General features: G+C 44.1%; 50 protein-coding genes and 1 other RNA gene (2 of these 51 cut by a window edge). 20 read left to right on the forward strand and 31 right to left on the reverse strand.

Features of this window, described 5'->3' with window-relative positions; translation table 11 throughout:
* From R7M92_RS13600 to R7M92_RS13640, 9 genes are all read right to left on the reverse strand, one after another.
* Positions 1 to 86, reverse strand: partial view of a riboflavin synthase gene (locus tag R7M92_RS13600; RefSeq protein ID WP_005383626.1) — the 5' portion only. It extends 568 nt beyond the left edge of the window; 86 of the gene's 654 nt are visible here — the first part of the coding sequence; its start codon is at positions 84 to 86; its stop codon lies beyond the left edge, outside the window.
* Between the two features lie 8 nt (positions 87 to 94).
* Positions 95 to 1,222 (reverse strand): bifunctional diaminohydroxyphosphoribosylaminopyrimidine deaminase/5-amino-6-(5-phosphoribosylamino)uracil reductase RibD, encoded by a 1,128-nt coding sequence (ribD, locus tag R7M92_RS13605; protein ID WP_005383627.1) that lies wholly within the window; start codon positions 1,220 to 1,222, stop codon positions 95 to 97.
* A 7-nt stretch (positions 1,223 to 1,229) separates the two neighbouring features.
* Positions 1,230 to 1,679, reverse strand: coding sequence for a transcriptional regulator NrdR (gene nrdR, locus R7M92_RS13610; RefSeq protein WP_005381578.1), 450 nt, complete (start codon positions 1,677 to 1,679; stop codon positions 1,230 to 1,232).
* A 206-nt stretch (positions 1,680 to 1,885) separates the two neighbouring features.
* Positions 1,886 to 3,136, reverse strand: a complete 1,251-nt coding sequence (locus R7M92_RS13615; protein WP_318133633.1) for a glutamate-5-semialdehyde dehydrogenase — start codon at positions 3,134 to 3,136, stop codon at positions 1,886 to 1,888.
* A 17-nt stretch (positions 3,137 to 3,153) separates the two neighbouring features.
* Entirely contained in the window at positions 3,154 to 4,293 is a 1,140-nt protein-coding gene (gene proB / locus R7M92_RS13620; protein ID WP_005383771.1) for a glutamate 5-kinase, read from the reverse strand.
* A gap of 121 nt (positions 4,294 to 4,414) precedes the next feature.
* Positions 4,415 to 4,804, reverse strand: coding sequence for a sigma factor-binding protein Crl (gene crl / locus R7M92_RS13625; RefSeq protein ID WP_005381584.1), 390 nt, complete (start codon positions 4,802 to 4,804; stop codon positions 4,415 to 4,417).
* Positions 4,805 to 4,919: 115 nt separating this feature from the next.
* On the reverse strand, positions 4,920 to 6,167 hold the full coding sequence (frsA, locus tag R7M92_RS13630) for an esterase FrsA (RefSeq protein WP_005381586.1): 1,248 nt from the start codon (positions 6,165 to 6,167) through the stop codon (positions 4,920 to 4,922).
* Positions 6,168 to 6,258: 91 nt separating this feature from the next.
* Positions 6,259 to 6,723 carry an oxytetracycline resistance phosphoribosyltransferase domain-containing protein Tet(34) gene (tet(34), locus tag R7M92_RS13635; protein ID WP_005381590.1) on the reverse strand — a complete coding sequence of 155 codons (465 nt, stop codon included), beginning with the start codon at positions 6,721 to 6,723 and terminating at the stop codon, positions 6,259 to 6,261.
* Between the two features lie 264 nt (positions 6,724 to 6,987).
* Positions 6,988 to 8,277, reverse strand: coding sequence for an NCS2 family permease (locus tag R7M92_RS13640; RefSeq protein ID WP_318133635.1), 1,290 nt, complete (start codon positions 8,275 to 8,277; stop codon positions 6,988 to 6,990).
* A gap of 1,023 nt (positions 8,278 to 9,300) precedes the next feature.
* On the opposite strand from R7M92_RS13640, the gene R7M92_RS13645 reads away from it, so the two are divergent.
* The gene (locus R7M92_RS13645; protein ID WP_053350265.1) at positions 9,301 to 10,773 is read left to right on the forward strand and encodes an aminoacyl-histidine dipeptidase; all 1,473 of its coding nucleotides are present in this window, start codon (positions 9,301 to 9,303) and stop codon (positions 10,771 to 10,773) included.
* Positions 10,774 to 10,837: 64 nt separating this feature from the next.
* On the opposite strand, the gene R7M92_RS13650 is transcribed toward R7M92_RS13645, so the two are convergent.
* Entirely contained in the window at positions 10,838 to 11,377 is a 540-nt protein-coding gene (locus R7M92_RS13650; RefSeq protein ID WP_005381596.1) for a DUF3332 domain-containing protein, read from the reverse strand.
* A gap of 330 nt (positions 11,378 to 11,707) precedes the next feature.
* Between R7M92_RS13650 and R7M92_RS13655 the strand changes: the two genes are divergently transcribed.
* The 3 genes from R7M92_RS13655 to R7M92_RS13665 all read left to right on the forward strand — a co-directional run bounded on the left by R7M92_RS13655 (position 11,708) and on the right by R7M92_RS13665 (position 15,784).
* Positions 11,708 to 12,775 (forward strand): succinylglutamate desuccinylase/aspartoacylase family protein, encoded by a 1,068-nt coding sequence (locus R7M92_RS13655; protein ID WP_017820600.1) that lies wholly within the window; start codon positions 11,708 to 11,710, stop codon positions 12,773 to 12,775.
* Positions 12,776 to 13,038: 263 nt separating this feature from the next.
* The gene (locus tag R7M92_RS13660) at positions 13,039 to 15,225 is read left to right on the forward strand and encodes a TonB-dependent receptor domain-containing protein (protein ID WP_053306531.1); all 2,187 of its coding nucleotides are present in this window, start codon (positions 13,039 to 13,041) and stop codon (positions 15,223 to 15,225) included.
* Positions 15,226 to 15,343: 118 nt separating this feature from the next.
* A complete protein-coding gene (locus R7M92_RS13665) occupies positions 15,344 to 15,784 on the forward strand; it encodes a hypothetical protein (protein WP_005381599.1) in 441 nt (146 codons plus the stop codon).
* Between the two features lie 90 nt (positions 15,785 to 15,874).
* Here R7M92_RS13665 and R7M92_RS13670 read toward each other — a convergent pair whose 3' ends face one another.
* Positions 15,875 to 16,183 carry a DUF3622 domain-containing protein gene (locus R7M92_RS13670; RefSeq protein WP_025998700.1) on the reverse strand — a complete coding sequence of 103 codons (309 nt, stop codon included), beginning with the start codon at positions 16,181 to 16,183 and terminating at the stop codon, positions 15,875 to 15,877.
* 294 nt (positions 16,184 to 16,477) lie between these two features.
* Entirely contained in the window at positions 16,478 to 20,371 is a 3,894-nt protein-coding gene (gene purL, locus R7M92_RS13675) for a phosphoribosylformylglycinamidine synthase (RefSeq protein WP_053306532.1), read from the reverse strand.
* A 299-nt stretch (positions 20,372 to 20,670) separates the two neighbouring features.
* Here purL and mltF point away from each other — a divergent pair, with 299 nt between their 5' ends.
* Entirely contained in the window at positions 20,671 to 22,248 is a 1,578-nt protein-coding gene (gene mltF, locus R7M92_RS13680) for a membrane-bound lytic murein transglycosylase MltF (RefSeq protein WP_025998701.1), read from the forward strand.
* Positions 22,249 to 22,836: 588 nt separating this feature from the next.
* Here the strand turns inward: mltF and tadA are convergent.
* The 6 genes from tadA to R7M92_RS13710 form a co-directional block, all read right to left on the reverse strand.
* The gene (tadA, locus tag R7M92_RS13685) at positions 22,837 to 23,385 is read right to left on the reverse strand and encodes a tRNA adenosine(34) deaminase TadA (RefSeq protein WP_082240141.1); all 549 of its coding nucleotides are present in this window, start codon (positions 23,383 to 23,385) and stop codon (positions 22,837 to 22,839) included.
* Positions 23,386 to 23,597: 212 nt separating this feature from the next.
* A complete protein-coding gene (locus R7M92_RS13690) occupies positions 23,598 to 25,157 on the reverse strand; it encodes an AbgT family transporter (RefSeq protein ID WP_239932059.1) in 1,560 nt (519 codons plus the stop codon).
* Positions 25,158 to 25,445: 288 nt separating this feature from the next.
* A complete protein-coding gene (locus tag R7M92_RS13695; RefSeq protein ID WP_005381606.1) occupies positions 25,446 to 25,856 on the reverse strand; it encodes a prepilin-type N-terminal cleavage/methylation domain-containing protein in 411 nt (136 codons plus the stop codon).
* On the reverse strand, positions 25,846 to 27,099 hold the full coding sequence (locus R7M92_RS13700) for a hypothetical protein (RefSeq protein ID WP_238843510.1): 1,254 nt from the start codon (positions 27,097 to 27,099) through the stop codon (positions 25,846 to 25,848). The genes R7M92_RS13695 and R7M92_RS13700 overlap by 11 nt, the downstream gene beginning before the upstream one ends.
* Positions 27,096 to 27,713, reverse strand: a complete 618-nt coding sequence (locus tag R7M92_RS13705; RefSeq protein WP_318133639.1) for a pilus assembly protein PilW — start codon at positions 27,711 to 27,713, stop codon at positions 27,096 to 27,098. Before R7M92_RS13705 ends, R7M92_RS13700 begins: the two co-directional genes overlap by 4 nt.
* Positions 27,694 to 28,203 carry a GspH/FimT family pseudopilin gene (locus R7M92_RS13710; protein ID WP_031780847.1) on the reverse strand — a complete coding sequence of 170 codons (510 nt, stop codon included), beginning with the start codon at positions 28,201 to 28,203 and terminating at the stop codon, positions 27,694 to 27,696. The genes R7M92_RS13705 and R7M92_RS13710 overlap by 20 nt, the downstream gene beginning before the upstream one ends.
* 103 nt (positions 28,204 to 28,306) lie before the next feature.
* Between R7M92_RS13710 and R7M92_RS13715 the strand changes: the two genes are divergently transcribed.
* Positions 28,307 to 28,738, forward strand: a complete 432-nt coding sequence (locus R7M92_RS13715) for a type IV pilin protein (protein WP_017820588.1) — start codon at positions 28,307 to 28,309, stop codon at positions 28,736 to 28,738.
* 69 nt (positions 28,739 to 28,807) lie between these two features.
* On the opposite strand, the gene dnaJ is transcribed toward R7M92_RS13715, so the two are convergent.
* From dnaJ to grpE, 4 genes are all read right to left on the reverse strand, one after another.
* The gene (dnaJ, locus tag R7M92_RS13720; protein ID WP_005381620.1) at positions 28,808 to 29,956 is read right to left on the reverse strand and encodes a molecular chaperone DnaJ; all 1,149 of its coding nucleotides are present in this window, start codon (positions 29,954 to 29,956) and stop codon (positions 28,808 to 28,810) included.
* 204 nt (positions 29,957 to 30,160) lie between these two features.
* Positions 30,161 to 32,074 (reverse strand): molecular chaperone DnaK, encoded by a 1,914-nt coding sequence (dnaK, locus tag R7M92_RS13725; RefSeq protein ID WP_005381623.1) that lies wholly within the window; start codon positions 32,072 to 32,074, stop codon positions 30,161 to 30,163.
* Positions 32,075 to 32,422: 348 nt separating this feature from the next.
* Positions 32,423 to 33,697: a dicarboxylate/amino acid:cation symporter gene (locus tag R7M92_RS13730; protein WP_005381625.1), complete on the reverse strand. Its 1,275-nt coding sequence runs from the start codon at positions 33,695 to 33,697 to the stop codon at positions 32,423 to 32,425.
* Positions 33,698 to 34,114: 417 nt separating this feature from the next.
* Positions 34,115 to 34,711: a nucleotide exchange factor GrpE gene (grpE, locus tag R7M92_RS13735; RefSeq protein WP_021034134.1), complete on the reverse strand. Its 597-nt coding sequence runs from the start codon at positions 34,709 to 34,711 to the stop codon at positions 34,115 to 34,117.
* A 146-nt stretch (positions 34,712 to 34,857) separates the two neighbouring features.
* On the opposite strand from grpE, the gene nadK reads away from it, so the two are divergent.
* From nadK to bamE, 5 genes are all read left to right on the forward strand, one after another.
* On the forward strand, positions 34,858 to 35,742 hold the full coding sequence (gene nadK, locus R7M92_RS13740) for an NAD(+) kinase (RefSeq protein WP_005381631.1): 885 nt from the start codon (positions 34,858 to 34,860) through the stop codon (positions 35,740 to 35,742).
* A 265-nt stretch (positions 35,743 to 36,007) separates the two neighbouring features.
* Positions 36,008 to 37,198 carry a DUF3103 domain-containing protein gene (locus R7M92_RS13745; protein ID WP_005383752.1) on the forward strand — a complete coding sequence of 397 codons (1,191 nt, stop codon included), beginning with the start codon at positions 36,008 to 36,010 and terminating at the stop codon, positions 37,196 to 37,198.
* A gap of 165 nt (positions 37,199 to 37,363) precedes the next feature.
* A complete protein-coding gene (recN, locus tag R7M92_RS13750) occupies positions 37,364 to 39,028 on the forward strand; it encodes a DNA repair protein RecN (RefSeq protein ID WP_005383750.1) in 1,665 nt (554 codons plus the stop codon).
* A gap of 21 nt (positions 39,029 to 39,049) precedes the next feature.
* Positions 39,050 to 39,532 (forward strand): GNAT family N-acetyltransferase, encoded by a 483-nt coding sequence (locus tag R7M92_RS13755; protein WP_318133640.1) that lies wholly within the window; start codon positions 39,050 to 39,052, stop codon positions 39,530 to 39,532.
* Positions 39,533 to 39,774: 242 nt separating this feature from the next.
* On the forward strand, positions 39,775 to 40,134 hold the full coding sequence (gene bamE / locus R7M92_RS13760; RefSeq protein WP_017820585.1) for an outer membrane protein assembly factor BamE: 360 nt from the start codon (positions 39,775 to 39,777) through the stop codon (positions 40,132 to 40,134).
* Between the two features lie 101 nt (positions 40,135 to 40,235).
* On the opposite strand, the gene R7M92_RS13765 is transcribed toward bamE, so the two are convergent.
* The gene (locus R7M92_RS13765; protein WP_025768875.1) at positions 40,236 to 40,595 is read right to left on the reverse strand and encodes an RnfH family protein; all 360 of its coding nucleotides are present in this window, start codon (positions 40,593 to 40,595) and stop codon (positions 40,236 to 40,238) included.
* Positions 40,585 to 41,028, reverse strand: a complete 444-nt coding sequence (locus R7M92_RS13770) for an SRPBCC family protein (RefSeq protein WP_005381641.1) — start codon at positions 41,026 to 41,028, stop codon at positions 40,585 to 40,587. The genes R7M92_RS13765 and R7M92_RS13770 overlap by 11 nt, the downstream gene beginning before the upstream one ends.
* Before the next feature lie 119 nt (positions 41,029 to 41,147).
* Here R7M92_RS13770 and smpB point away from each other — a divergent pair, with 119 nt between their 5' ends.
* The 3 genes from smpB (at position 41,148) to R7M92_RS13785 (ending at position 43,912) form a co-directional block, all read left to right on the forward strand.
* Positions 41,148 to 41,633 (forward strand): SsrA-binding protein SmpB, encoded by a 486-nt coding sequence (smpB, locus tag R7M92_RS13775; RefSeq protein ID WP_005381642.1) that lies wholly within the window; start codon positions 41,148 to 41,150, stop codon positions 41,631 to 41,633.
* Positions 41,634 to 41,699: 66 nt separating this feature from the next.
* Positions 41,700 to 42,067, forward strand: a transfer-messenger RNA (tmRNA) gene (ssrA, locus tag R7M92_RS13780).
* A gap of 111 nt (positions 42,068 to 42,178) precedes the next feature.
* Positions 42,179 to 43,912, forward strand: a complete 1,734-nt coding sequence (locus R7M92_RS13785) for a site-specific integrase (protein ID WP_318133642.1) — start codon at positions 42,179 to 42,181, stop codon at positions 43,910 to 43,912.
* Positions 43,913 to 43,962: 50 nt separating this feature from the next.
* On the opposite strand, the gene R7M92_RS13790 is transcribed toward R7M92_RS13785, so the two are convergent.
* The 4 genes from R7M92_RS13790 to R7M92_RS13805 all read right to left on the reverse strand — a co-directional run bounded on the left by R7M92_RS13790 (position 43,963) and on the right by R7M92_RS13805 (position 46,995).
* A complete protein-coding gene (locus R7M92_RS13790) occupies positions 43,963 to 44,460 on the reverse strand; it encodes an RNase H family protein (protein ID WP_045586951.1) in 498 nt (165 codons plus the stop codon).
* A 168-nt stretch (positions 44,461 to 44,628) separates the two neighbouring features.
* Entirely contained in the window at positions 44,629 to 45,240 is a 612-nt protein-coding gene (locus tag R7M92_RS13795) for a hypothetical protein (RefSeq protein ID WP_318133647.1), read from the reverse strand.
* A gap of 762 nt (positions 45,241 to 46,002) precedes the next feature.
* Positions 46,003 to 46,203: a hypothetical protein gene (locus R7M92_RS13800; RefSeq protein WP_005479249.1), complete on the reverse strand. Its 201-nt coding sequence runs from the start codon at positions 46,201 to 46,203 to the stop codon at positions 46,003 to 46,005.
* 147 nt (positions 46,204 to 46,350) lie between these two features.
* Entirely contained in the window at positions 46,351 to 46,995 is a 645-nt protein-coding gene (locus R7M92_RS13805; protein WP_318133649.1) for a recombinase family protein, read from the reverse strand.
* Positions 46,996 to 47,323: 328 nt separating this feature from the next.
* Here R7M92_RS13805 and R7M92_RS13810 point away from each other — a divergent pair, with 328 nt between their 5' ends.
* Both R7M92_RS13810 and R7M92_RS13815 read left to right on the forward strand, forming a co-directional pair.
* Positions 47,324 to 48,091: a hypothetical protein gene (locus R7M92_RS13810; RefSeq protein ID WP_017820579.1), complete on the forward strand. Its 768-nt coding sequence runs from the start codon at positions 47,324 to 47,326 to the stop codon at positions 48,089 to 48,091.
* 689 nt (positions 48,092 to 48,780) lie between these two features.
* Positions 48,781 to 49,266, forward strand: coding sequence for a DUF6795 domain-containing protein (locus tag R7M92_RS13815; RefSeq protein ID WP_064377308.1), 486 nt, complete (start codon positions 48,781 to 48,783; stop codon positions 49,264 to 49,266).
* 682 nt (positions 49,267 to 49,948) lie between these two features.
* On the opposite strand, the gene R7M92_RS13820 is transcribed toward R7M92_RS13815, so the two are convergent.
* Positions 49,949 to 50,512, reverse strand: a complete 564-nt coding sequence (locus tag R7M92_RS13820) for a porin family protein (RefSeq protein ID WP_005381668.1) — start codon at positions 50,510 to 50,512, stop codon at positions 49,949 to 49,951.
* A 398-nt stretch (positions 50,513 to 50,910) separates the two neighbouring features.
* On the opposite strand from R7M92_RS13820, the gene R7M92_RS13825 reads away from it, so the two are divergent.
* The 4 genes from R7M92_RS13825 to R7M92_RS13840 all read left to right on the forward strand — a co-directional run bounded on the left by R7M92_RS13825 (position 50,911) and on the right by R7M92_RS13840 (position 55,788).
* Positions 50,911 to 51,792 carry a LysR family transcriptional regulator gene (locus R7M92_RS13825; RefSeq protein ID WP_085569924.1) on the forward strand — a complete coding sequence of 294 codons (882 nt, stop codon included), beginning with the start codon at positions 50,911 to 50,913 and terminating at the stop codon, positions 51,790 to 51,792.
* Between the two features lie 120 nt (positions 51,793 to 51,912).
* On the forward strand, positions 51,913 to 53,448 hold the full coding sequence (locus R7M92_RS13830; RefSeq protein ID WP_161440932.1) for a bifunctional GNAT family N-acetyltransferase/carbon-nitrogen hydrolase family protein: 1,536 nt from the start codon (positions 51,913 to 51,915) through the stop codon (positions 53,446 to 53,448).
* Positions 53,449 to 53,652: 204 nt separating this feature from the next.
* The gene (locus R7M92_RS13835) at positions 53,653 to 54,240 is read left to right on the forward strand and encodes a DedA family protein (protein ID WP_170890790.1); all 588 of its coding nucleotides are present in this window, start codon (positions 53,653 to 53,655) and stop codon (positions 54,238 to 54,240) included.
* A gap of 180 nt (positions 54,241 to 54,420) precedes the next feature.
* Positions 54,421 to 55,788 carry a Na+/H+ antiporter NhaC family protein gene (locus tag R7M92_RS13840; RefSeq protein WP_017635705.1) on the forward strand — a complete coding sequence of 456 codons (1,368 nt, stop codon included), beginning with the start codon at positions 54,421 to 54,423 and terminating at the stop codon, positions 55,786 to 55,788.
* Between the two features lie 74 nt (positions 55,789 to 55,862).
* Here the strand turns inward: R7M92_RS13840 and R7M92_RS13845 are convergent, their stop codons facing one another.
* Together R7M92_RS13845 and R7M92_RS13850 are read right to left on the reverse strand one after the other, a co-directional pair.
* Positions 55,863 to 56,702: a 3-keto-5-aminohexanoate cleavage protein gene (locus R7M92_RS13845; RefSeq protein WP_318133651.1), complete on the reverse strand. Its 840-nt coding sequence runs from the start codon at positions 56,700 to 56,702 to the stop codon at positions 55,863 to 55,865.
* A protein-coding gene (locus tag R7M92_RS13850; protein WP_318133653.1) for an aspartate aminotransferase family protein crosses the window boundary here: on the reverse strand, positions 56,693 to 57,671 show its 3' portion. The gene runs 353 nt beyond the window's last position; 979 of the gene's 1,332 nt are visible here — the last part of the coding sequence; the start codon falls outside the window, past its right edge; it ends in the stop codon at positions 56,693 to 56,695. The genes R7M92_RS13845 and R7M92_RS13850 overlap by 10 nt, the downstream gene beginning before the upstream one ends.

Genomic DNA, 57,671 nt, shown 5'->3' on the forward strand with positions numbered 1-57,671 from the left:
CCCGTTTCAACCGTGACGGTGATGTCTTCGCCCTTCGGCGTAATCGCAGCTAACTTGCCAACTGCTTCTACTATTCCTGTAAACATACTATTTCTTATCTAATTTCATTACGTTTTATGGTGGCGGTGATGCGAATGTCTACCCCAACCATACGAACGTCTGTAATGTTTAAATCTATGACGTCAGCCATAGCGCTTAACCCTAAAGCACCGATAAGCCCCCGACCATCGCTGCCCATGAGTTTTGGCGCAAGGTAAACAATGAGCTCATCTACAAGATTAGCCTTTATCATCGCACTCGCTAGCGTAGCTCCAGCTTCAACCCATAAGTGATTGATGTGGTGCTCATCCGAGATACGTTTTAATGTCGTTGATAAGTCAATTTGGTCAGCGCTGTCCAATAGAGGGATACAGTCTCCATCAGAGCGAATAATAACTCGCTCTCCATCGGTGTGGAACAGCTTGAGCGCACCCGTTAAATGGTTCTGACGGTCTAAGATTACACGTACTGGTTGACGAAGTTCTTCTCGTAAATACTGCGCTTGAACACTGGTAGGTAAGTCATCCCAACGCACATTGAGTGACGCATTATCATCAATCACCGTTTTGCTGGTAGAGAGAATACCACCACTCATCGCTCGATAACGCTGCACATCTTGGCGGGCCGCAGGGGAGGTGATCCATTGGCTCTGACCATTATTGAGTGCGCTTTGCCCATCCAAACTGGCTGCCATTTTTAATTGAACAAACGGCATGCCTGTGCGCATGTACTTTATAAAACCAGGGTTAAGGGCAAGGGCATCTTGCTCTAACAAGCCGATTTGTACTTCAATTCCGGCATCACGTAACATCTGGATGCCGCGACCTGCAACTTTCGGGTTTGGGTCTACCATGGCGCAAACCACACGTGCCACTTTGGCTTTAATCAGCCCTTCGGCACATGGCGGTGTACGGCCGTAATGAGAGCAAGGTTCTAGCGTCACATAAGCGGTTGCACCAACTGCTTTTTCACCCGCCATGCGCATCGCGTGCACTTCGGCATGCGGCTCACCAGCACGATGGTGATAGCCTTCACCGACAATTTCTTCATCACGAACGATGACACACCCTACATTTGGATTAGGGGCGGTGGTATAAATGCCACGTTTCGCTAACTTAATAGCTCGTGACATCATGGCGAAATCTAAATCAGAAAACGCTCTTTCAGGAGAGTGTTGAGTCATGAGCTACTCAGTCTTCTAGGCGGGCAATCTCTTCGCCAAACTCGCGAATATCTTCAAAGCTGCGGTAAACGGAAGCGAAACGAATGTAAGCCACCTTATCGAGCTCTTTGAGCTGGTCCATGACTAAATTACCAATCATTTCACTCGGAACCTCTCGCTCACCCGTCGCACGCAGTTGTGATTTGATCATACTGATCGCTAACTCTATAGAATCGGCACTCACTGGGCGTTTCTCTAAAGCGCGTTGAATACCGCCAACCATTTTATCTTCATCAAATGGTTCACGGTTGCCATTCGATTTGATCACTTTAGGCATCACTAACTCTGCGCTTTCAAACGTAGTGAAACGCTCGCTACACGCCAAGCACTGACGGCGACGTCGAACTTGATGGCCATCAGCCACTAAGCGGGAATCAATAACTTTGGTATCGTTCTCGGAACAAAAAGGACAATGCATATCACCTCCATATCTATACCAAAATAACCTCATGAGCAATCACGGATAACCACGCGTTCATGGTTATACGGACTCTATTAAAGCTATTTGGGTATAACGCTTTAAAACCGAAATAAAAGCTCATGTAGTGTAGCGGAATTGGTATGTTAGACAAAACAAAAAGGGGCGCAAAGGCCCCTTTTTCACTCAAGATCTCGTCGAATGTGTTAACTGCGTGCTAAGTAGTTCGCTTTACCAACCCACTTGTAGCTAGTTAGCTCTTCTAAGCCCATCGGACCGCGTGCATGTAGCTTTTGTGTAGATACTGCGACTTCTGCGCCAAGGCCAAATTGCGCACCGTCTGTAAAGCGCGTTGAAGCATTCATATAAACCGCCGCCGAACCGACAGAATTGATGAACAGTTCTGAGTTTTCCAAACTATTGGTCATGATCGCATCTGAGTGGCTCGCGTTATGGACACGCATATGATCAATGGCATCTTTCACATCAGACACAACTTTTACACCAAGAGTGTAGCTCAACCATTCCGTATCAAAGTCACCTTCAACAGCATCGCGAATTTGTGTTGCTTGAGCCATCAGTGCTTTTGCCTTAGGCTCTGTCACGAAGGTCACTTTATCGTTCATGCGCTCTACGATCATTGGTAGGAGTTGCGCTGCAATTTTTTCATGCACGAGCAGCGTATCTAATGAGTTACACGCAGATGGACGTTGAACTTTAGAGTTCTCAACCACATTCAGGGATTTCTCTAGATCAGCGGATTCGTCGACAAAGATATGGCTGATACCAAAGCCACCAATAATCACCGGAATCGTGCTGTTTTCTTTACACATTTTGTGTAGGCCAGCACCACCGCGTGGAATGATCATGTCGACGTAATCGTCCAACTTAAGCAATTGAGAAACAAGCTCACGATCTGGTTTTTCAATGTACTGCACAGAAGCGGCAGGAAGGTTCGCCTTTGCGAGCGCAGACTGAATAACCTTCACTAATTCCATATTCGAGAAAAAGGTCTCTTTGCCACCACGTAAAATGCTTGCGTTGCCGGTTTTCAAGCACAACGCTGCGATATCAATGGTTACGTTTGGACGCGCTTCATAAATTACGCCCACGACACCAAGCGGCACGCGACGACGAGACAGTGACATCCCATTTTCCAGTACCTTACTGTCTATTTCGCTGCCTACAGGATCGTTCAGGCTAATGACGTTGCGAACATCATTCGCAATTGCAGTCAATCGTTCTTCGTTAAGCAAAAGGCGATCGAGCAGCGCATCGGTTAAACCCGCTTCACGGCCAAGTTCGATGTCTTTAGCGTTTGCCGCCAAAATAGCAGCAGAGTTTGCTTCTAGCTCATCAGCAATGATGGCTAATGCTTGGTTTTTTTGCGCAGTTGACGCTGTCGCTAATTCGAAAGCTGCATCTTTAGCAGCTTTACCCATATTCGTTAAATCCACTTTGCTTCCCTCTAATTCTATTCCTGAATGACGACCAAATCATCGCGGTGAATCACCTCAGAGCCATAATCATGACCCAAAATAGAGATGATATCTTTACTGTGCTTACCCGTAATTTTAGTTAGGTCATCACTTGAGTAGGCGCTGATGCCACGAGCCACCAACTTACCGTGAGCGTTTGTTACACGCGCTACTTCGCCTCGTGCGAAGTCACCACTAACTTTGATGACCCCTTTAGCAAGTAGGCTACTGCCCTTGCCGACCACAGCATTGACTGCACCATCATCAATAACGATGTCGCCCGATGCCGCAGGTCCCGCTAGAATCCAGCGTTTACGATTCTCTAAGGCTTCAGCGCAAGGTAGGAAGCGCGTGCCCTGAGGTTCAGCACTTAAAGAGTCAAAGATAACATTCGGCGCACTACCAGCAGCAATAATAACCTCTATACCTGCGCGGCGAGCGATGTCTGCGGCTTGCAGCTTCGTTGCCATACCACCAGTACCCAATGTTGTACCGCTTCCACCTGCGATTTTACGCAGCGTATCGTCGATGGTTTTTACTTCCTTGATAAGCTCTGCGTTCGGATCTTTACGAGGGTCAGCAGTAAACAGACCTTTTTGGTCAGTTAAAAGCAAGAGCTTATCTGCACCACATAAAATGCCTACCAAAGCGGAAAGGTTGTCGTTATCGCCAACTTTAATCTCGCTAGTAGCAACGGCATCATTTTCGTTTACGATAGGAACAATATCGTTCGCAACGAGCGCATTAATAGTGTCGCGCGCGTTAAGGAATCGCTCACGATCTTCTAAATCGGCACGGGTTAGTAGCATTTGGCCGATCTTGATACCATAAATACCAAACAAAGACTCCCATGTTTGAATCAAGCGACTCTGCCCCACCGCGGCAAGTAACTGCTTACTCGCCATCTCGTTGGGCAATGCGGGGTAACCAAGATGCTCACGGCCTGCTGCAATCGCACCAGACGAAACCATTACGATTGAATGGCCTTGTTTTTTAAGCTCAGCACACTGGCGTGCTAACTCAACCATGTGTGCACGGTCGAGTGCCAGAGTGCCGCCTGTCAGCACACTTGTACCCAGTTTCACAACGACAGTTTGTGGTTGTGAAACAACTGCATTTTGTTGATTCGTTGTCATGATGTCTTCTGAAGTGAAAAACAAATAAAGAGAGGATGTTTTAACAATCAAATAGGGAATTAACAAGAGAAAAGGTGCGTTTTCGCACCTTTTTGTTTGGTATTAAATGAAAACAACCAAATTAAGCGAAATCGAAAGACTCCGTGTGATATTCGACTTCTAATTTGAAGTGTTCTTCTAAAGTATCAACCAGCTTTTGATGGAATGTGCTCTGCGTGAGATACACTTCCTCTACTACTTTTTTGGGAAGGGCTTCAGATACCCATTGCCCTTCTTTGTTGTACTTGCCAATATGATATTTAGCAGTAAAGCCTCCCTCGATGGATTCCAAATCCATCCACCAGCCCCAAAATTCACGCTTCTCAGGCGATTTTTTGTCGTCTACACATACAGATAAACAATCAAAATAATAGCGCCCTTCTTGCGATTGTGGTTCGCGCAGGTAAGGCCCTATCGCCTTCAACTTTGACATCAAGCGAAAGTGAGTCGGGCCCTGAGTCGTCTCTGACATATGAATCTCCGTTTTCATAGTTAAAAGTAAACACCCAAGAATGATTATTATTTTTAATTATCATGAGCTTATTTTTTGCTCAGATATATCACTCTTAACTAATTTAGGAGAATTGTCACCCTAATAATTCATCTTCTAGCCACTTTATGGCTAAATCGAGGGATTGCTCATATCCTTTTGTAATTGTTTTGGAACTGATTTTTTTCGCTCTACCATACTGGCTAAATAGAGCAACAAGTTGATTATCACTGTGTGGCGACACTGGATCGCCCTCAAGACTCAAAGCCAAAATAGGCACTTTGGTTTTTCGACTGCTCAGGAAGCCCTGAACCTTCAATGACCACGCCATCATCTGACCAGCCATGCTATTAATATCAACCGCATTTTTCCCCAAACGGGAAGCCAAAAGGTCTAAATACATCTTCGGCATTTTTTGTAACTTCTGAGGGGAAGTAAAAATATCATGTACGGGTGCGCCTAGAGCGACACAAGCTTTGATCTTTTCCTGCTCGACAAAAGAGAGTCTGATCATTGCATTACCACCAAAACGAAACCCAACTAACCCCACTTTGTGATGATCAACCCAAGGTAGCGAGTAAAGCTCATTCAATACCGCTTGATGTAGGCAACTTGAATTCTCGGTCAAGGGCCAATGAGAGCTATGCCCTACCGAAGGCATGTCTACGGTTAACATCGCAATATCTCGCGGTGCAAGACGATTACGGAACAAACGCCACATGTCGGTTTGTAGAGTATCCAAACCAGCGCTCACCATGACCACAGGCAACTGTTTATCCGTTCTTGGTAAATGGAGGTTCGCGATGATTTTGCGATTTTGGTAAGGCACTTCAATTTGCTTGATGGTGTACTTAGTTTTTTCTGCGCCGTCAGAATACGCTTTGTTTGCCAGTACTTGAGCCTGCGATGCCAAGTTGTCATTTTTTAAATGTGGGTAGCCGGCAATACTAAAACACAAAGAAGCAGTGAAGAGTTCATCCGCTGCCTCTTCTCCTTGCATTTCATTTGCTCGCTTCTGATGATCCATACCAAGCTTGATCCACTCAAATGTCCAGTTACCACTGTGATAACCCATTACAGTGTCTAACCAATCATCATTGGTTCGCGAGTGAGATGATGAAGCAATTTTGGACAGTACGCCTTCCATTTCGATCGGAGACAATCCTTGCCAAGCCCATTGCAAGCGACGCAAATGACGATACCAAGCACGATCACCCTGCGCTTCTCGTTCATCAAGTATTTTTTTACTGGTCGGCATGTACTGGGTAAGCGCGGAGGTTTCTTTTGCTTGCTTATGTTTCACGAACAAAGTTTCGGAAAGATTTTTACTGACGTCTTCAGACATAGGAAGAACCCTAGGCTATTAGCATGATTTAATATCATAATAAAAAAAATGCCCCTATAAAGGGGCATTTCTCAATATTCTTTAACCGCGCTTATTTTTGCTTGCGGTTTACTGGCTCAGCATACTGGATTGACATATCCCAAGGCTGCTCGATCCAAGTGTCTTGAGCAATATCTACAACGTAATCATCCAGCAGCTCTTTGCCTGATGGTTTCGCACACACAGCGATCATTTTCGCTTTTGGATACATCTCACGTAGTTTGCGCGCTGTATCACCACTGTCTACTAGGTCTTCAACGATTAGGTAACCTTCGCCATCACCTTCAGGTGCTTTTAGTACCGTCATATCGCGCTGATGATCATGGTCGTAGCTTGAAATACAGATTGTATCAACGTAACGAATACCCAGTTCACGAGCCAAAATAGCGCCAGGAACCAAACCGCCGCGGCTTACCGCCCAAATTCCTTTCCATTGCTCAGCTGGCATTTGTTTCTCAGCCAGTTCACGGCAGTAAGTCTGCATTGCATCCCAAGTGATAATGAATTTTTTACTCATTGTAATAACCTAATAATTTGAAAATATGCATCCTCAAAATCTAGCGAAGTCACTCAAAAGCGGAATGCTCACTAACTTCTCCAAAATGTTTGGAGACGAGGATTTCAAGCTGCGCAAACGATTATTCTACCGAAACACACCGCTAATACCAACGGTGATATCAAAATTCTCTGCCTATTCCGCAGAAAAACCGTCTTCTGTGAACAACGTAAAAAAAGAAAAAGCCAGCGTGAATAAATCCACACTGGCTTTTTGCTCGAGAAATTAACCGACGAGGTATTTAACGATGAAGATGGCTGACATCACCCATACACTCATCGACACTTCACGGCCCTTACCGCTGAATAACTTGATCGCCGCGTATGCGATAAAGCCTAACGTGATACCTTCTGCAATCGAGAATGTTAGCGGCATAACTAAACAAGTCACAACAACTGGGGACGCTTCAGTTAGGTCACGCCAATCAATGCTTACTAGCCCAGACAGCATCAAGATCGCCACATAGAATAGCGCACCTGACGTTGCATAAGCAGGGATCATACCCGCAAGTGGTGAGAACAATAGAGCAAGTAGGAAGAGTACACCAACAACCACGGCTGTTAGACCAGTACGCCCACCCGAAGCTACACCAGAAACGCTTTCAATATAAGATGTCGTGTTGGAGGTACCAAGTAATGCACCTACTGACGTTGCTGTTGAGTCTGCAAGTAACGCTTTGTTTAAACGAGGGATGTTGCCATTCTCATCAGTTAGGCCTGCTTTTTGAGAAACGCCAACGAGCGTACCTGCGGTGTCAAATAAATCGACAAATAGGAAAGCAAATACGACGGAAATCATGCCTACTTCAAACAAACCAGAGAAATCCAGTTGCATGAAAGTTGGCGCAATGCTTGGTGGCGTTGACATAATACCGCCCCACTGCACATCACCAAATAGAAGACCAAGCGCTGTAACGCCAAGAATGGCGATCATCACCGCACCTTTCACACCACGGTGAACCAATGCAATCGTAAGAAAGAAACCAATCGCGGCCAATACAGATGGCAATGATGTGATCTCTCCCATAGAAACTAATGTCGCTGGGTTATCAACGACGATACCTGCATTTTTTAATGCGATAAACGCTAAGAAAAGACCAATACCAGCTGAAATACCTGTTCGTAGAGAATGCGGGATCGAGTTAATAATCCACTCACGGATCTTAAATACGCTTAAAAGAATGAACAGAAGGCCAGAAACAAATACAGCCGCTAACGCAACTTGCCACGTATAACCCATTCCCAATACAACAGAGTAAGTGAAAAATGCGTTCAGGCCCATTCCTGGTGCCTGTGCGATTGGGTAATTGGCAACAAATCCCATAATAAAACAGCCGATTGCGGCAGCAAGACAAGTCGCAACAAAAATGGCGCCACGGTCCATACCGGTATCCGACAGGATCGCTGGGTTTACAAAAATAATGTAAGCCATAGTTAGGAAGGTCGTAACACCTGCAATGATCTCAGTGCGCACATTTGTGCCATTTTCACTGAGTTTAAAAAGCCTCTCGAGCATGATCGAATCCTGTAAAGGTAAAAAGTAAACGGTTGCGTAATCGATTGGCGGGAATTATAAAGTTATCAAATAGCAAATTCTAGATAGAATCTTCACTCTAATGCGTTTTTTTTCTTTGGATATGAAACACATTCTCTAATCTATCAAAGCAAGCAAAGAAATATATTCTTATAAAACAATAGTTAACCCAGATAACACAGTTCTCTAAAAGAGAATAAAAACTGAGCAATGTACTAAACTTTCAGATGAAAAAGGCCCATTTTAAACATGGTATCTAACAGATTTGATGGAAAAGTCGATAAAACCGAAGAATGGGGAATAGAAGAAGGCTTTGATGGCAATAAGTGAGTCAGGAAGAGAAAATAGAGATAAAAAAACGCCACCCAATTTGGGTGGCGGTGAATCATGTCAGCACTATCACTGAAAAAAAATTCCAATTTATAGGGGTGAACAAACTGTTCGAGTCACATGCGTTGACTTCACTTAGTAGCCAAAGCTTGTTGGGTATACAAAGTTACCGGTGTAAACAGACTTGCTATTCCAGAACATTGTACTTGGTAAACCTTTCATAACTATCACCTTTTAAATCAATTAAACATTCGTTGATTTCTCGGTTCCTTGGAGGCGATAAAACGGACTCATCCTTTGAGCATTTCATTCTTCTCTCAGAAGCTGGTTACAAATATACCACCAAGAAATTTAATTACAAGCATTTTAGTGATTGAAATCACAAAAAATGCATAAATTGACCTTTATCAAAGTTTATGTGTAATTAAATTACAATTTTATGAATTAAAAAATAAAGCCACTTTCAGAATGTATGATAGAGAACACATAGTGCTTGTTATTGTATTCACAAACTGTGACAGTTCTGAGAGAAATCCTTGTGATCGCGACTACTCGTACTCCTTATCTGGTGGTATGCTAACGGCAATTTGAAGGCCAAATCGTCTAGCATTTAATGCTACCTTGACAATATTTTTACGGTATATATTTGGCAAAGCACATCAAAAGGAGTCCTCCGTGTCTGAGTTCCATTCTGAGATCAGTACCTTATCACCTGCTCCACTTTGGCAGTTTTTCGATAAGATTTGTTCAATCCCTCATCCATCGAAACATGAAGAAGCATTAGCACAGTACATTATCAACTGGGCAACAGAGCAAGGCTTTGACGTTCGCCGTGATCCAACCGGTAACGTGTTCATCAAAAAGCCCGCGACACCAGGAATGGAAAATAAGAAGGCTGTTGTACTTCAAGCACACATCGACATGGTGCCGCAGAAAAACGAAGACACTGAACACGACTTCACCAAAGATCCAATCCAACCTTACATCGATGGCGAATGGGTAACTGCGAAAGGCACGACGCTTGGTGCAGATAACGGTATTGGTATGGCTTCTTGCCTTGCTGTATTGGCATCTAAAGATATTAAGCACGGTCCACTCGAAGTTCTGCTGACGATTGATGAAGAAGCAGGCATGACTGGCGCATTTGGCCTTGAAGCTGGTTGGTTAGAGGGTGAGATTCTTCTAAATACAGACTCTGAGCAAGAAGGCGAAGTCTACATGGGTTGTGCAGGTGGCGTTGATGGCACCATGACTTTCGATATTTCTCGAGAATCAACGCCTGCAGGTTTTGTAACACGCCAACTGACGCTGAAAGGCCTAAAAGGTGGTCACTCAGGTTGTGACATTCACACAGGTCGCGGTAATGCCAACAAATTACTTGGTCGTTTCCTTGCCGGTCATGCTCAAGAGCTTGATTTACGTTTAGTCGAATTCCGTGGTGGTAGCTTACGTAATGCAATCCCTCGCGAAGCGTTTGTTACTGTCGCGCTTCCTGTCGAAAACCAAGACAAGCTTGCTGAGCTGTTCAACCACTACACTGAGCTGCTTAAAACTGAATTGGGTAAAATCGAAACAGGTATCGTAACCTTTAATGAAGTGATCACGACTGACGCCCAAGTATTTTCAATCGCCGATCAGCAACGATTCATTGCGGCACTTAACGCTTGTCCAAACGGCGTAATCCGTATGAGTGATGAGGTGGAAGGCGTTGTTGAAACTTCTCTAAACGTTGGTGTGATCAGCACAGAAGAAAATAAAGTCACCGTGCTTTGCTTGATTCGTTCTCTCATTGACTCTGGCCGTAGCCAAGTGGAAAGCATGCTGCGCTCGATTACTGAGCTAGCAGGCGCACAAATTCAGTTCTCAGGCGCTTACCCTGGCTGGAAGCCAGATGCAGATTCCGAGATCATGGCAATTTTCCGTGATATGTATGAAGGCATTTACGGTCATAAGCCGAACATCATGGTCATCCATGCTGGTCTTGAGTGTGGCCTATTTAAAGAACCATACCCACACATGGATATGGTTTCTTTCGGTCCAACAATAAAATTCCCTCACTCTCCAGATGAGAAAGTGAAGATTGATACTGTTCAGTTGTACTGGGAACAGATGGTCGCGCTTTTAGAAGCGATTCCAGAGAAAGCATAATTCAATCACGAAAAACGACAAAGGGTGCCATACGGCACCCTTTTTTTGGTTTAGTTGAACCCAACTACACACGGTTTTGCGCGTAAGCGGCTAACTCATCCATTGAGGTTTGTGCAGCAACTTCACCATCAATGTAGTAAGTAACAAACTCACCATCGCGTACACCCATGAGTGTCGCCTTTTCACCGTTACTGTAAGTAATATCCATTTGAACGGTGTTCTCATCGATTTGCTGCATTCGCCCCTGCTCAATGACACGGTTATCCGCTAATGGTGCGATTGGTGCAGTCGTTAACGACTTATCTAACTGGTGATTGACATCAATGTAAGTATCTACCTTTGTATCGAAGATATGTGGCTTACCATTTAACGGGTTCTTACCCGTCCAAAATTCTAGAGAGTTAAACACGATATAATCCGCTGCGATCGCGACACCATAAACAGGCGCTAAAAGCATATTTAGACCACCTCGAGCGTAACGGTTGTCAACAGCTTTCAAGTTAAACCCCATAACATAACCTGTCACGGCATTACTACCTACGCAACCTGAAAGTGAAACTGCTACCGCAGTCAATGCACCAATTTTAGCAATTGCCTTTTTCATCAAAACCTCTAGTTAGAAAGTGTGAAACCTCAAATTCGGCGCGGATATTATCGGATAAAAAGTAGGGTTAAAAGTCCGTTTTTTTGTCCTCCATGAACAGTATTATTTTTAATACAGTCACATTTTTTAAGGCTATTATTGCGCACTCTTCTCTATGTCTTGTTATGTATTAAACTGATAGAAAAGATCATATTGAAAACAAAAACTTCACACATACCAAAATTTCACGCATGACGATTAAAGTAATTTGTCGTGTCCTTAATGAGAATGATTAGTGCGATTTTGCAGCAATTGTTACATTGCTGATGACGCATTTGACAGAGATGGTTTATGGCCAGAAGTAAAAAAAGCAAAGTGTTTGAGCTCTTAGGACATCAAATACAACCAGGACAACGATTAGAGATCGAATTTGAAGCAGCGAAGCTATATACACATTCGCCTTTATCTATTCCTGTGGAAATCATCCATGGGAAACAAGAAGGACCAGTGTTAATGGTGAATGCTGCTATCCATGGTGATGAGCTTAATGGCGTAGAAATCGTTCGTCAGATCATTAACCAACTGGATCCACAAAAACTGAAAGGCACTGTCATTGCAGTACCTATCGTTAACGTTTTTGGTTTCATCCATAAATCTCGTTACTTGCCCGACCGACGAGATCTCAACCGTTGCTTTCCTGGCAGTGAAAAAGGCGCACTTGCATCTCGTATGGCACACGGGTTCTTTAACAACATTGCCAAGCGTTGTGACTACATTTTGGATCTACACACAGGAGCCATTCACCGCACGAACTTGCCACAGATTCGCGCAAACTTAAGCAACCCAGAAACTCTACGTATTGCTCAAGCATTTGCGACGCCAGTGATTGTTGATTCAGCATTGCGTGATGGCTCTTTACGCAGTGAAGCAGAAAAATGCGATATTCCAGTGCTCACCTACGAAGCTGGCGAAGCATTGCGTTTTGATCCACTTTCGATAAGCGCTGGTGTACTCGGGGTTCGGCGCGTAATGCAAGCCATTGGTATGTTGCGTGCGAGCAGGAAAAAGCTGCCTGAGCCTATCATAGCGAAGTCCACCAGCTGGGTTCGCGCGTCAGGTAACGGCATTTTGCGTACTGTCGTTAATCTGGGAGACAAAGTAGAACAGGGGGAAACGCTCGCTTATATTAGCTCTCCTCTTGGTCATGATGAGATAGAACTAAAAGCCCCGAAGCGTGGTTTGGTTATCGGTCAACAAACATTACCATTGGTGAACGAAGGCGATGCAATTTTCCACCTTGCCTATTTTAACCAAGGTGATAATGCTTTAGAGCAAGCAGTCGAAAGCTATATTGAAGGCCTCACTGAATTCGATGCCGAGCCGCTGACAACCGGACAGATACCGTTAGAAACTCAGTAATTCCTATCAAATAGGCGCCTGATTAGCTCAAAAGGAGCAACAGTGCTCGCACTATCTTGTTTAAAGCCAATAAGCTCAGCGTCCATGATGCTGGGCTTTTTGTTTTATGTACGCTAACGATACTTATCGTAGTTTCCACGAATGGATAAAAAACTTTACAATCCGTCGCAAAAACACATTTGATAATTAATCTCATTATCATTTATTAATCGTAATAATGTTCTTATAATCCCAGCTTCATAAAAACACTATAAATCATCAATATGAAACGATTAAAAAGTCATCCATTCAAAGTAAATCTCATTTCACTGGCTTTGCTCTTCCCTCTTTATTCATATGCCGAGACAGCGCCAAATGAAGAGCTTGAAGTCATAGGCGTTCGTTATGCCAAACCTATTACCATTGCTGAGCCTGCGCAAACCACCATTAATTGGTCAGAGATTGAAGAGCAACAGTACTCTAATTTTGCCTCAATGATCGATGCCGTTCCCGGTGCATCAATAGATGGTGGCGGTCGTTCTGGTGGCGAACGTATTAACATTCGTGGTTTTGATGATCCAAGCGATATCGCCGTCTTTGTCGATGGCGCTCCAATTGGCTTTCAACAATACCGCTACGGTACCTTCTTTTTTGATCCGTTCTTAATTGGCGAAGCAGAAATTATCAAGGGCGCGCACGACTATCGAGCACTCAACGGGAAGTTTGGTGGCTCCATTCGCATTAAAACCAAAAGTGTCGATGATCTCCTGTACGGCGAAAGAAACTTTGGTGCTCGCATCTCAAGTGCATACAACACCAACGGCGATGAGAACGCCTACACGCTAACACTCTATGGTAAAAACGATACTGGTTTTTATTTTCTAGCGAATGGCTCGGTAAAAGATTCTGATGACATTAAAGTCGGAGGTGGTGAAACGCTAGATTACTCAGGTTATGAGCAAGAAAACATGCTCGTAAAGGTCGGTTATGAAAATAACGATCACGAGTTTGAAATTAGCCATACTCGCTACAAAGATGAAGGTCGTAAACCTTGGGCTAACCGTCGCGGAAAAATGCCTAACATCACCGAATACAATATCAAGAAATACGGCTCATTAGAAAAAGCCCAATACGCTTACACCGTCGATAACAAATACACGGACAACACCACAACCATCTCTTACCACTACATGCCGACTAACCCGTATATTGATTTCAATATCAAAATGGCACGTTCCGAAAACGATCGTCATTGGGTTCGCCCTGACGTAGCATTCGAGAAAATGTTCGTTTCTGTTGGCAGTTACGGTCATGAGTCATGGCTGAGTTACGAGCGTGACTACGTTGATGTGTTTAACCAAGCACAATTCGGAGACCACACTCTAGTCACTGGGCTTCAATATCAAAAAACCGATAGAGACTCGTTAGTATTCAACGCATCATACGACAGTAATGAAGCGAAAAACTACGGTTGGTACACCCCTTACTACGAACCATCTGGCACGCAGTCAATTTATGCCGCTTACATTGCTGATCACTATCAAGCAACAGACCGCCTAACAATCACACCTTCTCTGCGTTACGAATACATCAAGAGTGAAGGAAAAGGGAACGCAGCGCCGGATTATAATGATCCAGCTGCCGGACATAACTACGGTGAAACGACGCATAAAGGCTTTAGCCCACGTTTGGATATCGACTTTGATGCGAGCAATAATACGCGTTTAAACGCCTCCTACGCCTACGCTTTAAAAGCACCAACCGTTGATAACATCTACTCAGTGCAATATGCGCGAGCTACCGCTACGGCTACTGCTTTGAATCTGGACGTGTCTCGTATCCATGCTTATCAAGCAAGCGTTATCAACTTAACGGAAGGGCTGGTGAACTCTCGCGATAACCTCGCAACAGAGTTAACTATGTTCTATAACGATGTTAGCGACACAGTTGATATACGAACGGGCGAAAACCTCGACAAAAATACTACTGAGTTACAAAGCTGGAATACAAACCTAGATGGCTTTAAAAACTATGGCTTTGAGCTAATTTCACAATACCGGATTGAAGATTTCTACAGTAATTTCTCAGCAAGTTACATTCGCGGCAAAAACAAAGGTAGCCTATCTGACTCTACAGGTTCAGATGATGATCATCCTGATGTACCGCCATTAAACATTAATCTGGGTTTGGGTTACGAATGGATTCCTGGTTTACGTACGGGCTGGGAAGTCCGTTGGTATGATGCGCAAACCAAAACCAAGGCAAGCGGTAATAATTTAAAAGTGAAATCGCCAAGTGAGCAATACACGCTACAAAACGCTTACGTGGTTTGGGAAATACAACAAGTCGAAGGCTTGAGCGTTGGCGCGGTTGTGAAAAACTTAACCGATCGTTACTACGAAGCATACCTATCTAATGGCGTGCCTTCGCCTGGTCGCGAAGTCAAACTGCACCTCACTTATCAATACTAACCATACCTAAAAGATGCAGGGCAGACATTAACTGCCCTGTTATATCGTATCCAATGGCCATAATTGCACGCCGTTTTATTTATCAGTATTATCATTTCCTTTTGCTTGCATACACATTATGAACAATCTAAAAACACGGCTTCTTCTGATTTGCTTCTTCCCTGTAGGTAGCCTAGCGCAAGCTTCTGAGAACATTGCAGACTACTTACAAGAACAAAGCAAGCACCAAGTTTCAGAAGATTTTTACGCACAGCCAACAGCAAATAACCTGAATCTAGATGCAAAAACTAACTCTTTAACTTGGCACGAAGATGGTAAGCCGGATCACTGTCGTTACGCCAAGCAGCCCAAAGACGTCGCAACACATTTCGACTACGGTGAAGCAAACGATCTATCTGACGGCTTACAACACTTTGATTTACCGGAAAGACATTCTGCAAAGGTCAAATCGACACATCGCACTTATGCTAATAACCCTCACCTTCTTCCTGGCAATAAACAATTTGCAGCCCCTGAAGACGGCACGTTTAGCTTGTCCGTATCGTCGGATTGTTTTTAGCCGATATAAATAAAAAATGCCCTGAGACAAAACTCAGGGCATTTTCACTATTTGTTTGATGGGTAACGTCACCATCTCACCGATTTAAACTTATTCTTCGTCAGTGTCTACTTCGGTTTCACGTGCTTTGCGGGCTTCTTCTTTACGAACTTTTGCCGCTAGTTGTTCTGCTTCGCGCTCTTGACGTTGCGCTGCTTTACGCTCGTTACGAACCACTTGGTTTTGGATAAATCCAGCCAGTTCTTGTTCAGCCCAAGCTTGTGCTTTCTCTTCGCTGTCAAAGCCTGTTTCACGCTTTGATACTACAGTCTTACGAGATGTCACTTGGCGAGTGATTTCTGCGCTCCAGCCGTTACGTTTTTCAGTGACGCGGATAGCAAATTTTGGATTCTTAGACATTTCTTTCATTTCCTAAGGGATTTAGGGATCAATCAGGGATTCGGTCAACTTGATAACTCCATCTAAGCTGAGCTGTTTAACACCATCCCTTGGTAAGCGCGGTATTAGAGCATAAAAGTAATCTAAACGCTGCAAGTTTTTTACGCTAGATAATAGATGACAAAGAAGAGGCAGAACAAAGCAACGTTTCGCCAAGTCACTAGAAAGAGCGACGAAGAAAAAAGAGTGATAAGAAAAAAGAAAGCGCTGGTCTCTCAACCAACGCTTTACTTAAGCTAGATTAACCTTGGTTAATTAACCGATATTCTTACGGGCATTTTGGAACATACGCATCCAAGCGCCATTTTCACCCCAACCTTCCGGAGCCCAAGAATTTGCAACTGTGCGGAATACGCGCTCTGGGTGAGGCATCATGATAGTTACGCGACCGTCTGCTGTTGTTAAACCGGTAATCGCGTTTGGCGAACCATTCGGGTTGTTCGGGTATTGTTGTGTTGGGTTACCGAGGTTATCCACGTAACGAACCGCAACCGTACCTGATGCTTCAATCGCTGCTAGGTGCTCTGTATCACGTACTTCTACACGCCCTTCTCCGTGGGAAACCGCGATTGGCATGCGCGAACCAGCCATGCCGTCGAAGAATACAGAATCAGATTTCTGTACTTCGACTAGGCTAAAGCGCGCTTCAAAACGCTCAGATTCGTTGCGAACAAAACGTGGCCACAAGTCTGCACCAGGGATCAGTTCTTTCAAGTTCGACAGCATCTGACAGCCGTTACACACACCTAAAGAGAACGTCTCTTCACGGTTGAAGAACGCTTGGAACTGCTCACGTGCTTGTGCGTTAAACAGGATAGACTTAGCCCAACCTTCACCCGCACCTAGTACGTCGCCGTAAGAGAAGCCACCACAAGCTACTAGGCCATGGTATTCATCCAGTACCGCTTGGCCTGTTAGGATATCGCTCATATGGATGTCGGTTGCTTCAAAGCCTGCTCTGTCAAACGCTGCTGCCATTTCGACGTGGGAGTTAACGCCCTGCTCACGTAGAATTGCCATCTTAGGTTTAGCACCTTTCGCAATGTACGGTGCTGCAACGTCTTCATTTACGTCGAAGCTGAGCTTAACGTTTAGACCCGGGTCAGAGTTGTCTTTCTTAGCTTCGTGCTCTTGGTCTGCACACGCTGGGTTATCACGTAGGCTTTGCATCTTATGCGTTGTTTCAGCCCAGATAACGCGTAGTTCGGTACGTGAACGTTCAAGCACAACTGCATCACCAGAAGTGATAACAAAGTCGTCTGAAGCTTCAACAGAACCAATCACATGTGAGCATGCCTCTAAGCCGTTTGCCGCCAGAGTAGATAGAACTGAATCTAGATCATCATTCTTAACTTGAACAACCGCACCTAGCTCTTCGTTAAATAGAACGGCCAGCGCATCGTCACCCAGCTCTGCGATGTTCGCTTTTACGCCACAGTGACCCGCGAATGCCATCTCAGCCAGTGTAACAAACAGACCGCCGTCGCCTTTATCGTGGTAAGCCACTAACTTGTCATCACGTACTAACGCTTGCATTGCATCAAAGAAGCCTTTTAGCTGCTCTGCATTATCTACGTCAGCAGGTTTGTCACCCAGCTGTTTGTATACTTGTGCCAATGCTGTCGCACCTAAGCGGTTTTTGCCGTTACCCAAGTCAACAAGAACTAGAGAAGTCTTTCCTTTGTCAGTGCGTAGTTGTGGAGTCACGGTCTTACGTACGTCTTCCACACGGCCAAATGCCGTGATAACTAACGACAGTGGAGAAGTGACTTCTTTGCTCTCGCCGTTTTCTTCCCACTTGGTTTTCATCGACATGGAGTCTTTACCAACTGGGATAGTCAAACCTAACGCAGGACACAATTCTTCACCAACCGCTTTCACTGCTTCGTAAAGACCCGCATCTTCACCTGGGTGACCCGCTGGAGACATCCAGTTCGCAGACAGTTTAATGTGTTTAATATCACCGATGTCTGTTGCCGCAATGTTCGTTAGTGACTCACCAACGGCTAGGCGAGCCGATGCTCCAAAGTCTAGTAATGCCACTGGCGTGCGCTCACCCATCGACATTGCTTCGCCATGGTAAGTGTCGTAGCTTGCCGCTGTTACTGCGCAGTTTGCTACTGGTACCTGCCAAGGACCAACCATTTGATCACGAGCAACCAGACCCGTTACTGTTCGGTCACCGATAGTAATTAGGAATGTTTTTTCTGCAACAGCAGGAAGACGAAGTACGCGATCCACCGCTTCATTAAGCTCAATACCATCACGAACAATGGCAGGGCTTTCCACTTTTAGTGTGGTTGCGTCACGGTGCATCTTCGGTGGCTTACCAAGCAGGATATCCATTGGCATATCGATTGGCGTATTGTCGAAGTGAGAATCTTCTAGCGTTAGATGACGCTCTTCTGTCGCCACACCCACCACTGCATACGGTGCGCGTTCACGCTTACAGATTGCGTCGAATGCTTCCATGTTTTCTGGCGCTACCGCTAGAACGTAACGTTCCTGTGATTCGTTACACCAGATTTCCAGTGGGCTCATGCCCGGCTCATCGTTTGGTACATCGCGTAATTGGAACTTACCGCCACGCTCACCGTCGTCGACAAGTTCAGGCAATGCGTTAGAGATACCGCCTGCACCCACATCGTGGATAAATGCGATTGGGTTGTCGTCGCCTAACTGCCAACAACGGTCGATCACTTCCTGACAGCGACGTTCCATCTCTGGGTTTTCACGCTGTACTGAAGCAAAGTCCAGATCTTCTGCTGACTGACCAGATGCCATGGAAGATGCCGCGCCACCACCAAGACCGATGTTCATTGCCGGACCACCAAGTACGATGAGGCTCGCACCCACTGGAATCTCTTTCTTCTGTACGTGTTCATCGCGGATGTTACCCATACCACCAGCAATCATGATTGGTTTGTGGTAACCACGAATTTCTTCACCCGCATGAGAAGTGACTTTTTCTTCGTAAGTACGGAAGTAACCCAATAGATTTGGACGACCAAATTCGTTGTTGAATGCCGCGCCTCCTAGAGGACCTTCAAGCATGATGTCTAACGCATTCACAATACGACCCGGCTTGCCGAAGTCGGTTTCCCATGGCTGTTCAAAACCAGGAATACGTAAGTTAGAGGTTGTAAAACCAACCAGACCCGCTTTTGGCTTACCGCCGATACCCGTCGCGCCTTCGTCACGGATTTCACCGCCTGAGCCAGTCGATGCGCCCGGCCATGGAGAGATTGCCGTTGGGTGGTTGTGCGTTTCTACCTTCATCAAGATGTGCGTATCTTCATGGTGGTACGTGTATTGACGAGATTTAGGGTCAGGGAAGAAACGCCCCGCTTTAGAACCTGTCATAACGGCTGCGTTGTCTTTGTATGCAGACAGCACATAGTCAGGTGTCGTTTCAAAAGTGTTTTTGATCATTTTGAACAAAGACTTAGGTTGATCTACCCCGTCGATAGTCCAATCTGCGTTAAAAATTTTGTGGCGACAATGCTCTGAGTTCGCCTGAGCAAACATCATCAATTCAATGTCGTTTGGGTTACGCCCAAGCTTAGTAAAGTTCTCTACCAAGTAATCAATTTCATCTTCTGCGAGTGCCAAGCCAAGGGAAACGTTTGCCTCTTCAAGCGCAAGACGACCGCCAGCTAAGATATCAACATGTGCGACAGGCTTAGGCTCTGCAACAGTAAATAATGCTGATGCGGCTTCAAATTCTGTGAATACTGTTTCCATCATGCGGTCGTGAATTAACGCTTTAACAGCATCAGCTTGAGCTTCTGATAGAACAACTGAAGATTCGACATAATAAGCCGTACCACGCTCTAGACGTTTCACTTTCTCCAGACCACAGTTAACAGCGATATCGGTAGATTTAGAAGACCAAGGCGAGATAGTGCCAGGACGAGGCGTGACAAGAAGTAGAAGACCTTCAGGCTCATGCTCTTCGATGGTTGGGCCGTAAGTTAGTAACTTTTCAAGTTTTTCTAACTCTTGGTCATCAAGGTCTGACTTTAGATCGGCAAAGTGCATAAACTCGGCATAAATGCCAGTTACAGGCAGATCTTGTTCACGACAAAGTTCCAGTAGTTTATTAACACGAAACTCAGAAAGAGCTGGGGAGCCACGCAAAATTCTCATGTGCTTAGGTCTCTTATGCAATTGATTAAGGTGATATTGGAATAAATTCAGACACTTAAAATAAGCCCTGTCGAACCTATGCCGATTCCACCTCGTCATTGCGAGCGCATTATATAGTAATTGTTTTTGTGATGTAACACCAAAAGCAACCGTTTGCGTCATTTTTTTTGTCAAATTTGAATTACAACTAAAATGTCGATAAAACACACAATGTCACGTTATAAGTGTGTGATTCACTTTGCCCCATGAGCTCGCTTTGATATAAAGGCAAATAGAAATTTTCCAAGATGTACCTATTAATGCAAATAAGTCACTTCAACCGGCTCAAGCGCAGTGCTCTAATTTTAGTTTCTGTTCTTTTGCTCTCTGCTTGCCAGATTGAGTCGGAGCCCAAAAGTGAATTTGAAAAAATTCAAGAACGTGGTGTGCTTCGTGTTGGCACGCTAAACAATCAGCTTTCCTACTACATAGGTCCCGATGGTCCCGCAGGGTTGGATTACGAATTGGCGCGTCAGTTTGCGGAGCAGCTCGGCGTCAAACTCGAGATTAAACCAGCCTTTCGCCAGGCTGAGCTTTTTCCTGCTCTTAAGAAAGGAGATATCGATATCATCGCTACGGGTTTAAATCAAACGTCACAAGCAGTCAAACGATTTAGACCAGGCCCTGCCTATTATTATGTAAGCCAACAAGTGGTATATAAAAAAGGGCAACTTCGACCACGTGATATCGAACAACTCATTGAATACCAAGCCTCGAAAGACGACGAGTCCGACGAAGATACAAATGCAGGCGCTCAAACATTAAAGATCGTTGAACAATCGCAATATGTTCCGACCCTAACAGCGTTAAAGAAGCAGTATCCAGAACTTCAGTTTGAAATTGTTGGTGATGCTGACACGAGAGACTTACTCAAATACGTATCGAAGGGTGAGTTACGTTTTACTGTGACTGATTCGGTGGAACTTTCCCTAGCTCAACGCCTTTACCCCGATCTTGCGCTCGCGTTCGAACTTACAGAAGATCAACCTGTGTCTTGGTTTACTCGACGTTCTGAAGACGAAAGCTTGTATGCAATGCTGATAGAGTTTTTCGGTAACATCAAACAATCAGGAGAACTGTCCACCCTCGAAGAGAAGTACATTGGTCATATTGAAGCATTTGACTACGTTGATACTCGCGCATTCATTCGAGCTCTGGATGACAAATTGCCTAAGTGGGCACCTTTATTCCAAAAGTACAGCGAAGAGTTCGACTGGCGCTTAATTGCAGCATTGGCGTATCAAGAGTCACACTGGAAACCAACAGCAAAATCGCCAACGGGTGTTAGGGGGATGATGATGCTGACTCTGCCAACGGCGAAAAGCGTCGGGGTAACAAACCGTTTAGACCCTGAGCAATCTGTTCGTGGTGGTGTCGAGTACTTACGTCGCATTGTAGGTCGCGTGCCTGATAGCATCAACGAGCATGAAAAAATATGGTTTGCGTTAGCTTCATACAATATTGGTTACGGCCACATGATGGACGCACGACGACTCACCAAAGCACAAGGTGGCGATCCGAACGCTTGGGCCGATGTAAAAGATAGGCTGCCTTTACTGCGTCAGAAGCGCTATTACAGCCAAACTCGCTATGGGTACGCCAGAGGCGATGAAGCGCGTAATTACGTAGAAAATATTCGACGTTACTACCAATCCATCATTGGTCATGTCAGCCAACAGCCAGCGATTGATGAGAATAGCGATGACTTGCAAGTGATTCCGCCGCTCAACCCCGACATTTTGATATCGGGCGCAGTAGAGACCGTCGTAGAACAAGTCTCTGGCGCTTCTGACGTCACGGTTGAAGAAGACACCGAACAAGAAAGCATTGAAGAATAAACCCGCGGTAAACTAAAAAATGACGAGCCTATGAAGCTCGTCATTTTTGTTGAGTCCTAACGAAAACTTATCTAGACTCCAATATTCTGAGTGACACCAACCACACTCAACCATTCCTTTGGTTGGTCGCCTTTTCTTCATCGTTAGTAAAACTGATTGCTTTGTAACAGATTACTTTACAACCACATGGTTTAGCTCACTTGATGAAGCGGCGCTTTCGGCTACACTCTGCCGAAATAACGTCACTCCTATTATTAAGCATCGTATTGAAATTGTTTGCTGGCTCTGTGCAATGCAGAAGTCAAATGAAGAACGTTTAAACCATACAATGTTTAGTGCGATTATCGAGCCTATTGCCAAGCATCGATGAGCCGCACTTTACTGGTATAAGTCTTGTCTGCAGGAGGTTTTGAATATGAGAAGACGTAGAGTGCAGTCAAAGCGTTTAAATAACACAGTAGCTGCTATCCGACGTAAACGTAAACTGACATGTATGAAAAAGAAAGTAAGTTCACGTAATCGTGTTTTTGTACATTTAGTCAATCACTAGTGCGTCCAAGCAAACATCTACCACGTTGTAGGTGTTTGCTAGCCCTCACTACTCCTACTACCTTGTTCGCTCTCTCCATTTTCTAATGCTTTTTGTGCTTGCTTCTTCGCTTTAATTTCCTTTCGGCGGCGCTTAAAAAACGCTTGTAGCTGAGTACGGCACTCATCTTCTAGCAGCCCCTTTTCAATTAAGGCGTAATGGTAAGCGGCTTGACTTTCAAACAAATTAAGCACTGTTCCTGCTGCTCCAGCTTTTAAATCTGGCGCTCCAAAAACAACCCGCTTAACGCGGCTATGCAATAAGGCTCCGGCACACATTGGGCATGGCTCAAGTGTTACATATAACGTCGTATCCAGAAGGCGGTAATTTTCTAGCTTTTGGCCTGCTTTACGCAGCGTTTGGATCTCAGCATGTGCGGTAGCGTCATTAGTACCAATAGAGCGATTCCACCCCTCAGCGATAATTTCACCATCTTTGACAAGCACTGCGCCAACAGGTACTTCCCCCTCAGCTTCTGCTTGCTCAGCAAGCTCCATCGCTCTGCGCATAAACAATTCATCTTGAGGGGAAAACGGATGGTTAGACAAAGGAGGCTCCAAAGAAACAAAAAACGATTGAAGTCAGGAATTTTATCACCAACTTCGGTTTCACTACAGCAACACATCACGGGACAAAGTCTGCAACTCCAAAAAACTAGTTACAAGACCTATCGATGTTCGTTTTACGAGAACAAAAAAACGCAGATCGAAGACCTGCGCTTTTTGGCTGCCAATTAGCGGCTTTCACACCCTACACGTTTTTACATTGTGTAAGTGTAAGGAGCTTGAATGCCTAGCGGGATACCTACCATCCAATAAGCAACTAGGAAGATAGACCAACCGATCAGCATTGCGATCGAGAATGGCATCATTAGTGACGCAAGCGTACCGATACCAGCCGACTTCACATAACGCTGACAGTAAACCACAACAAGAGGGAAAAATACCATTAGAGGCGAAATGATGTTCGATACAGAGTCACCCACACGGTAAGCCGCCTGAGACAGCTCAGGCGAGATACCAACCGCCATTAGCATTGGCACTAGGATTGGACCAATTAAAGCCCATTTTGCCGATGCCGAACCAATAAGTAGGTTTACAGACGCGGTTAGAAGGATCATACCGATGATGGTCACTTCACCTGGTAGGTTCATCGCTTTTAAGCCTTCTGCGCCATACAACGCTAGCATCGTACCGATGTTTGACTGAGCAAATGCAGATAGGAACTGAGCACAGAAGAACGACATAACAATGTATGCGCCCATGGTTGACATAGTATCAGCCATCGCTTTGATAATGTCGTTGCTGGTCTTGAACGTTCCAGACACTTTACCGTAAACGTAACCAGGAATGATAAACAGAATAAAGATCAACGGCACGATAGATTTCATTATCGGTGCTGAGAAGGCTGTAATTTCACCTTCAGGCGAGCGAAGTGCTGATGTTTCTGGAATTAACGCTGCAACAAGTAAAGCAATACCCACCATCATTGCCCAACCTGCATAACGGAATGCTTTTGATTCCAGTTCAGTAAATGAACCTAGGTTTGGCGCGGTTTCCGCATCATCATCAATTGGCATTTTTGATAAACGAGGCTCGATGATTTTCTCTGTCACGTACCAACCAATCCCCACAATAATGATAGAGGATAGGCCAGTGAAGAAGATGTTCGCTAATGGGTTAACCACATATTCAGGATCAAGAACCTGCGCCGCAGTTTGCGTAAAGCCAGCCAATAGCGGATCGATACCTGAAGGGATAAAGTTTGCAGAGAAGCCACCAGATACACCTGCAAATGCTGCCGCAATACCTGCTAAAGGGTGACGACCTGCCGCATGGAAGATAATACCGCCAAGAGGAATAACCAGAACATAGCCTGCATCTGCCGCAGTATGCGATACAATGGCAACCAAAATAAGCATTGGAGTAAGAAGCTTAGCTGGCGTGAAGTTCAGCATCTTCTTAAGACCCGTCGTAATAAAACCCGAAGAATCTGCAACACCCACACCTAGCATTGCGACAAGTACGATACCCAGTGGCGCAAAGCCAGTAAACGTCGTCACCATGTTAGCAAGGAAACTTGCTAGCGCTTCGCCCGTAAGTAAGTTGGTGATAGTAAGAGCTTCGCCCGTTCGAGGGTTTGGAAGATCGAATGATACATTCGACAAAAGTGCTGACGCCGCCCAAGTAATGATCAATGCCCAGAAGAACAAAATCGCAGGATCAGGAATTTTGTTACCTGTCCTCTCGATAAAGTTTAAAAAGCGCTCCATCCCGCTCGGCTTCGATGATGGTGCCTTATTTACAGCTTGGTTACTCATGGTAACTCCATAGTGAATGATGTTGGTGCCAAGGCCTATTTGAATAATTATAACGACCTACTATCCAACGAGTATTCTAGTAAACACTAATGGAGAAAGCACAAGGTTCTAGATTTTTTTTCATAATTGGAGACATATTTTGCAAAAACACCACTTCAATTAAACATAATAAAAACAGTAGCACATCAACTCAATTAACAGTTCAAAAACTATTTATTAACCGTGACAAATCCGGTATTAAACAGGAATTACACCCGCATTTGTCCCAGCCCATGTATGCAATTGAACTTAGTTTTCGAATTCACTGTATTGTGAGATCATCGTTTTAAGCTGAACTGATCGCGTCTCGCCGATTCTATCCTTCCAGCTAGAGGTAATGGTGATAGTTTTCAGTGTTCCTGAAACCGTGGCAGCTGGAACTTCCCACTCGACGACATAAGATCCAGTAACAGAAGAGCCTGTTGCAATAGAAGCAAAATTTGCAGGTGTGATGGTAGACATCGCCGCAGAAGCACCACGCGTCCGGAACCATTCGAGCTGGTTTTCTGCTAGACGAAGTGCTTCAATACTTTTTATGGCATATTCGGATTCGCGTTCTAAATACACGTTTAGCTTAGTTAAACCTAGTGCCCCAACACCGATAAGTAGAAAAGAAATTAGAACTTCAAGAAGGTTAAAACCTTTTTGTTTAGAGATCATTCCAGGAGCCTTTTTTCCATCTCGGAATTGCATGCGCATTCCTTGAATTGTCTATCACATCTTTATTGTATCTAAAGTCCAAAGAATCGAAGAAAACCGCTGCCTGATCTTCACTATCAAAATATTGACCACCAGATACCGTAAAAGAACCATGCTGATAATAAGAAGCTATTGTCCTGTATGAGTCTTCTACAACACTTGGCACATGATTTAGGTGAGCATTGGCTTCGAACCCAACCCAATCCGCTGTTGTCGGGGTATAATCATGATTGAAATGAAACAAGACCCCTTTAAACTTATTTGATGTAGCGCCGGAGCTCGGTGGTCCCATCACGGAGAAAAGACCATCATGAATGAGCACTGTTACGCCATTGGTCGATGATGTAGCATTCACTAAATCATTGTATTCCGATTGCTTGATTTCACAGCTCCCTTCCACCCATAAATGATGCTTCCCTGACTGAATTTCTGCTGTTAAAGCAGCACCACAATTAGGTATACCATCAGCCACTGAGCCCGTCATAACATGAAATACACCATTATCTCGGACATCGTTATGCTCTTCAGCCTTTACTCCAAAGAAGGATTCAAATGGCTTTAAATCTGTATCTTGAGTAAAATCATCACCAGCACCAACCCCGCCAACACTAGATGAGAGATGACGGTTTGCCGTCGTGTTTGCACAATCTTTATTTGTAGGGTTGTTAAAATCGGCATAGGGAGACTCTCCATGAATTACGCCTTTATTATCAACTGAAGAGGAGTAAAAGCGCTTTTTATACCTTAACGCAATACACTCCCACCCATCGCTGCTCAATTCCCCTGGGTCTGGAGTAGAGAACGTTGCACTAGAATGAAAATAAATGTCGGCACTAGACTGCATTGCACCATAACTCAAGTTACCTCCCAAAATAATCTCCTTACTAATGCTTGTAAATCCAACATTAGAAGTAACCAAATACCCATTGGAAGTACTCGTAAAATTCGGAATCGTCCAAAGTCCTGAGCCACAATCTGTTATTACGGCAGGTACAATATTATTAACTCTAAATTGCGCCCATGCACATTCAACACCTCCTTCCGCTAACCAATGTGCTTGTCGAGTTTTTATTTCGTTTTGCGCAACTTTTATTTGAAAAAATACACCTTTGGATGATGCTAATGATGCAATTAAAGCAAGTAATAAAAGTATAGAAGTCACAAGCAAAGTGGTATAACCGGAATAGCTATATTTAGATGTCATTGCCAATTCCTTTGTTTGATAGAAAACTCCGCAACTTCACTAAAGACTCCATCAATTGTTTTCAAACCTAACTTAACGCTCGTGACCGAACTTACATTTCCTCCATTAGTCACTGTTTCTAAACTAACGGTGAATTGGGTAACTTGGAAAATATCATCATCAAATAGAGAACGACAAAAATCTATACCATCAAAAGATAATATTTGTGTTTGAGACACAACGCCTTTCTCACATATAAAAAACCGAGTATCTCTCTTCTCATACTTAATATTTCGATAGTCTTCATTGGCAGCTGAGTCCTCTTTAAAATACACAAGCCCTACAGAAGAGGCGCCACTCAGCATTATGGTTCCTGTAGCTCCGGATAATTTGAGTGAACTACCGTTCCCACCATCATAACCTGCTCTTTGAATATCTTCTTTAATAACAGATAAAGTGATATTCAGACCTTGCAATAAATTTAGCTCTAAGCTTTTTTCCTTTGCTGTTTTTTGTAAACTCAAGAATATAGAGCCCACTACACTAAGAACAATTAACCCAATTAAAGAACTAATCATTAATTCAATTAAAGAGCTACCTATTTGATAGCGTTTGTTAGCACTGACGGTAATCATATAACTTCGCTCCAGAATTACTACAAATCTTAATCCTCCCAGGAGGGTTTGAGATCTTTGCTTGTAGTTTTATGTTTTGAGCATTGGTTGGGAAAAACTCTATATTTCCTCCTTGGGGCCGTCCACGGACCTCATCGAAGCTTATTTTTTGATTATCGTAACTGTGCTTCAAAGATAATTCAGAGTATGCGGAGCCGGAAAGGTTTAAGATTACTCCCCCTGAGCCGCTAGATGAGTCAGTTAACTGTAGAGACCATGCCCCTTGACTGACAACAACGTTTTTAGCCATGGAGAAATGTATATATAACTTTTGATTTCTCATTACCGCCTCGGACTTACTTTGGCTTAGAAAACCAGCTAATTCAGTTGCCAATCGCTGCATTTGCACAGTTTGTGAAACACGGCTAAAGCTTGGAGCTGCAAACGCCAAAATAATACTCAGTACAGCAACAGTAATAAGAAGCTCCAACAACGTAAACCCGCGAGGCATTTCCCAAATTCCTATGTAAACGGCAAAAGGGCCGTAATTCATCTTGCACAGATGCTATCACCTGCCAAAAATAGGCGGAAAAGTGAAAAGGAAACTACTCGTGATGATTCGAATTTCTCGTTGTAACGGCTACAAAAAAGGATTGAGAGGGATGACATTGATCGAATTACTGGTAGCTGTAGTGATTGTCGGGATCATTGCTGCAGTCGCATACCCCTCTTACACTAATCATGTAATCAAGTCTCATAGGACGGTTGCCTTGAGCGATCTTAGTCGAATTCAGCTAGAGCTAGAGACATCTTATGATGGTGGGTACGACTGGAGTCATATTCTCTCTGGAGGCACATGCACTCTATGTGACTCAGACACAAATAGATTTTCTTTCGATATTGCGAGCTCTGCAAGTACGGCCTATACCATTACAGCAACAGCAAAATCGGCTCTGGGACAAGACGACGACGAGTGCTTGACTGGTTCTAAAACGATTACTTTAACGTCAACAAATGTCGAAGAACCAAGTGATTGCTGGAATTAGGAAGAACACCGAGATGCAAAAAGGCCTGCATTTTAGCAGGCCTTTGTATTTGTGCTTTTCACTAACGTCTTAGCTGGTTAAATCATCAAAGAACTTTTTCACACCGTTGAAAAAGCCTTCTGATTTAGGCTTGTGCTTTGTCGCCGCTTCACCACCACAAGACTCTTCAAACTCTTTGAGCAGTTCTTTTTGGCGTGAGCTTAGGTTTACTGGTGTTTCAACAACCAACTTAACAATAAGATCACCAACACCGCCACCGCGAACGCCTTTCACACCTTTACCACGCATACGGAACATACGACCTGTTTGCGTTTCTGAAGGCACTTTTAGGCTTACGCGACCATCTAGGGTTGGTACTTCAACTTCACCACCTAGAGCTGCCATCGCAAAGCTTACTGGCACTTCACAGTATAGGTTGTTGCCATCACGCTCGAAGATATGGTGCTCTTTCACGTGCACTTGTACATACAAGTCACCCGCTGGTGCTCCCATTTCTCCCGCTTCACCTTCGCCAGATAGACGAATACGGTCGCCAGTATCAACACCTGCTGGGATCTTAACGTTAAGTGTTTTTGTTTTCTGCTTACGACCTTGACCATGACACTCATTACAAGGGTCTTTAATGATTTTACCTTTGCCGTGACAGGTAGGGCAGGTTTGTTGCACTGCGAAGAAGCCCTGGCGCATCTGTACTTGACCATGACCATGACAGGTACCACATGTTTCAGCAGATGAACCTTTCTTCGCGCCACTACCATCACAGGTATCACAGTGTACTAGTGTCGGTACTTCGATCTCTTTCGTTACACCACGAACCGCTTCTTCTAGCGTCAATTCCATGTTGTAACGTAGGTCAGCACCTCGCTGGGCACGGTGGCCACCACCGCCACGACGACCACCACCAAAGATGTCACCGAATACATCGCCAAAGATGTCGCCGAAATCAGCACCGCCGCCGCCAAAGCCGCCGCCACCGAAACCACCGCCGCCTTGTTCAAAAGCTGCATGACCGTATTGGTCGTACGCCGCTTTCTTTTGAGGGTCGGTCAGAACTTCGTACGCTTCTTTTACTTCTTTAAACTTGTCCGCCGCAGAATCATCACCCTGGTTTCGGTCTGGGTGGAATTTCATCGCTAGACGCTTATACGCCTTTTTGATATCGCGCTCTGAGGCATCACGGCTTACGCCTAATACTTCGTAAAAATCACGTTTTGACATGTTCTTCGTCACCAGTTAATTACTACAAACGGCATCGATTCACCGCTTGGTGTTTGTATCGTTCTAGGTAAGTGCACTTGTCTGCAACATACTTAACTAGAAAGACAGCGTTTACAAACAGACGGGCGTAAGAGTTGCCCCAAACGCCCGCACACGAAGTCTTATCGACCCCAGATGGCTATGCAGCCATCTGGTTAAGAAATATTATTTCTTGTCGTCTTTAACTTCTTCGAACTCAGCATCTACAACGTCGTCTTCTTTAGACTGTGCACCTGCGTCAGCACCTTGTGCTTGCTGCGCTTGAGCTTGTTGTTGAGCGATTTCCATCAGCTTTTGAGAAGCAGTCATTAGTGCTTGAACTTTAGCATCGATAGCTTCTTTGTCTTCGCCTTTACGTGCTGTTTCTAGCTCAGAAATTGCTGCTTCAATCTTCTCTTTCTCTTCTGCAGGTAGCGCTTCACCAGCTTCTTCCACTTGCTTACGAGTACCGTGAATCATTTGGTCAGCTTGGTTACGTGCAGTCGCTAGCTCTTCGAACTTCTTGTCCGCTTCTTTGTTAGCTTCTGCTTCTTGAACCATTTTCTCGATGTCTTCATCGCTTAGACCGCCAGAAGCTTGAATAGTGATCTTCTGCTCTTTACCAGTCTGCTTGTCTTTCGCAGACACGTGTAGGATACCATCCGCATCAAGGTCAAACGTAACCTCGATTTGTGGCATACCACGTGGTGCAGGCTGGATGCCTTCTAGGTTAAATTGGCCTAGAGACTTGTTGTACATCGCTTGCTTACGCTCACCTTGTAGAACGTGGATAGTTACCGCGCTCTGGTTGTCTTCCGCTGTAGAGAAAACTTGGTTCGCTTTAGTTGGGATAGTTGTGTTCTTCTCAACTAACTTAGTCATCACGCCACCCATTGTCTCGATACCTAGAGACAGTGGAGTTACGTCTAGTAGTAGTACGTCTTTAACGTCACCAGCAAGTACACCACCTTGAACTGCAGCACCCATTGCTACTGCTTCGTCAGGGTTTACGTCACGGCGCGCTTCTTTACCAAAGAACTCAGCAACTTTCGCTTGAACCATTGGCATACGAGTCTGACCACCAACTAGGATTACGTCAGTGATGTCGTTTACTGATAGGTCAGCGTCAGCTAGAGCTACTTTTAATGGCTCAAGAGAGCGTTGTACTAGGTCTTCAACTAGAGATTCTAGTTTTGCACGAGTCACTTTAATGTTCATGTGCTTAGGACCAGTTGCATCTGCAGTAACGTAAGGTAGGTTTACGTCTGTTTGAGAAGTAGAAGAAAGCTCGATTTTCGCTTTCTCTGCTGCTTCTTTAACACGCTGCATTGCTAGTGGGTCGTTCTTAAGGTTGATGCCTTGCTCTTTGTTGAACTCATCAACCAAGTAGTTGATTAGACGGTTATCAAAGTCTTCACCACCTAGGTGAGTATCACCGTTAGTTGCTAGAACTTCGAATGTTTTCTCGCCTTCAACTTCATCAATTTCGATGATTGAAATATCGAATGTACCACCACCAAGGTCGTATACCGCGATAGTGCGATCGCCGCCCTTCTTATCAAGACCGTAAGCTAGCGCAGCTGCTGTTGGTTCGTTGATGATACGTTTAACTTCTAGACCTGCGATACGGCCAGCATCTTTTGTCGCTTGACGCTGAGCATCGTTAAAGTAAGCAGGTACTGTGATAACTGCGCCAGTTACTTCCTCACCAAGGAAGTCTTCAGCAGTTTTCTTCATTTTCTTAAGAACTTCAGCAGAAACCTGAGGAGCTGCCATTTTTTGGCCTTTCGCTTCTACCCAAGCATCACCGTTGTCAGCCTTAACGATTTTGTAAGGCATGATTTCGATGTCACGCTGAACTTCTTCGTCTTCAAAACGACGACCGATTAGACGCTTAATTGCAAATAGCGTGTTTTCTGGGTTAGTTACTGCTTGACGTTTCGCTGGTTGACCTACTAGCGTCTCACCGTCAGTGTAAGCAATAACCGATGCAGTAGTACGTTCGCCCTCTGCGTTTTCAATTACACGTGGTTTGTCGCCGTCTAATACAGCAACACATGAGTTAGTAGTACCTAAGTCAATACCAATGATTTTACCCATCTGGCTATCTCCGAATAAATTCTATTTTCGTTTGGTTATAACCCCAATGTGGGGGGAGGAGAATCGGGTTTCAACCCTTGCTCACAAACAAAAATAATCAATGTTTGCTTCTCTATGCCACATAGATAAGGGCGGCAAAATGCTTTTCAAGGGCAGAATTAAAAAAAAAGCGTCTTTTTTCGAAATTTATGTGTTTCTTTCTGATTAGTTGGGAACTCGTCACACTGCTGTAGCGCAACAAAACGTCATTTCCCAGATAAATTTATTTATGTCCGACTCTTCCTAAATAAAAAACGAACTCATAAGAGCTCGCTTCAATATTAGGGTTAAAATAAATGATTCAAGGTATTAGGCGTTCGCTTGAGCAGGCTCAGCATCAACACCTTCTTCTTTACCTATCTCACCTTCTGTTTTTGCAACAATGGTGTTCACTGCCGTGTCGCCGACAACGTTAGATGATGTACAGAACATATCATTAATACGGTCGACCGCTGCAATGATTGCTAAACCTTCAGGTGGTAAACCTAGTTGGTGAAGCAAAACGCCTACCATTACCACGCCGCCCCCAGGAACGCCGCCAGCACCAATAGATAACAGAAGAATAGTTAAGCCAAGTGTGAAGATGTCTGCGGTGTTAATTGGCTGGCCAAAAGCGTTCGCAACAAACATCGTTGCTAGAGCAATATAGATAGACACACCAGACATATTCATCGTTGCGCCCAGTGGTACACCGAAGCCAGCAACCGATTTAGAGACCTGAAGCTTTTCTGTCAGTGTGCGCATCGTTACCGGGATAGTCGCGTTTGAGCTCGCGGTAGATAGAGAGAAAAGAATCTGCTCACGAGTTGCACGTAGGAAAGTCTTTGGAGAAGTTCCTGTCGCAATACTCACTGCCATTGGGTAGAAGAAGAAGATCCAAAACACCAACATCGCAACCACCAAAGCCACGTAACCAGCAACGGACATTAATGTATTGGCGTTTAGCGTTGCACCTAGTTGAATCATTAGTGCGAACACACCATATGGTGCAAGACTCATCACTAATCCAACCAATTTCATCATGATTTCATTTGCCATTTTGAATGTGCGAATAGCTGGGCCACCACGAGAATCCAAAGCTTGAATTGCAAGCCCCGTCAAAATTGCCATAAAGATGATTTGCAGCATGTCGCCGCTAGCAAACGCTTGTACAGGATTGCTAGGAACAATGTTAACAACTAAAGAGAAAATGTCCGGCGTCTCTGTCGTTGTCAGCTGTACAGCCTCAGATACCGTTCCTGCTAGATTAGCGCCCGCTCCTGGCTGGAAGATCAAGCCGACAGTCAAAGCCGCCGTAATCGCAATGATGGTGTTAAGAATGTAAAGGGTAAAAGTTTTTCCACCAAGACGACCAAATGCACTGATGTCTTTCAAGTCAACAATGCCGCATACGATTGAAACGTAAACTAAAGGAACAACAAGCAATTTGATCAGTGAGACGAACATGCCGCCAACACCTTCTGCTGCTCCAAGTAGGTATGTATCAAAAATCGCAATACCGCTAAATAAGTACTGAATTGCTGTCCCCAGCACAAGGCCGGCAAACAAGCCTATAAAAATCTTACTAGAAAGCGATTTATCCATTATAAATCTCCGATATGTTGTGTTTACTATTTACATTTTTGTAGTTATATATGCTTACTTTTAAAGCATTAGTCGCAAATCATACACACCGAAGTTACAAAATAAAGTGATAATTTACATTTTTGTTAACGAAATTGTTTTGGAAAAAATGACTATATTTACATTCCTATGCAGAACAAACATTCACACAGCGAATGATTACAACCACTTATAGCCCTTTCCGTTAATAAACACGCAGCGAGATGAGAGAAAATCTCCTATAGGAAAATAATTAACCAATAGGAAAAAATATGAAGGGGATCAAATTTTCATTTATCGATATACAACGAAGTTCGATGCAGTCATTTATGTTTAAAACAAAAAAGCGCCCATCAAAAATGATGGGCGCTTTTATATTTAAAAAACAGGTAGTTAAGGTTACTTAGCAACCATTACCATTGCCGGACGAATCACACGGCCGTTTAGTTCGTAACCTTTTTGCATAACAAACATAACAGTGTTTGATTCATGATCAGGGCTCTCCTGAATCGACATCGCTTGATGGAACTCTGGATTGAATGCTTCACCTTCAGGGTTGATTGCTTTCAAGCCAAATTTCGCGACAACGTCTACAAACGTTTTATGTGTTAGTTCAACGCCTTCTAGGAACGGCTTCACAGTTTCATTCTCTGTATCTGCCGCTTGAATTGCACGCTCTAGGTTATCAATAACAGGAAGCAGCTCTTCTGCAAACTTGTTCAACGCAAACTTACGTGCTTTATCGATCTCTTGCTCAGTGCGACGACGCATGTTTTCTACTTCAGCTTTAGAACGCAACACCGCATCTTGTTGCTCTTTTACTTTTGCCTCGCTAGACAATAGTGCCGCTTCTAGTTGAGCAATCTTAGCGTCTGTCTCATCACCAAGCTCTTCAAGCTCAGCTTCAACTTCTTGTGCTTCAGCTTCTACTTTTTCAGCCTCTTCGATGATTTGATCAAGCTCTTCTTCTGTAACTTTGTTTTCTTCGTTGCTCATGATATCTCCAGAATTCAACATAATGCCCTTAAAGCCATGCGCGTTTTTGCGGGCTTTAACCACATAAAAATTCGCATATTTAGGTGACTTGCCATTATTATGGGGATGAAGATTCCTGATTCAAGCCTCTTTAATGCGGAAATGCTATGAAAAATCCATGTAACGTGATCGCGATTATCGGAAAACCAAGAGATCAACAAGCAATTCAAACTCATAAAGAGTTGTACCAATGGTTGACCTCTGAGGGCTATAAAGTATTCATTGACGATCGCCTTGCCGCAATACTGGATGATATCCCACAGAGTCAGTTTGCTAGCTTAGTTGAACTAGGAAAAAATGCCGATCTAGCCATTGTGGTTGGTGGCGATGGCAACATGCTAGGTGCAGCAAGAATTTTATCCCGATTTGATGTACCAGTTATAGGCGTGAACCGCGGAAATTTGGGCTTCTTAACTGACTTGAACCCAGACGACTTCCAAGCGTCTCTGCAAGCGGTACTCGACGGTGAGTACATTGAAGAGGAGCGTTTTCTTTTAGAGGCGGAAGTACACCGCCACGGACAAATAAAGAGCCATAACGCTGCGCTAAACGAAGCCGTACTTCACCCAGGGCAAATTGCTCATATGATTGAATTTGAAGTGTATATTGATGAAAGCTTCGCCTTCTCTTTACGGGCCGACGGTTTGATTGTCTCCACTCCGACTGGCTCGACGGCATATTCACTTTCTGGCGGCGGCCCAATTCTTTCTCCTAGCTTGAATGCCATTTCACTCGTGCCAATGTTCCCTCATACATTGTCGAGTCGACCTTTGGTGGTTGATGGAAAACGTCGAATTAAATTGGTGGTATCACCAGAAAACCGTGGAACACAAGAAGTTAGCTGTGATGGACAAGTCTCACTTCCAGTTACCCCTGGCGACGAAATTCACATCTATCAAAGTCCAAATGTACTAAAGCTCATCCATCCAAAAGACTACAGCTACTATCACGTCTTACGGAATAAGCTTGGCTGGTCTAGTAAATTGTTCTAACACTTGTTACTCAGGGTAATAACTTCAATAAAAAAGCCAGCAGCTCAATTGCTACTGGCTTTTGGCTTTCTTAGACAAGAAATAGACACAAAGTAGTGAGGCGACACGATATTTGTCATCATTAAAGAGAAGCTTATAAATTTTGATCCTGTGGGCAAACTTTACACAAAAGATAGAAAAGCAAATTCAATGATCTATGTCCGGTGATATTCTCACCATGAATAGAGTATTAACTCTATTTCATACAATCAATAAAGGACATATTATGAAGAAAACCATCATTCTGTCTGTTCTCAGTACATTAGCACTTATTGGCTGCCAATCAGAGGAAACGCAAGTCAACAGTGTATCCAACGCAAAAGCGGAAGATATCACTAAGACGAAGCGTGCCCTAGCTCAACAATTGAGTGAGAACTATGCTGCCATTGAACCCATGTTGAGAAGAGATATTACTCCGCAACAGACTAACGTGTCTGTATCAGCATTTGTTAAGCAAAACCCTAACTCAGAGTTCAGCCGCCAGCTTGTACAAGCTGACACTCAAATTCGTAGCTGGAAAGGTATTTCTGAATACTCAGATCAGTTGTTAGAAGTTCGCTTGGCAAATGAAGCCATGATAACAGCATGGCAAAGTGGCGAGGTCGAGCCATTATTTGCGTTTGAACCAAGTGGTGATGATGAGAATTGGCAATACATCGAAGCATTTGATGTTTATGGCAACATCCATCAACTCGATGTTTACCAGCTCCCTGAGGTACCTGTACTTGTCGTTGATAACAATAGCTCTGCAGAGCTAAAAGCAGGCTTGCAAGCTATGCAAGCTGAGATGAAAAAACTCGGTCAACCAGCTTTAGTTCAACCATATATTGCTGATGAACAACGCCAAAATACACCGTTATTGTCAAGTAGCGCAGTGGGCGAAGCGGCTCCAATTCAAACCACGCAGTTGAAAAAGATCCGTCTAGCCGATGACAAAGAACCTTGGATCTCTGGCAAGGCAGAAATCTACGCTATCGTAACGGGCGTCAATCCAAGTCGTGATGAACCTACTCTCGATTTGGTGGAGCTTCCATACTTAGACTACGATAACCAAGATTACTATCCAAATCAGATCATTATTCACTGGTCTCGTTACCGCTGGGGTGCGGCAGACATTGTGCTCATGGAGCAAGATGACGGCACAGACTATAAACAATTGGCAAAACTCCTTGTTCAAGTTGCCGAAGAAGTATTGAAAGCGATTCCAGATCCAGAAGTTCAGGCTTACGCGATTATTCCGCAAATCACGAACAAGATCATCGACACTATCCCCGATGGTGTACTCACGAATGATGATGACTTCGTCGACGTATACTACACTCTAATGCAAGACACTTCATACGTGGATCACCCAGGTGCGGGTGTGAATGCAGTCGTCACGCTAGAACCACTAACGATTAACCCAACTCGTCCGTAACCTGTTCAATTTTAATGAGTCGTTGTAATCACATCGGCTCATTTTTCCCACTTCATCACAAAAAACAGCCTACAAAGAAAATTTTCCTCACCTGACTTTACTGTATAAAGAAACAGTATATACTGTTCTCTTATACAGTATTGTTCAGTTATACAGGTAAATAAAATGCTGGCTCATCTAAGTGTTAATAATTTTGCGATTGTTAAGTCTTTACAACTCGAGCTTTCTAAGGGCATGACCACCATTACAGGTGAAACAGGCGCGGGTAAATCCATTGCTATCGATGCTTTAGGGCTCTGCTTAGGCGGACGAGCCGATGCCGGCATGGTGCGACAAGGTGAAGAGAAAACCGAAGTTAGCGCCGCTTTTTTATTGGACAACAACTTACATGCAACACGTTGGTTAGAAGATAACGATCTGCTAGATGGCAGTGAGTGTATTTTGCGTCGTATTATCACAAAAGAAGGCCGCTCAAGAGCCTTCATTAATGGCAGCCCTGTTCCACTATCACAACTCAAATCTCTAGGGCAGCTACTTATCAATATCCATGGGCAGCACGCTCATCATCAATTGATGAAAAGTGAGCACCAAATGGCCATGCTCGACCAATATGCTGGGCATTTAAACCTACTAAAAAGCACACGAAGTGCTTACCAGCATTGGCGTCAGGCAGACAATAACCTCAAGCAACTAAAAGAAAATAGCCAGCAAAACCAGGCGCAAAAACAATTGCTTGAATACCAAATCAAAGAACTAAATGAGTTATCGCTAGGTGAAGAAGAATTTGCAGAGCTCGAGCAAGAGCACAAACGACTATCCAACAGTGGTGAACTCGCCACTACCTGTCAGCAAGCCATCGAACTTATTTACGAAGGTGAAGAAGTCAATGCGCTTGGTATTTTGCAATCGGCCAATCACTCCCTAATTCAATTAGCCGAATTAGATGAAAAGCTATCTGAGCTACCTAACATGCTGTCAGAAGCAATGATTCAACTTGAAGAAACGAAGAATGAATTACGCAGCTACTTAGATGGCATCGATGTTGATCCAGCTCGTATGGCTTATGTAGAAGAACGTTTTTCTAAAGTGATGTCTGTAGCTCGTAAACACCACGTAATGCCAGAAGAACTCTACCAGCATCATCAAGATCTTCTGGCCCAAGTAGAAGCGTTAGATTGCTCCGATGAACGTTTAGATGAACTTGCTCAAGAAGTAGAACACAAGTACCAAAGCTTTCTAACACAAGCAGAAAAACTGCACAAATCACGCAGCCGTTACGCAAAAGAACTGAACAAACTGATCACACAAAGCATGCACGAATTGAGCATGGAGAAAGCAGTATTCAGTATCGAAGTTAGCAATGACAACACACACCCATCGCCGCTTGGCATGGACAGCGTGTGCTTCTTAGTATCGACCAACCCGGGACAACCATTACAACCTATAGCAAAAGTTGCGTCAGGCGGTGAGCTATCACGCATCTCTCTAGCGATCCAAGTGATCACCGCTCAGAAAGTAGATACACCAAGTTTAATCTTCGATGAAGTGGACGTAGGTATTAGTGGCCCAACAGCTGCCGTAGTGGGCAAAATGCTACGCAAGCTTGGCGAATCTACTCAGGTATTGTGTGTCACTCACCTCCCTCAAGTTGCCGGATGCGGCCATCAACAAATGTTTGTAGCTAAGCAAACCAAAGCAGGCCAAACCGAAACCCAAATGCACGCATTAGATGAACAACAACGTGTGGCAGAATTAGCTCGCTTACTTGGGGGTAGTCAAATAACCGACTCAACGTTGGCAAACGCAAAAGAACTGCTTATCGCCGCTTAATAAATCGACAAGGGATGAGAAATGGATATCAGAGCAATACACAAAACCAACTGCTTAGATCTCATCCCTATTTTTATTGAGTTAGAACATTACTACTTCAAAGAAAAAGCTTCATCAAAACACGATCTGGTCCATTATCTAAAGAACCAAGTTTTCTCTGAACATTCTGGCGTTCATATCATTGCGGTTTACGATAATGATGACGTCGTAGGCTTTGTATCTTATACCGTCATGTTCCCTGCCCCAAAGCTCTCAGGGCAGATGTACTTAAAAGATCTGTTCGTATCTTCGAAGGTTCGAGGAAAAGGGGTTGGTCTCAAGTTAATGAAGTATCTGGCATCTTTGGCGATCAAGTGTGGATGCCAAAGGTTGGACTGGACAGCTGAAAGTAGTAACCCTACCGCAGGTCAGTTTTACCGCTCAATTGGTGCAACACTAATTCATGAAAAAGAGTATTATCGTTTTTCAGGTGATGCATTACGCGAATTCGCCAAAACCGACTAACGAGTCACTAGGCTTGGCTCACCGCTGAAAGCGTCCATCACCCTACTTCCGATTGAAATTTGCTCTTCGTCACCTAACTAATACGTCATGTGGTGACATTTACCGTCTAATATCGGTGAATAAATGCAACTCAACTCAAAATTCGTTGTCAGATTGTCTACCATACGACGCATAGCTTTTTACATCTGCGTCGAGCTTGTTTATTATCAGCGCAGTATTTTAAAGGTTACTAAGAAATTATTATGCAATTAAAGAAGTGGTTAGTTGCCGTACCATTAGCAATGACATTGCTGACAGGATGTTCGGTATTGGAAAGACTGGTTTATCGTATTGATATCAACCAAGGCAACTATGTAGAACAAAGTGCGGTTGATAAATTAAAGTTTGGGATGACTAAAGCACAGGTTCGCTTCGTATTAGGGTCGCCAATGCTTATTGAAAACGGCTATCCAAACACTTGGTATTACATCTATCATCATACTCCTGGCCATGGCGAACCAGTACAGAAAGATCTGATTGTAAACTTTAATGACCAAGGCACGCTCGCAGACATCAGTGGTGACTTTCCAAAAAGTGACGCATTTTACGAGCAAATTCAGTAAACTGACTTTTGCAAAAAAACCTCCCGTTTGGGAGGTTTTTTATTATATAGAAATCATGTTAGTCAAACTTTGAGTAACTCACATGAGCTATTGGGTTAATATTAATCCTGCTTATTTTTACGTACAGAACTAGGCTTGCCACCGGTGACTGGGTCTGCACTCCCCTCGGTTTTAGCCTGCTCCGCCCGCTTACGGCGAATCTCTTTCGGATCGGCAAGTAACGGACGATAAATCTCTATTCGATCTCGATCTCGAACGGTCGCATCCAACTTCACGTTACGACTAAACACACCCACTTTGTTCTTGGACAAATCAATTTCAGGGTACAACTCCAATACACCGGATTGTCGAATGATCTCTTCTACCGTTGCGTGATTATTTACCACTAAGTTAAATACACGCTGTTCATGAGGAAGAGCATAGACAACCTCAACGTGAATCATATCTGACTCAATACTCATAACACTCGTAGACCTGTTTTGCGCGTTTAGTAAATGCATTTACCATATTACTAGTAAGCTCGTTAAAAATCTTACCGAAGGCCATCTCAATCATTTTACTTGAGAATTCAAACTCAAGCTTTAGTTCAACCTTGCAAGCTTGTTCATCTAGCGCGGTAAAAATCCAACCACCACGCAACGTCTTAAACGGGCCATCCACCAAGTTCATCATAATTGCCTGACCGGGGATCAACTCATTTGAAGTCGTAAACGTTTTGCTGATTCCAGCCTTCGCCACATCGACAGAAGCCACCATACCATTCCCCGAAGACTCAATGATTCTAGAGCCCGAGCAACCAGGCAGAAATTCAGGGTATTTAGCAACATCATTAACCAGATTGAACATCTGTTCGGCGCTAAAAGACACAAGCGCAGAACGGCTGACTTGCTTCATACATACTCCTATCGATACATGTACAGATTTAAAGCTACTCGCCAATTTTACTTTTATTCCACGATTGCGCAAATAAAAGGATTTCCTATCCGATATCCAACCCGTATAATGACGCTATTATGGCAAAGAAAAAAACGAAACAAAAAGCGGGTAGCAATACTATCGCGCTGAATAAAAAAGCTCGCCACGAGTATTTCATCGATGATGAAATCGAAGCTGGCTTGGAGCTCCAAGGTTGGGAAGTGAAAGCCCTTCGCCAAGGTAAAGCCAATATTTCTGAAAGTTACGTATTTATGCGTGACGGTGAAGCCTTTGTGAGTGGCATGACAATCACTCCTTTAAATCAGGCATCGACACACGTTGTGGCGAACCCTACACGTGTGCGTAAACTACTAATGAGTCGTCGTGAGCTGGATAACCTATTCGGACGTGTAAACCGTGAAGGTATGACATTAACGGCCCTCTCACTGTACTGGTCTCGCTCTTGGGTGAAACTAAAAATTGGCGTAGCAAAAGGTAAAAAGCTGCACGATAAACGTACGGATCTAAAAGAAAAAGACTGGGCAAGAGAAAAAGCACGCGTAATGAAGAGCGCGCTGCGTTAATCTTGACCACTTAAACGCATAGTACTGGACAGCCAATGCTTTTCTGTTACTATGCGAATATTACCTGGGGCTGATTTAGGATTCGACGGGAATTCAGAAGTCTGAGGTGCATGCCGAGGTGCGGTAGGCCTCGTTAACAAACCGCAAAAAAATAGTCGCAAACGACGAAAACTACGCACTAGCAGCTTAATAACCTGCTAAGAGCTCTCTCGCCCTAGCTTCCGCACGTAAGACGGGGATCAACGAGGGATCAAACCCAAACGCGCTAGCCCGGATTCTCCCGCCTGAGAGATGAACGGCGAATTTTAATTCAGGCTAGTCATTCATTAGCGTGTCGGTTCGCAGGTGGGTGGCGAAATTAAAGATCGACTAAGCATGTAGTACCAATGATGAACGGTTTTCGGACGCGGGTTCAACTCCCGCCAGCTCCACCAAACATCATGTAAGCCTCTGATTTTTCAGGGGCTTTCTTTTTATATATGCCTATGAAAAGAGAAATTGAGGTACATCCTGTTCTACATATGGACGGAGATGACACTTTGCACATGACACAACGGGCAAACGGTAACTGGTACTATCAACGCCGTATCCCAACCCACTCTCAGCCATTCTTTGGCAACAAAAAGTCCATCAAAATCTCACTGCGCACCAAGTCTGTCGCAGAGGCTCGTGTTAGAGCGCGTCAGCTATCTGTAGAGCATGACGTCCTATTTGCGCAGCATGAGACTCTCGCAACAACGACAAGCAAACCTAAAGGCTACGCAAGTAACCCACTTGAGGTGCTCGTTGACGTCAAAGCTAGCCAAGCTCAACACAAAGAAATCACTCAAGCGACGTCTGGCAACCTAGTAGGAACTCAGAGCTTACTACACGCCCAAGTCTTTACTGCGCCACTAAAGGAGCGTGAGAGCGTCTTTACGGGTATTGAGGCAATGAGAGATGATTTATGCGAACTCATGTGCGACCTTGCCGAAAATAGATTGAGTGAGTATGACGCCAAGCTTTCGCGCTCGTGGCGTATCATTGAGGGTGCGATGGAATCAGAGCACTACGAGTACTTTGTAGAGCAACCATTTGAAAATCAAAGACAACTTGTCATCGAGAGCTGTAGAAAGTCGATACAAGGACTATCCTCATTAACTACTCAGCTCACGGATGTGATGGCAGAGCGTCTTGAGTTACCTAATGCGTCTGATACCTACCTTCATGAGCTAAGGGGAACGCAAGCTCCGACGGAGAGCGAACATCAAAGCTTGCTGTTATCTGAATGCGTAGAGCTTTACCTCAAGGATAGAGAAAAAGACAACATGCAACCCAAGACCTTTGAAAGCTACAAGGCTCGTATACGACTCATGCTATACATCTTGGGCGACCGTCCTATTGACTCTCTCAAGCGTGCTGATGCTTTGATGTTCAAGGATAAACTCTTGCAGTTACCAGCGAACCTCAACAAAGTGTCGAGCTTTAAGGGCTTACCTGTTGATGATGTCATTGCTCTCAAACCGACACCGATGGCAGTAAGCACAGCAAATGACACAATGACTGGTGTTAGCTCATTCTTCGACTGGTGCGTGTTGAATGAGTACGCGTCCAAGAATGCCTTTAAAGGACTCAAAGTAAAGACCAAGAAAAAGGCATCTGATGAGCGTAGCGCGTTCACTGAGTCTGACTTAAAGACCCTATTTCAGCATCCATACTTCCAAGGAGGTAAGAGTAAACACCCACACTATTACTGGCTACCTGTACTAGGGCTTTATACAGGTGCTCGTCTCAACGAGTTGTGTCAGTTGCATGTATGTGACGTTCGTAGAGATGACGAGAGCGGACTTTGGACTATGACCATCACCAATACTCAAGAAGACCAGAAAACCAAGAATATGAGTTCAATTCGCACTATTCCACTGCACCCTAAATTAATTGAACTAGGGTTCGTTGACTACGTACAGAACCTCACTCATGAGCGCGTCTTTCCTGAGCTTAAGAGAGGAAGAGATGGGTATGGACAAGCACCATCCAAATGGTTTGCTCGCTTCCGCGACAAAGTGCTGCCTAACGCCAAGAACGAACATAAGGCTTACCATTCTTTCAGGCACACTTTCATCAACGCCCTGAAGCAATCAGGCGTATCCCGCAGTCATGCAGCAGCCTATGTGGGTCATGGGGACGGAAGTGAAACGTTTGGACGGTATGGTAAAGCTTATGTCGCATCAGCATTAGCTCCTATATTGGACAACATTACGTTCGACTTCGACATAAAGCCCTGTGTACTATCTAACTAGTACAAATTAAAAGATAACACCTGACGTCTACCCAAGTGTTACCTTTCATTTTACATTTTACCTTCGGCTGCTTGTCTCGCTAAGCAGTCTGAATGCTCATTACCTTTGACGCCAGAGTGACCAGCTACGTGCTCAACGCTAACACGTGGACGAATAGCTTTAAGCTCATCTATCAACATCCATAAGTCCTGATTAGCGACAGGCTTCTTGCTTGAGTTGCGCCAAGCGTTACGCTTCCAGCTATCAAGCCATTCATTGAAGCCCCGCACACAGTACTTACTGTCACTAAAGACATTGTCCCCCTCACCAGCTACAAGTAAGGCAATGATGAGAGCCAGAAGCTCAGCCCTTTGACTGGTGACACCACCAGCCCTGCGAACGGAGGATGAGTACTCCTGAATGCAATGTCCAAGAGCGTCGTAAACAGCGACACCAACACCCCCTTGAAGACACCCGTGCTGATTGTCTGGTGCTGAACCATCGCAATAGATACTTAGTGGGTGCTGAGCGTTGTGTAATAGATGTGTCGTTTGAAGCTGTGTATTCATATTGAGTCCTTAATCGTAAAGCCACACCGAAAGCCCCACATAGCCAACTACACCAACGAAAGACTCGTAGTGACTAGCTGACAGCATGGCTTTGCGGTTAAGCGTTGGGTTTGAAGTGAAGTAGACCTTGTGGTGGCCTATTGTGGGTTGTGGAGATCTGAGGGTTAATCAGGCTGCTTGGAGTGATAGCGCTGATGTGGCATGTATCGAGCGTTTAAAGGTAATGCTGTAGTTCGCACCTTCATCACCACCTAAACACACGATATAGCCGTGGTGGTCAAGCCGCTTTAGCGACTCTCGAATAGTACGAGGCTTGAGCCTTAGAGCTTCTTCAAGCGTCGACATCGACACGATAAGATACTTTGCCCCTTTCGGTAGCATTCGTTCAGCAACAGTAAAGACTCGCTTGTCGCTAACACTGAGCCAGTACTGAGACTCACTTTCAGGGATTGTTGTCTCATGACGAGGTATCCCATACATTTGTGCTAACTGAGACGCTACCTTACGGCAAACAGATAAGTACAACGCAATGGTGCGCTTTGAATACGACTCGCGGCTTAGTACTTTGAGACTGACATTAAGACGCCTTTCAAGACTGTCATAGGTAAGTGTATCGAGCGTCTGAAGCAATCGAAAGATTCGGCTTCTAGACAGCCCTCGACCTACCCCAGACAAACGACAGGCGTTATCAAAGACGGCCATCTGGCGACGACTAAGGTCTGAGTACTCAAGTGCACAAACAAGCTTAGCTTTCAGCTTTGAGTTGTTTACATACGTCATATCAAGTCCTTTAAAAACAATAAATTACAGAACAATCCTGCAAGACTGCAACATATATAAGAAAGGCATTGAGTAGTTACTTAGGGTTGGGTAGAAAGGACGATGATTGATAGGAAGGCGCAGAGCTTAAAGTCTCTCTAAGAACTACTTTAAGTTAAGCTCTAAGTAAGTGATTGTTATTGTTAATAACTACAATCACATCTTAAAGACAGACTTTAAGTATCCACGCCCTACACCAGCACGTCTTACAAGCCTAAAGCTTCCCTTAAAGATAAAGAGAACTCTTAAGCTTTGCGTCTGGTGCATGTATTGCTCTTTGTCTCTCTGCTTGCCCAAGGCATTAAGACTCACTCTCTATGAAGCCGAGAGGTAACGAGGTGATGGCCTTGAAGCCCACTCAGTGCGTGACTCTGATGTGTGACTTCTTGCTGTGGTTTGGCGGCTACAGTCCGCATTGGGTTTGTTCTTATAGGCAGTCGTAAATACAAGCCATTAACACAAAAAAGGGAAAATAAATTAATTTCAGCCACTTAGCGTCTTTACATCTAAATAACACTTACATCCCTTTTAGTGTGACATTCCCTAGTTAAACCAGCTTACAACCTCACCGTATCGGGCTGCGCCCTATAGGCAGTCGTAATTCGATTGGCATTGCGTTGAGACTCAAAGAGAGCGTAAAGGCAGGGAATGAGAGCGTTGATACCTCGATGGTTTGACCTAACTAAAACAGACAAGGGCAGGCGTTGCACCCGCCCAAGTGACCTAGATAAGCTCGGCGTTAACCTCCGCCATGTAAGGCGCTAAGACATTCTCAATGCCATTTGTAGCGTCCTCAAAGACACCAAGCTCTACTAACGCTTTAACATGCCCCCACACCTCTTGGTGAAGCTGCGAGTCTTGCGTTGTAAGCAGCGTTTGAGTATCAAGATGATTAGAGGCTTTAATAGTTAAGACGTCGTTCATATCAATGCTCCTTTGTGCTTAAGGTGAGCTAAAGATACCGAAACTCAACTTGGTTGTGTTATGTGTAGTCACTAGTGAGTGCAATAACTTGAATATGGTCACGCAAGAGCTTGCTAAGTGAGCACTTATTGTTCAATCAGCCGACACTTAGAACACGGTGCCAGCTTCAACCGCCTTCTTCTTCACTCTCTGTACGGTACTTGCATTACAGCCAAGCTCCTGAGCGACACCACGGATAGACTTTCCCTCAAGTAACAACTCAATGATACGCTGATGCTGCTTGGTATTAGCTTTGCGTCCTTGGAACTTCTCAGCCCACTTCGCAGGGTTAGCTTTAAGCGCTTGTCTTCCAGCCTCAGCCGACGCTAAGCGATTCTTACGCTCTGCCGCAGCCATAGCCGTGAGCATGGTAATCTGGATGTCAGTGACCATGTTCTGCATGTCATCATCTTTGTTTGAGTATGAGAACGTCAGACCTTGGTTGATAGTCTTAATGCACACGCCTCTGTTGAGAAGCTCACGTATAGTCGATTCAGCGTCTCGATAGTCACGCCCTAAACGGTCAACCCACCATACGACTAGAGTATCTCCTTTACGTAGCTTACCAAGAAGAACCGATAGCCCTGCCCTCTCTTTAGCTGGAACAGTACTCGACACTTTCTCTGTCGTAATCTCCGCATCAGGGTAGAGCTTTGAGATGTCACTCAATTGGCTATCCACGTTCTGCTCCTTAGTCGACACACGGACATAAGCAAAGACCATTGAGTTGCTGTCATTGGATTGAGTTGTCATTGTCATACCTCGAACGAGTGCTTTAGGTTGCTGTGTGCTTAACTTATTGTATGCATATCGACAAGTCGACACCTAAAGCACACAAAAAATAACACCCTTAGAGTGTATGCATTTGGGCATAACCTAAAGAAAACACTGAAAATATATTTTTATCGTTAGAGGGTTATATCTCAAAGTAAAAATCCATCGGTATCCTTCCTGGGGGGGATGGGGGAAAATAGGCAACCACAATTATACTTACATGCCCAGACAAAATTGCTAACAAAATTCAGGTCGAGCTTTAGCTCCGCTAATCCGTCCAGCAATAAGAGCTTCTTGAGGAAAATACATGATTACTTCATCTGAGATGGAAACTTTAACCTCTCTAATGCAACTCGGACTATCTTCACATCCCTTGCTTGCAGTCGTACTTATCCTATTCGGCTTAGTGTTAGGCTATTGTATTTCTTACATAAAAAGTCACGCAAAAGAAAACGCCAAGGTCATCGGAAAATTAGATGCCATCGAGTCTCAATTACAACGCCACTTAAAGGTTTTGCGTGAAGAAACCCTACAAACTGAATCCGCAAAAATCGACGCTCTATCAGAAAAACTAGCACAAGTGATAACCCAACAAGTCGAGCTAACCAGAGCAACAGAACAAGTGAGTCAAGACTTAGCGCACCAAGTCTGGAACAAACAAGAGTTAACCCAACTAAAACGAATAAAATATGAACAGTATTACACTTGCGTTGATGGTCTTCCGAGTTATTTCGGAGAAAAATTCAAATATCACGCAGGTTTAGAAAAAAACGAACCGAAGGACCTCATTTGTGAGGCTGACCTTCTTGTAGATCTTTATCTTCCTGAACTAAAAGAAGCTCACAAAAAGTTGATACCAATAGTTTTCGACTTCAGAGCCCTAATAGAAGAAACCGCAAAACTTAGCTTTAAAAATGGAGGCAATCTCCTAAATATAGAGACAATTGAAGCCCTAATAAAGAGGCTAGGAAAAATTCGTGATGCTTTACTGCCCATACAGAGAGAATTAAAAGATAGCGTTTCAACAAATGCCATTCAACTACTAGGTAAGATAAACGATGATGCTAAACCCTAGTAACACACCCAACAGTTCAGCTCCCAAAGTCGGAACTGAACCGAACTAGCAGTGTTCTACAAGGTGTGCTACATTTCGAGTAAACCACTGATGTACCTTCCTTGTATATCAGAGACTTACATAGGAAAAGGCGACGAACTCTCGAATCCCGCCAGCTCCACCAAACGTTTGGAAAAGGCCACCTTCGGGTGGCCTTTTTTGTATCAACTAAAATAGTCTCTTTTTTCAAACATTCATGCTTTCTGAAATCTTACTACATGGATTACCGCATACCTTTGGCCCATGTAGGTTTACAAACTCGTTGAGTATTAATCAGTAAACAAGAAGTTCATAAGTACTAATCAAAAAGGCAGAGAGCATGGTACTAAAAGCCCTGTAACTTAAAAGTCTTCTGCTTACCTATCCTTTCTAAGAGATAACTAGATCTAAGTCTAAAGTCTATACTCATCTCCCTCGATGAATTGATTGATGTATTCATTGTTAGTCCCTACTCGCTTGTTTCATTACAACTCTATAGATGTAATGACTACAAACAGTAGTTACAAAAAATAATGTAACTCTAATCACAAAGTAACCTTAGATATTGAACAGAAACACAACATATATAGATTTTTAAATTTCAAAATGAAAATATTGTTGTGAAAAATTAAGTTGCTGGAATTATTACAGTCATATTAGTGAGCATTGTAATGAATTTTGAAGAAAGTAAATTGAATGACGAACACGTTAATCAATACACACCGCAAATCAATGGTGTGTTAACAAAGAAAGGAAAACCCCTTAGTAGCCTGAAGGTTAGCCTTAGTATTGGTTTAAGCACGTCAGGGAAATCAATAGACTTATCAACATTCACAGACAGTACTGGTCGTTTTGAGTTTTCTCCAGTCTATGAAAATAAAAACATCATAAGCACTCCTCTTATTGAACACTATGTAACTATTGTTTTAGTCGCAGAACTCAGCAATGATGAAAGTACTATTATTTGGGAAGGAAGCTTTGATGGTTATAAAATAGAGGATTACGTAAAAAATAACATGGCTAACCTTGCTTGTGACACTGAGAACCCTCTTAAGTACTTTGCTTTTTCAATTGATGATGAAGAAAACGATGACTACTACGTAAACAGCCAATGTAATTTATTTGGTTATATAGACTCTGACTTGTATGGAAATTAAACAATGCACTCATGATACAACTCCAGTTCCTATGTCTCCTCTTTGGCCATTTATTTACGGAGGATATTGAGTATCGGTTAGAAAGAGGTTCTGGTATCGACTTCCACGCTCATGGACTAGGAAAAAATCTATTCCGGGTTATGTCAATACCGCTACAAGTAATGAGTGATCGGCACTACAATCTAAGCCTTAAACTTACCTAGAACGTAACATATTTCTTGACTTCAACAATAGATATAACGCTCGGATGACTGATGATCTGGTAATTAAAATAGCTCTTCAACTTTGAATTTACTAAGAATTTCAGGTTTGGGTCATATAATACAACAGATGCGACTGCAGGCCTTACTACTTGGGTTCAATTAGCTAATTTCAGATCTAAAAATAAATGTAAAGAACACGTTCTCGGTATTATAGGCCACATAAATGTAATGTCAGGCAATGCGGAAATTAACCTATCTAATATTACTTGTAGAGCAATAAAGCTTTGTTTTTCAAGGTTAGTAAAAAGGCTAGACAGTCATGCTAGTAACGTATTAAATACCCTGGAGTAACAATAAAATAAATTAGCCATCGTTTTATATATACGCTTCATCGGTCTTAAATTATTTGAATGATAAATAATAAAAGTGCGAAGCTATTTTGCTTCGCACTTTTATTGAGTCCAGCACGGCTAACTATATTAGAAGCGATACTCTACACCTAGTGATGCTTGGTTAAAGTCTGTTTCCGTGTTTGCACCGTTCGCGACATTCTCCGCATTGAGTTCTACGTCGTACCACATATATTCTGCGTTAACTAAGAAGTTATCAGTAACTTTAAAACCCACACCGGCACCAGCGAATACACCTTCATCATCTTTGTTGCCTTGGAAGCCCGCAACGTTGTAATCCGTCGAGTACCACATTTGACCGCCTTTTGCGTAAAGGTCGACACGATCAGCAATGGGAGCGGTAACTTTTAGAGCCGCTGTATAGCCGTCCGTTTCGGCATTTGCTAGGTTATTACCATAGCTACCGAAATCAATGTAACCACCTTCCAACGCTAAGTAAGGATTAAAACGGTAACCAACTAAACCTTGAATAACATCGCTGTCATCATCAAAGTCATCTTGTCCATCAACTTTTAAGTAACCGTAGTTGGCGCCAACATATACACCATGATCGTTGGAGTCCGCAGCATGTGATAAAGTACTAAACGTTGCTAAAGAAAAAAGGCTAATCAAAGTAACAACATTGCTTTTCATTTCATTCTCCTAATATAAGTTCCATTGAAGGTTCGAATAGTAAAGAGCAAATGCAATGCCAACTTTAAATTAATGAAAAATATATTTAATTTTATAGAACACTGACAATCCTCTAAAGAACGCCGAACAAAAACAGAAAAAAAGATCTGTCTGTTTACTTTATATAAACAATACTAAATTGAGGTTAATCGATGATGTGAAAAAGATTCTTGTTAATTTGTAGATTTTTCAAAGAAATTAAATAAACATCTAAAATACTCTTGTAGATTAATCAGTCAAAAAACGCTTAGCTAGTTTTTATAAGAAAGGAAGCTAATCACACATACGTTGCATCTTACTTTGCTTCAAGCCGTGAATACTCTACTCTTTGCCTAAGCAGAGTTTAATGGAACTGAAGTATGTTAAAAGGCAGTGAATACCCTTCTATTCGAGCATTAAGGACGTTTGTCGCGGTCTCTAATTACCTCAGTTTCTCTAAAGCAGCGGATGCACTATGTATTACGCAAAGCGCAGTAAGCAAACAAATCGCATCGCTGGAGCAATTGGTGGGTTTACCTTTAATACAAAGAGGGGCGAGTGGTATTGAGTTAACCGAAGAAGGCAAGCGTTATCTGCCGCAAGTCACAGAAGCTTTGGAGCTTATTCAGCATGCAACTGCCAACTTAATCCAGTCAGATTCAAAGCAAGAATTACTCACCGTGGACGTAACCCCTTCTTTTGCCAGTCTTTGGTTGATACCTAATATTGATGACTTCCACCAGCAACATCCTAACATCCGAGTAAGAGTCTGTACCGGGGATGGGAACGTCAAAGATTCGAGCAACGAAAGTGACTTACATATTCGCTGCCTTCCATTATCCACACATTATGAATACAGCCACTTACTGTGCGAAGAAACATTGTTATTAGTCGGTTGCACAAATGCTCCTGCAATTGAGAGTGTGCACGCTGTTAGTAATTATCCGTTTATACCTCAAATCACTCGCCCTCAGCTATGGGAGCAATTTAAAGCTGTCTACACTGTAGAATCTCCCGTTACCTATCAACCTGTAGGCGTCGAACATTTTTACCTAGCTTGCGAAGCTGTCAGAATGGGAAAAGGGCTCGCCTTGCTTCCCGATTTTATGGCGCAGTATTCGATTTTAAGAGGGGACATTCAGCATGTTCTCAACCTTTCTTTACAGAGCGGTTATGGTTATTACGTGATGATCCCAAATTATCGCCTTTCGGCTAAAAAAGTAGCGGTGTTTCACGAATGGCTGAAGAGCAAGCTAAGTTAATGTTGTTTCTTTAAGCTCGTTTAGGTAAACCAAAACAACTCAAAGACTTCGGTATCTGTCTGCTCAAATTTATGGCATTCTCATCCATACTATTTAAAAAGGATAAATGGATAGTAGGATATGGACAGCAACACGCCAAGACTCTCTTTACGCACCATTGAGCCGACCGATTACCCAGAGCTCGCGGAATTAATGGACCTTGTTTTTCCTGATGTTGGTGGCTCATGGCCACGCCTGACCATCATGGATCTCATTCATCAGTTTCCTGATGGACAAATCTGTATTGAGGATAACGGAAAAATTGTCGGCGCAGCGCTAACAATCAAAGTGGACTACAACCGATTTTCACTTCCTCACCTATACACCGACATCATCACCGAGAACAACGTCATCCAAAACCAAGTGACCGGTGACGCCATGTATGGTCTCGATGTATTTGTTCACCCGGACTACCGTGGACTGCGTTTAGGTCGCCGTCTGTATGATGCGCGTAAAGAACTTTGCCGGAGTAAGAACTTCAAAGCAATTTTAGCCGGTGGCCGCATCCCGAATTACCACAAATATGCTGACGAATTGAGCGTGGCTGAATACATCGACAAGATAAAACGCCGTGAGCTTCACGATCCTATTTTGTCTTTTCAGCTTGCAAATGACTTCGATGTAAAGCGTATTATGCGTGGTTACTTGCCAGAGGATAGTGCTTCTAAAGGCTACGCAACTCTACTGGAGTGGGATAACTTCTTCTACGAAGAGGATATTCAATCCGTACACGATGTAGAAAAAACGCTGATTCGGATTGGTGTTGTGCAATGGCAAATGCGTGCTATGAATGACTTAGAGGACTTGCTCGATCAGGCTGAGTTCTTCATCTCTTCTCTTGCGAACTACAAAGCCGATTTCGCCCTATTCCCTGAATTCTTTAACGCGCCGCTGATGGGATTGCAAAACGACCAAAATTCCGTCGAAGCAATTCGCTTTTTGGCTAGCTTTACAGAAGAGATCAAAAACCGCTTCTCACAGATGGCCGTCACCTACAACATCAACATTATTGCAGGCAGTATGCCCGTCATCGAGGATGGCAAGTTGTATAATGTGGCCTACTTGCTGCAACGAGATGGTGAAATAAACGCTCAATATAAAATCCACATCACGCCTCATGAACAAAGAGACTGGGTGATCGACGGTGGTGACAATGTTCAAGTGTTCGAAACCGATGCAGGCAAAGTCGGCATACTGATTTGTTATGACAGCGAGTTCCCAGAGTTGGGAAGAATGCTCGCCGAGCAAGGCGCACAAATTGTGTTCGTTCCTTTCTGGACAGACACAAAAAATGGCTACCAACGAGTACGAATCTGTTCCCAATCACGAGCCATCGAAAACGAATGCTACGTTGCAATTGGGGGCAGTGTCGGCAACTTACCTCGTGTTGATAATGTCGATATCCAGTACGCACAATCTGCCGTATTTTCACCGTCGGATATCTATTTTCCACACGATGCGACCTTAACAGAAGCAAGCGCCAACACCGAAATGATAATCTTCGCTGATGTTGATTTGACTAAGTTGAAACAGCTTAATACCGAAGGCTCTGTCACCAACTTACGTCATCGCCGCCTTGATTTGTATGGCGCATTCACCAAAGCCAAAGAGTCATAAGGATCTCCCTAGTTCGCCGCTACCAAAGAGCGTGGCGGCGAGTAAAGCCAGCTGCAGGTTGATTCTGCGCAATTATCAGAGGCATGTCAGTTTTTCTCAACGGTGAGAAACAAGAATTGACCCAATAGGACATTCGGAGTATCACTCCAACTTCGTTCCGCTTTTATTAGGGGAAAGCTTTTGGAACATATTAACGAACTTCTCATGTCAATGAAGCCTTTGCTTGAGCAATACGGCTACGTTGCGCTGATTGTCAGTATATTTCTAGAAGGGATAGGTATCCCGATGCCTGGTCAATCACTGATGATCGCGGCATCTTTGCTCTCGTCAGAACAAGTCATGAACCTAAGTATGGTAATGATGGTATCGTGGCTGAGCTGCTTTTTTGGTAATACCTGTGGCTACTTAATCGGTTATTACTTTGAGGGGTGGTTAGATAAAAAAGGCTACATTTCCGGCCCGAAGATGCAAACGCTTCAATTGACTATCCAGAAATACGGCCCTACGTGCTTGGTGGTCAGCCGCTTTATTGAAGGAATGAAGCAATTTATGCCTCTTGCATGCGGTATCGCGAAAATGCCACGTAGAGCGTTTTTACTCGGTAACGCCCTCGCGGCGACGGTTTGGGTATTGGTATTCAGCTTGTTAACTCACTTTGCATTTGAACATTTAAGCGTGTTGAGCAACCTGTACACCGAATACAAATATCTGGTATGGGCATTTGCTGCTGTCTTATTTACGTGGATGGTTTTAGGTATTGTTAAACGCAAAAAAGCCAAATCAATGCAATAACGACAGTCTCTTCATTAGCGCATAACTAAAGCTCGTGGTATCAGTGAGATACGCAACACAAGCTTTTATCTTTTTCTTTACGTGTAAAATTTAAACAGCCATTTAGACGTCTAGACGTTGACAATGTAGAAATGTGATATTAGTCTGCTCTTCTCTCTTATCATTAACATTGTCGTTTACATGTCCGGTTCCCAACAAACTACTAAAACAGTTGCACCGTCTGCGGTCGCACTGATCCCATTAATTGTATTCCTTGCGCTATTTATTGGCGTAGGCACTTACTTATCTTTGCAAGGCGTGGAATTTGCCTTCTACCAGCTGCCTGCACCCATCGCGGTATTACCAGCCATCATCATTGCGTTTCTTTTAAGTAAAGAGAAACTTAACCGCTCAATCGAACACTTCATGCGTGGTGTTGGCCACCCAGACATCATCGCAATGTGTATGATCTATCTGCTTGCAGGTGCCTTTGCTGCGGTAGCAAAAGCCTCTGGTGGTGTTGATGCAACAGTGAACCTTGGTTTATCCGCTATTCCAACCAGCATGATTTTACCGGGCATTTTTCTGATTTCTGCTTTTATCGCAACAGCAATGGGGACTTCGATGGGTACCATCGCAGCCGTTGCCCCCGTAGCGTTGGGGATTGCTGAATCAGCAGGAATGAGCTTACCGTTAACCGCAGGCGTTGTGCTGAGCGGCGCTATGTTTGGTGATAACCTTTCTATCATCTCTGACACCACCATCGCGGCGACACGCTCTCAAGGTTGTGAGATGAAAGACAAGTTTAAAGAGAACATTCGTATTGCTTTACCTGCGGCGTTGATCGCGATTGCAGTGTTCGCTTTCAACAGTACCGCGACTCAAGTGCCTGAAACTGGCGATATTGAGTGGCTAAAAGTCTTGCCGTATATCACTATTTTGATCCTAGCGGTATCTGGTGTGAATGTGTTTGTGGTTCTGTCGATTGGCATTCTTTTGGCTGGCGGCGTGAGCTTGGCATCGATTGACAATTACGGACTAACTAATCTAGCCCAAGACGTATACAAAGGCTTTGGTAACATGCAAGAGATCTTCTTGTTATCCATGCTGATTGGTGGTTTGAGTGAACTGATGCGTCGCCAAGGTGGTCTTGCTTTTCTAACAAATTTCGTTAGTAGCCTTATCCACGCGTTTGGCTCTAGTCACTCTAAGCATGCGAACAGTCGTGCAAGCGAGCTAGGTATTGCAGGTTTGGTATCAATGGTCAATGGCTGTACGGCAAACAACACCGTAGCCATCATTGTATCGGGCAGCGTTGCTCGCCAACTGGCGGAAGAGAATAATGTCTCTCCTCGCCGCTCAGCAAGCTTGTTAGACATTTTCTCATGCGTGGTGCAAGGCGTGTTGCCTTACGGTGCTCAAGTACTGCTGCTAGGTTCCGTATTCAACCTATCGCCACTTGAAGTAGTTGCCAATTCTTACTACTGTTTTGCATTAGCGATAGCGGCTGTTGTCGCGGTGTTTATCAAACATCCCGCTCGTCAACCTGTAGCGCAAACTGAGAACTAACGACAAATACCGAAAAGGCTCCGATGGAGCCTTTTTACTTTCCTTTCTTCTTTTTTTCTTTTCCGCGAGCAGATTTACTTCAAAGCTGAACGCAAACTTTGCGCACTGTGTAAAGGAATAGCAAAGCGATGCGCCACATCGCGTAGAGCTTCCACCTGAGCCGCGTTACTGATTGCTAATTCGCCTGCCACATCGACGTGGTTATTCTCAAACCCCACTCTCACATCGAATCCAAGTAACATCGCACTCGCTAAACAGTCTTGCTCTCGCGCGCCAAAAGCACAAATGGCACATCGAATTTCTTCCTCGACAAAACGCGCCAAATTCAAACCTCGTAAATCCCATGGCGAAGACTGTTGAGCTTGGTGATAACGCCCTAACACCACTAATGCATGCTGATGCGTTTTAGGTAACACGCCCGCATCACGCAGTTGGAAATAACGTTCAATGTCGGTTGCATCGTAGAGAATAATTTGGCTCACGATGTTGTGTTCTGCCACCCAATGGAAAAAGGCATGCCCTTCTTTCTCACTTGCGCGATCAGGGATTAACTCCCTCAATGCAAAAGAAGCCGCTTCTGGTTTCACAGCTTTAACTAACGCCATCTGTTGTGGCGGAGAATACAAGCCCACCGCCTCTGTGGTGAGCTGTACCATCATGTTTTGTCCCACCGCTTCTTTCACGGCATAGTAAATTGCCATGTTGTCGTCGATGTCTAATGAATGACGTCCGTTGGCGTCTCTAGCATGCAAATGGATCATGGCAGCCCCTGCCGTTTGACAAGCGATAGCCTCTGCAACCAGTTCGTCTGTTGTCATGGGTAAGCTGGCGTGATCGTGCTTAGTTTTTCTTGCACCGTTTGGGGCCACGATAATAGCGATAGGCTCTCGTATACATCGATTTTCTAATTCCATTCCTTCGCTACCTCTTTTAGCGTTAATGAGAGTTTGCCAACTAGCTCATCAATATGGTGAGGCTGAATAATGAATGGCGGCGCAAGCAAGATATGGTGCCCATTAACGCCATCAATCGTTCCGCCCATTGGATAGCACATTAAGCCATTTTCCATTGCTCGCTGTTTGATGCGTTTGTCTGCCAATGTGGCTTTACTCAGAGGCGCCTTGCTTTCTTGATCCGCCACCAGCTCAATGCCAAAAAACAAACCTTTACCACGAATGTCGCCAATGTACGGTAAATGGGCAAATGCAGAAGTAAGCTCATTACGCAGCAAAGCACTTTGCCGATTCACCGCCGTTAACAAATTATCTTGGAAGATGGTTTGAATGGTCGCCACGGCAGCAGCGCACGCCACAGGGTGCGCCATAAAAGTATGACCATGTTGGAAAAAACCGCTTCCATCAGCAATAGCTTGATAGACTCGATCATTCGCAACCACCGCGCCAATAGGTTGATAACCCGCACCAAGCCCTTTAGCCATACACACCAGATCGGGTTCTGCCTCTTCTTGCTCAAACGCAAAAAAACTGCCACTGCGTCCAACGCCACACATAACTTCATCCAAGATCAATAACACATCGTATTGGTCGCATATTTCGCGAATACGCTTGAAATAGCCTTGCGTTGCAGGCACAGCTCCAGCGGTGGCACCCACAATGGGCTCGGCGACAAAAGCCATGACATTATCAGCCCCCAACTCAAGAATTTTTGCCTCTAGCTCATTCGCCGCTCGCAATGAGTAATCCAATTCCGACTCATGACTCTGCTGATAACGATAAGCATAGCAAGGGGCGATATGATGGCTCGGGTGTAAGATGGGTTTGAACGGTTCACGTCGCCATTCATTACCTCCGACAGCCAGAGCCCCCAAGGTATTACCGTGATAACTTTGCTGACGCGCGATGAATTGCTTTTTCTCTGGCTTA

Origin of the sequence: Vibrio sp. Vb2880, from assembly GCF_033337975.1 — a bacterium.
Classification (GTDB): domain Bacteria; phylum Pseudomonadota; class Gammaproteobacteria; order Enterobacterales; family Vibrionaceae; genus Vibrio; species Vibrio alginolyticus.

Coding starts and splice junctions, on each gene's coding strand:
- R7M92_RS13660 (WP_053306531.1), top strand. CDS start 13,039: ATGAAACGATTAAAAAGTCATCCATTCAAAGTAAATCTCATTTCACTG.
- R7M92_RS13705 (WP_318133639.1), bottom strand. CDS start 27,713: ATGATTACCGTCAGTGCTAACAAACGCTATCAAATAGGTAGCTCTTTA.
- R7M92_RS13655 (WP_017820600.1), top strand. CDS start 11,708: ATGGCCAGAAGTAAAAAAAGCAAAGTGTTTGAGCTCTTAGGACATCAA.
- smpB (WP_005381642.1), top strand. CDS start 41,148: ATGGCAAAGAAAAAAACGAAACAAAAAGCGGGTAGCAATACTATCGCG.
- dnaK (WP_005381623.1), bottom strand. CDS start 32,074: ATGGGTAAAATCATTGGTATTGACTTAGGTACTACTAACTCATGTGTT.
- ribD (WP_005383627.1), bottom strand. CDS start 1,222: ATGACTCAACACTCTCCTGAAAGAGCGTTTTCTGATTTAGATTTCGCC.
- crl (WP_005381584.1), bottom strand. CDS start 4,804: ATGTCAGAGACGACTCAGGGCCCGACTCACTTTCGCTTGATGTCAAAG.
- R7M92_RS13825 (WP_085569924.1), top strand. CDS start 50,911: ATGTTAAAAGGCAGTGAATACCCTTCTATTCGAGCATTAAGGACGTTT.
- nadK (WP_005381631.1), top strand. CDS start 34,858: ATGAAAAATCCATGTAACGTGATCGCGATTATCGGAAAACCAAGAGAT.
- R7M92_RS13790 (WP_045586951.1), bottom strand. CDS start 44,460: ATGAATACACAGCTTCAAACGACACATCTATTACACAACGCTCAGCAC.
- R7M92_RS13765 (WP_025768875.1), bottom strand. CDS start 40,595: ATGAGTATTGAGTCAGATATGATTCACGTTGAGGTTGTCTATGCTCTT.
- dnaJ (WP_005381620.1), bottom strand. CDS start 29,956: ATGTCAAAACGTGATTTTTACGAAGTATTAGGCGTAAGCCGTGATGCC.
- R7M92_RS13830 (WP_161440932.1), top strand. CDS start 51,913: ATGGACAGCAACACGCCAAGACTCTCTTTACGCACCATTGAGCCGACC.
- R7M92_RS13785 (WP_318133642.1), top strand. CDS start 42,179: ATGACACAACGGGCAAACGGTAACTGGTACTATCAACGCCGTATCCCA.
- R7M92_RS13745 (WP_005383752.1), top strand. CDS start 36,008: ATGAAGAAAACCATCATTCTGTCTGTTCTCAGTACATTAGCACTTATT.
- R7M92_RS13835 (WP_170890790.1), top strand. CDS start 53,653: ATGTCAATGAAGCCTTTGCTTGAGCAATACGGCTACGTTGCGCTGATT.
- R7M92_RS13810 (WP_017820579.1), top strand. CDS start 47,324: ATGATTACTTCATCTGAGATGGAAACTTTAACCTCTCTAATGCAACTC.
- R7M92_RS13730 (WP_005381625.1), bottom strand. CDS start 33,697: ATGGATAAATCGCTTTCTAGTAAGATTTTTATAGGCTTGTTTGCCGGC.
- R7M92_RS13700 (WP_238843510.1), bottom strand. CDS start 27,099: ATGACATCTAAATATAGCTATTCCGGTTATACCACTTTGCTTGTGACT.
- R7M92_RS13695 (WP_005381606.1), bottom strand. CDS start 25,856: ATGATCTCTAAACAAAAAGGTTTTAACCTTCTTGAAGTTCTAATTTCT.
- R7M92_RS13805 (WP_318133649.1), bottom strand. CDS start 46,995: ATGACAACTCAATCCAATGACAGCAACTCAATGGTCTTTGCTTATGTC.
- R7M92_RS13690 (WP_239932059.1), bottom strand. CDS start 25,157: ATGAGTAACCAAGCTGTAAATAAGGCACCATCATCGAAGCCGAGCGGG.
- R7M92_RS13815 (WP_064377308.1), top strand. CDS start 48,781: ATGAATTTTGAAGAAAGTAAATTGAATGACGAACACGTTAATCAATAC.
- R7M92_RS13710 (WP_031780847.1), bottom strand. CDS start 28,203: ATGCCTCGCGGGTTTACGTTGTTGGAGCTTCTTATTACTGTTGCTGTA.
- R7M92_RS13820 (WP_005381668.1), bottom strand. CDS start 50,512: ATGAAAAGCAATGTTGTTACTTTGATTAGCCTTTTTTCTTTAGCAACG.
- frsA (WP_005381586.1), bottom strand. CDS start 6,167: ATGTCTGAAGACGTCAGTAAAAATCTTTCCGAAACTTTGTTCGTGAAA.
- R7M92_RS13770 (WP_005381641.1), bottom strand. CDS start 41,028: ATGAAGCAAGTCAGCCGTTCTGCGCTTGTGTCTTTTAGCGCCGAACAG.
- nrdR (WP_005381578.1), bottom strand. CDS start 1,679: ATGCATTGTCCTTTTTGTTCCGAGAACGATACCAAAGTTATTGATTCC.
- R7M92_RS13840 (WP_017635705.1), top strand. CDS start 54,421: ATGTCCGGTTCCCAACAAACTACTAAAACAGTTGCACCGTCTGCGGTC.
- proB (WP_005383771.1), bottom strand. CDS start 4,293: ATGACAACGAATCAACAAAATGCAGTTGTTTCACAACCACAAACTGTC.
- R7M92_RS13640 (WP_318133635.1), bottom strand. CDS start 8,277: ATGCTCGAGAGGCTTTTTAAACTCAGTGAAAATGGCACAAATGTGCGC.
- R7M92_RS13795 (WP_318133647.1), bottom strand. CDS start 45,240: ATGACGTATGTAAACAACTCAAAGCTGAAAGCTAAGCTTGTTTGTGCA.
- R7M92_RS13845 (WP_318133651.1), bottom strand. CDS start 56,702: ATGGAATTAGAAAATCGATGTATACGAGAGCCTATCGCTATTATCGTG.
- grpE (WP_021034134.1), bottom strand. CDS start 34,711: ATGAGCAACGAAGAAAACAAAGTTACAGAAGAAGAGCTTGATCAAATC.
- bamE (WP_017820585.1), top strand. CDS start 39,775: ATGCAATTAAAGAAGTGGTTAGTTGCCGTACCATTAGCAATGACATTG.
- purL (WP_053306532.1), bottom strand. CDS start 20,371: ATGAGAATTTTGCGTGGCTCCCCAGCTCTTTCTGAGTTTCGTGTTAAT.
- mltF (WP_025998701.1), top strand. CDS start 20,671: ATGCAAATAAGTCACTTCAACCGGCTCAAGCGCAGTGCTCTAATTTTA.
- R7M92_RS13755 (WP_318133640.1), top strand. CDS start 39,050: ATGGATATCAGAGCAATACACAAAACCAACTGCTTAGATCTCATCCCT.
- R7M92_RS13715 (WP_017820588.1), top strand. CDS start 28,307: ATGATTCGAATTTCTCGTTGTAACGGCTACAAAAAAGGATTGAGAGGG.
- recN (WP_005383750.1), top strand. CDS start 37,364: ATGCTGGCTCATCTAAGTGTTAATAATTTTGCGATTGTTAAGTCTTTA.
- R7M92_RS13800 (WP_005479249.1), bottom strand. CDS start 46,203: ATGAACGACGTCTTAACTATTAAAGCCTCTAATCATCTTGATACTCAA.
- R7M92_RS13665 (WP_005381599.1), top strand. CDS start 15,344: ATGAACAATCTAAAAACACGGCTTCTTCTGATTTGCTTCTTCCCTGTA.
- R7M92_RS13670 (WP_025998700.1), bottom strand. CDS start 16,183: ATGTCTAAGAATCCAAAATTTGCTATCCGCGTCACTGAAAAACGTAAC.
- R7M92_RS13650 (WP_005381596.1), bottom strand. CDS start 11,377: ATGAAAAAGGCAATTGCTAAAATTGGTGCATTGACTGCGGTAGCAGTT.